Source organism: Acinetobacter sp. YH12129, from assembly GCF_013418685.1.
In the GTDB taxonomy this organism is placed as follows: Bacteria; Pseudomonadota; Gammaproteobacteria; order Pseudomonadales; family Moraxellaceae; genus Acinetobacter; species Acinetobacter amyesii.
This window is the reverse complement of sequence record NZ_VPBP01000002.1, coordinates 173015-230685: the sequence shown is the minus strand read 5'-3', so window position 1 is coordinate 230685 and position 57671 is coordinate 173015. Positions and strand designations below refer to the sequence as shown.

42 protein-coding genes and 1 pseudogene (2 of these 43 running past the window's edge) are annotated in these 57671 nt (G+C 40.2%); 17 read left to right on the top strand and 26 right to left on the bottom strand.

Features of this window, described 5'->3' with window-relative positions:
* Together FTU65_RS02375 and FTU65_RS02370 are read left to right on the top strand one after the other, a co-directional pair.
* A protein-coding gene (locus tag FTU65_RS02375; RefSeq protein ID WP_180065191.1) for a MacB family efflux pump subunit crosses the window boundary here: on the top strand, positions 1–97 show its end. It extends 1883 nt beyond the left edge of the window; the window shows 97 of its 1980 coding nt (coding positions 1884–1980); its start codon lies off the left edge, out of view; it ends in the stop codon at positions 95–97.
* A 10-nt stretch (positions 98–107) separates the two neighbouring features.
* Complete coding sequence (locus tag FTU65_RS02370) at positions 108–1511, top strand: efflux transporter outer membrane subunit (protein WP_180012088.1); 1404 nt, start codon at positions 108–110, stop codon at positions 1509–1511.
* Between the two features lie 34 nt (positions 1512–1545).
* Here FTU65_RS02370 and FTU65_RS02365 read toward each other — a convergent pair whose 3' ends face one another.
* A complete protein-coding gene (locus tag FTU65_RS02365; protein WP_180065171.1) occupies positions 1546–2535 on the bottom strand; it encodes a hypothetical protein in 990 nt (329 codons plus the stop codon).
* Between the two features lie 497 nt (positions 2536–3032).
* Between FTU65_RS02365 and FTU65_RS02360 the strand changes: the two are divergent.
* Positions 3033–3964, top strand: a pseudogene (locus tag FTU65_RS02360) (IS5 family transposase).
* Between the two features lie 153 nt (positions 3965–4117).
* On the opposite strand, the gene FTU65_RS02355 reads toward FTU65_RS02360, so the two are convergent.
* From FTU65_RS02355 to FTU65_RS02320, 9 genes are all read right to left on the bottom strand, one after another.
* Positions 4118–4375, bottom strand: a complete 258-nt coding sequence (locus FTU65_RS02355; protein ID WP_078192682.1) for a hypothetical protein — start codon at positions 4373–4375, stop codon at positions 4118–4120.
* A 1-nt stretch (position 4376) separates the two neighbouring features.
* Positions 4377–4547, bottom strand: a complete 171-nt coding sequence (locus FTU65_RS02350; protein WP_180065172.1) for a hypothetical protein — start codon at positions 4545–4547, stop codon at positions 4377–4379.
* Entirely contained in the window at positions 4531–5304 is a 774-nt protein-coding gene (locus tag FTU65_RS16520) for a hypothetical protein (RefSeq protein ID WP_373683452.1), read from the bottom strand. The genes FTU65_RS02350 and FTU65_RS16520 overlap by 17 nt, the downstream gene beginning before the upstream one ends.
* A gap of 33 nt (positions 5305–5337) precedes the next feature.
* On the bottom strand, positions 5338–5565 hold the full coding sequence (locus tag FTU65_RS16515; protein WP_373683453.1) for an RHS repeat domain-containing protein: 228 nt from the start codon (positions 5563–5565) through the stop codon (positions 5338–5340).
* Positions 5566–6139: 574 nt separating this feature from the next.
* Positions 6140–6613, bottom strand: coding sequence for a hypothetical protein (locus FTU65_RS02340; RefSeq protein WP_180010225.1), 474 nt, complete (start codon positions 6611–6613; stop codon positions 6140–6142).
* Positions 6610–11772: an RHS repeat-associated core domain-containing protein gene (locus FTU65_RS02335; RefSeq protein ID WP_180066318.1), complete on the bottom strand. Its 5163-nt coding sequence runs from the start codon at positions 11770–11772 to the stop codon at positions 6610–6612. Before FTU65_RS02335 ends, FTU65_RS02340 begins: the two co-directional genes overlap by 4 nt.
* 64 nt (positions 11773–11836) lie before the next feature.
* Positions 11837–15253: a type VI secretion system Vgr family protein gene (locus FTU65_RS02330; RefSeq protein WP_180066316.1), complete on the bottom strand. Its 3417-nt coding sequence runs from the start codon at positions 15251–15253 to the stop codon at positions 11837–11839.
* Positions 15254–15488: 235 nt separating this feature from the next.
* Positions 15489–17303, bottom strand: a complete 1815-nt coding sequence (locus FTU65_RS02325) for a tetratricopeptide repeat protein (RefSeq protein ID WP_180010222.1) — start codon at positions 17301–17303, stop codon at positions 15489–15491.
* A 115-nt stretch (positions 17304–17418) separates the two neighbouring features.
* Positions 17419–18189, bottom strand: coding sequence for a ThiF family adenylyltransferase (locus FTU65_RS02320; RefSeq protein ID WP_180004537.1), 771 nt, complete (start codon positions 18187–18189; stop codon positions 17419–17421).
* 199 nt (positions 18190–18388) lie between these two features.
* Between FTU65_RS02320 and FTU65_RS02315 the strand changes: the two genes are divergently transcribed.
* Positions 18389–18829: a GNAT family N-acetyltransferase gene (locus FTU65_RS02315; RefSeq protein WP_180065176.1), complete on the top strand. Its 441-nt coding sequence runs from the start codon at positions 18389–18391 to the stop codon at positions 18827–18829.
* Between the two features lie 56 nt (positions 18830–18885).
* Here FTU65_RS02315 and orn read toward each other — a convergent pair whose 3' ends face one another.
* Positions 18886–19443 carry an oligoribonuclease gene (gene orn, locus FTU65_RS02310; RefSeq protein ID WP_067763591.1) on the bottom strand — a complete coding sequence of 186 codons (558 nt, stop codon included), beginning with the start codon at positions 19441–19443 and terminating at the stop codon, positions 18886–18888.
* Between the two features lie 125 nt (positions 19444–19568).
* On the opposite strand from orn, the gene rsgA reads away from it, so the two are divergent.
* From rsgA to secB, 4 genes are all read left to right on the top strand, one after another.
* Positions 19569–20627, top strand: coding sequence for a ribosome small subunit-dependent GTPase A (gene rsgA / locus FTU65_RS02305; protein ID WP_180004539.1), 1059 nt, complete (start codon positions 19569–19571; stop codon positions 20625–20627).
* 93 nt (positions 20628–20720) lie between these two features.
* Positions 20721–21128 (top strand): rhodanese-like domain-containing protein, encoded by a 408-nt coding sequence (locus FTU65_RS02300; protein ID WP_078189639.1) that lies wholly within the window; start codon positions 20721–20723, stop codon positions 21126–21128.
* 20 nt (positions 21129–21148) lie between these two features.
* Entirely contained in the window at positions 21149–21403 is a 255-nt protein-coding gene (grxC, locus tag FTU65_RS02295) for a glutaredoxin 3 (protein ID WP_180065177.1), read from the top strand.
* Positions 21404–21443: 40 nt separating this feature from the next.
* Positions 21444–21899 (top strand): protein-export chaperone SecB, encoded by a 456-nt coding sequence (secB, locus tag FTU65_RS02290; RefSeq protein ID WP_078189641.1) that lies wholly within the window; start codon positions 21444–21446, stop codon positions 21897–21899.
* A gap of 163 nt (positions 21900–22062) precedes the next feature.
* On the opposite strand, the gene FTU65_RS02285 is transcribed toward secB, so the two are convergent.
* The 7 genes from FTU65_RS02285 to FTU65_RS02255 form a co-directional block, all read right to left on the bottom strand.
* Entirely contained in the window at positions 22063–22869 is an 807-nt protein-coding gene (locus FTU65_RS02285; RefSeq protein WP_078189642.1) for an enoyl-ACP reductase, read from the bottom strand.
* Positions 22870–23021: 152 nt separating this feature from the next.
* Positions 23022–23843 (bottom strand): TatD family hydrolase, encoded by an 822-nt coding sequence (locus FTU65_RS02280; RefSeq protein ID WP_180066314.1) that lies wholly within the window; start codon positions 23841–23843, stop codon positions 23022–23024.
* Between the two features lie 8 nt (positions 23844–23851).
* Positions 23852–24808 (bottom strand): RsiV family protein, encoded by a 957-nt coding sequence (locus FTU65_RS02275; protein ID WP_180066313.1) that lies wholly within the window; start codon positions 24806–24808, stop codon positions 23852–23854.
* Positions 24809–24882: 74 nt separating this feature from the next.
* Positions 24883–25710 carry a hypothetical protein gene (locus tag FTU65_RS02270; RefSeq protein ID WP_180021052.1) on the bottom strand — a complete coding sequence of 276 codons (828 nt, stop codon included), beginning with the start codon at positions 25708–25710 and terminating at the stop codon, positions 24883–24885.
* A gap of 106 nt (positions 25711–25816) precedes the next feature.
* Positions 25817–27409: a peptide chain release factor 3 gene (locus tag FTU65_RS02265; protein ID WP_078189646.1), complete on the bottom strand. Its 1593-nt coding sequence runs from the start codon at positions 27407–27409 to the stop codon at positions 25817–25819.
* A 241-nt stretch (positions 27410–27650) separates the two neighbouring features.
* Positions 27651–29717 (bottom strand): bifunctional diguanylate cyclase/phosphodiesterase, encoded by a 2067-nt coding sequence (locus FTU65_RS02260; protein WP_180066311.1) that lies wholly within the window; start codon positions 29715–29717, stop codon positions 27651–27653.
* A gap of 436 nt (positions 29718–30153) precedes the next feature.
* Positions 30154–32364: a carboxy terminal-processing peptidase gene (locus tag FTU65_RS02255; RefSeq protein ID WP_180066308.1), complete on the bottom strand. Its 2211-nt coding sequence runs from the start codon at positions 32362–32364 to the stop codon at positions 30154–30156.
* A 200-nt stretch (positions 32365–32564) separates the two neighbouring features.
* Between FTU65_RS02255 and nagZ the strand changes: the two genes are divergently transcribed.
* Both nagZ and FTU65_RS02245 read left to right on the top strand, forming a co-directional pair.
* Complete coding sequence (gene nagZ, locus FTU65_RS02250) at positions 32565–33587, top strand: beta-N-acetylhexosaminidase (RefSeq protein WP_168378409.1); 1023 nt, start codon at positions 32565–32567, stop codon at positions 33585–33587.
* A 130-nt stretch (positions 33588–33717) separates the two neighbouring features.
* Positions 33718–34587, top strand: a complete 870-nt coding sequence (locus tag FTU65_RS02245) for a class I SAM-dependent methyltransferase (RefSeq protein ID WP_180010215.1) — start codon at positions 33718–33720, stop codon at positions 34585–34587.
* A gap of 26 nt (positions 34588–34613) precedes the next feature.
* Here FTU65_RS02245 and FTU65_RS02240 read toward each other — a convergent pair whose 3' ends face one another.
* Entirely contained in the window at positions 34614–35942 is a 1329-nt protein-coding gene (locus FTU65_RS02240; RefSeq protein ID WP_180010214.1) for an alpha/beta fold hydrolase, read from the bottom strand.
* Between the two features lie 303 nt (positions 35943–36245).
* Between FTU65_RS02240 and FTU65_RS02235 the strand changes: the two genes are divergently transcribed.
* The 3 genes from FTU65_RS02235 (at position 36246) to pta (ending at position 41423) form a co-directional block, all read left to right on the top strand.
* Positions 36246–37511, top strand: a complete 1266-nt coding sequence (locus FTU65_RS02235) for a glutamate-5-semialdehyde dehydrogenase (protein ID WP_078189652.1) — start codon at positions 36246–36248, stop codon at positions 37509–37511.
* A 493-nt stretch (positions 37512–38004) separates the two neighbouring features.
* Positions 38005–39222, top strand: a complete 1218-nt coding sequence (locus tag FTU65_RS02230) for an acetate/propionate family kinase (RefSeq protein ID WP_180010213.1) — start codon at positions 38005–38007, stop codon at positions 39220–39222.
* A gap of 59 nt (positions 39223–39281) precedes the next feature.
* The gene (gene pta, locus FTU65_RS02225) at positions 39282–41423 is read left to right on the top strand and encodes a phosphate acetyltransferase (RefSeq protein ID WP_078192701.1); all 2142 of its coding nucleotides are present in this window, start codon (positions 39282–39284) and stop codon (positions 41421–41423) included.
* 379 nt (positions 41424–41802) lie between these two features.
* On the opposite strand, the gene FTU65_RS02220 is transcribed toward pta, so the two are convergent.
* The 3 genes from FTU65_RS02220 to FTU65_RS02210 form a co-directional block, all read right to left on the bottom strand.
* On the bottom strand, positions 41803–43440 hold the full coding sequence (locus tag FTU65_RS02220) for an alkaline phosphatase (RefSeq protein ID WP_180066305.1): 1638 nt from the start codon (positions 43438–43440) through the stop codon (positions 41803–41805).
* 49 nt (positions 43441–43489) lie between these two features.
* Positions 43490–44710 carry an OprD family outer membrane porin gene (locus FTU65_RS02215; protein ID WP_180010211.1) on the bottom strand — a complete coding sequence of 407 codons (1221 nt, stop codon included), beginning with the start codon at positions 44708–44710 and terminating at the stop codon, positions 43490–43492.
* 343 nt (positions 44711–45053) lie between these two features.
* Positions 45054–45425, bottom strand: coding sequence for a GNAT family N-acetyltransferase (locus tag FTU65_RS02210; protein WP_180010210.1), 372 nt, complete (start codon positions 45423–45425; stop codon positions 45054–45056).
* Positions 45426–46149: 724 nt separating this feature from the next.
* On the opposite strand from FTU65_RS02210, the gene FTU65_RS02205 reads away from it, so the two are divergent.
* Positions 46150–47676 carry a fumarate hydratase gene (locus FTU65_RS02205; RefSeq protein WP_078189659.1) on the top strand — a complete coding sequence of 509 codons (1527 nt, stop codon included), beginning with the start codon at positions 46150–46152 and terminating at the stop codon, positions 47674–47676.
* Positions 47677–47806: 130 nt separating this feature from the next.
* Here FTU65_RS02205 and FTU65_RS02200 read toward each other — a convergent pair whose 3' ends face one another.
* The 4 genes from FTU65_RS02200 to tig all read right to left on the bottom strand — a co-directional run bounded on the left by FTU65_RS02200 (position 47807) and on the right by tig (position 52154).
* Entirely contained in the window at positions 47807–48520 is a 714-nt protein-coding gene (locus FTU65_RS02200; RefSeq protein ID WP_180007185.1) for a DUF2846 domain-containing protein, read from the bottom strand.
* Positions 48521–48682: 162 nt separating this feature from the next.
* On the bottom strand, positions 48683–49993 hold the full coding sequence (gene clpX / locus FTU65_RS02195) for an ATP-dependent protease ATP-binding subunit ClpX (protein WP_180010209.1): 1311 nt from the start codon (positions 49991–49993) through the stop codon (positions 48683–48685).
* Between the two features lie 29 nt (positions 49994–50022).
* Positions 50023–50628, bottom strand: a complete 606-nt coding sequence (clpP, locus tag FTU65_RS02190; RefSeq protein WP_078192707.1) for an ATP-dependent Clp endopeptidase proteolytic subunit ClpP — start codon at positions 50626–50628, stop codon at positions 50023–50025.
* A gap of 194 nt (positions 50629–50822) precedes the next feature.
* Positions 50823–52154, bottom strand: a complete 1332-nt coding sequence (tig, locus tag FTU65_RS02185; protein ID WP_180010208.1) for a trigger factor — start codon at positions 52152–52154, stop codon at positions 50823–50825.
* Between the two features lie 273 nt (positions 52155–52427).
* Between tig and FTU65_RS02180 the strand changes: the two genes are divergently transcribed.
* The 3 genes from FTU65_RS02180 to FTU65_RS02170 form a co-directional block, all read left to right on the top strand.
* Complete coding sequence (locus FTU65_RS02180) at positions 52428–54635, top strand: TonB-dependent receptor domain-containing protein (RefSeq protein WP_180010207.1); 2208 nt, start codon at positions 52428–52430, stop codon at positions 54633–54635.
* A gap of 301 nt (positions 54636–54936) precedes the next feature.
* On the top strand, positions 54937–57255 hold the full coding sequence (locus FTU65_RS02175; protein ID WP_180010206.1) for a TonB-dependent siderophore receptor: 2319 nt from the start codon (positions 54937–54939) through the stop codon (positions 57253–57255).
* A gap of 111 nt (positions 57256–57366) precedes the next feature.
* Positions 57367–57671: the beginning of a Fe2+-dependent dioxygenase gene (locus FTU65_RS02170; RefSeq protein ID WP_078192711.1), read on the top strand. The gene runs 379 nt beyond the window's last position; 305 of the gene's 684 nt are visible here — the first part of the coding sequence; its start codon is at positions 57367–57369; the stop codon falls past the right edge of the window.

Sequence of the window (57671 nt, the reverse complement as noted above, 5' to 3'; positions counted from 1 at the left end):
ATTTGTCTGCTCAAGTATGATTGGTATTGTGTTTGGCTTTATTCCTGCACGTAATGCCGCACAGCTGAACCCTGTCGATGCGCTTTCTCGCGAATAAGGAAATAATGATGCAAATGACCTTAACTAAACTTGCAAGTGCCTTCATTCTTGGAAGTAGCTTAGTCGGCTGTGCCGCTGTGGTTAAGACGCCGTATGAAGCTCCTGCAACACAAATCCCGACGCAATTTCAAAATGCGAAAGCCATGAGTCAGCAAGTTCATGCAGATACGTATGCTGACCAATGGTGGACATTGTTTAATGATGCTCAATTAAACCAGTTAGTGAATCAAGTTTTATCTGCCAATACAGACCTTGCGGTTGCAGGTATTAATTTACAGCAAGCTCGACTACAAGCAGGTTTAGCTGTAAATAAACAAGGGCCACGCGTGAGTTCAAGTGTTTCAACTGGACATAACTTTGACCTTAACTCAGGTGATGACTCATCAAAAGGTGTATCACTCAGCGGTGGCGTTAGTTATGAAGTAGATTTATTTGGTCGTTTGGCTAGCCAGACTGAGGCCGCAAAATGGGAAGCTTTAGCGACTGAACAGGACCTACAAGCCACGGCCCAAAGCTTGATTGCAACAACAGCAAACCTATATTGGCAACTTGGCTATTTAAATGAGCGCTACAGTATTGCGCAGCAAAACTTAGCCAGTACGCAAAAAACCTATGACTTGGTCAAGGTGCAATATAAAGCTGGCGCTGTGTCAGGTTTAGATCTAACCCAAGCGGAACAGTCGGTCCAAAGTCAAAAATCGACCTTAAGCCAAATTGCCCAACAAAAAGTGGAAACACGCACTGCATTGGCTGTGTTGTTACATCAACCTGTGCAACAACTGAATATTTCAGAGCCGCAGCGCCTACCTCGAATTGCATTACCGACGATTGCAGCAGGTTTACCAGCCGAGTTGTTGTCTCGCCGTCCAGATTTACAAGCGAGCGAATTAAGATTACGTAAAGCTTTGGCAAATAAAGATGCAACGAAAGCGAGTTACTACCCTTCGATCAGTTTAACTGGCAGTTTAGGTTCGAGTAGTACGTCTTTGAGTAATTTATTACAAAACCCTGCTTTGGCTTTGGGTGCAAGTTTGAGTTTACCGTTCTTGCAATATAACGATATGAAAAAGGATTTGGCGATTAGTGACTTAGACTATGAAAAATCTATTATTCAATATCGTCAGACCTTGTATCAGGCTTTTGCCGATGTGGAAAATGCGCTATCCAATCGTACTGAGTTAAGTCAACAAGTTGCATTGCAAGAGCGTAATGTACAGCTTGCAGAAAAGACTGAGCGTTTGACTGAAGTTCGTTATCGTAATGGTGCAATTGCGTTGAAAAACTTGTTAGATGCACAGGAAACCACACGTAATGCTCGATTGTCTTTGGTTCAGACCAAGCAGAGTCAATACAATGCTTATGTGACGTTAATGCAAGCTTTGGGTGGAAGTCCGATTAAGCAATTGCCTTAAACCCTTTACATATAAAAAAGCCCGAAAGGGCTTTTTATTTATCCATCATTTTAAACACCGTAAATTCAAAATTATCTTTTGCGCTGACTTCCTCTGGGCGCTCCTGATCCATCTTGTTTTTCTTAATTACATCTTCATGCCAAACGGGCAATGGTTTGATATGCAATAAAATTCTTCGTGCAACAAAGTTACACACATCAAATGGATAAGCAAATAAAGCTGGAACCCAATTATAATGATAAATGATTCGAAAAGATTGCCATGTTTCTTTCCAGCTTTCTTTTGCACCTTGAACATTTTGACAATAGGTTAGTTGGGTAAACGGATCGATGGTACCGTACATAGGATGCGGTTTGGGGTAAAGCTCCTCTGGTCCTTTCATCATAAAATGACAAATAAAAGTCCATAAACCTTGAGTACGAAATATTCCAATCATTGGAAAGCCAATCACAAAGGTATGTTTTAGGATGCCGTCTTCGATGATATGTGCCCGAAGCTCTCGTAATGGAATGCCAGACAACCCAAAACTACTGCCCATAATATAAACTACATCTGTCCATTTCTTTTCTATATATTCTTGATCATTAATATAGAAAAAAACTTTACCTGTTTTTCTATTAAAAAGAACAGGCTTACAAATAGGTTGTTTATGATCATATTTAAAGTAAGGACGTAGAAATGCAACACAAGGAAGTCCTATTACAAAAAGTACAGCTATAAGGAAAAAAAAAGCCTCTCCTACACTAGAATTATCAAGAAAAGAAAGAATACCAATGTAGTAAAATAAAAATAAAAATAATGGAAACATTGGAATTAATAAACTTATTCCTTTTCCTAACCTTGCATAAGATTGATCAATCAATTCGATATAATCATCATTCATGCTAATAAATGACCAATTATGATTACGTTTAGAATCATTTTCTGGTTTAAGTAGAACGTCTCCTTCATCTAACTGAGAAAAAGGAACATCCTGTTTAAATACATCATAACCAAAGTCATGATTTTTTATTTTACTTTTCATATTAATTGTATACCGACTTTAGGCCCAACATTTGTTGTTGAATAGTATCAAACCTAATTATACTTTGATCCGTTGATAATAAACATTTACGAATCCATTTTTGGATATCATTATCTTGGGCAAAATATGCAATTAAAGATAAAATAGACTTTTTCATTTCTTATCAGAATAATCCTCAGGATAAGGATCATCTTTAATAACTTTTCGATAATCGTAAATAGACTCTAAAATTAATTTCTCTGATGTATCTTCATGTCGTGCAGTAAATAGATATATTTCTTGAGGATTTTTAAAGCCATACAGATCAAAAACTTGTTCAGAGTTTTCACTGAGATATATTAACGAAGCTGCGGAACTTTTAATAATATACATAAATAAAAAGTAAAAATCGCAGAAAAGAATATTAAAAAATTTACTAGATCAAAATTTTGAGGGAGTACAATGGCTTTGTTGAACAAACCTATCTGTAAAGGCTTTTTCAGCGATATAATTTTCAAATGAAGAAACCTACACACAAAATCTACCGCACAACCAATTGGCCCGCATATAACCGAGCACTCATGAGTCGCGGAAATATTGCCCTTTGGTTTGATCCTGCTACGCAATGGTATGCGCCATCAAAAGGCAAACAAGGGCGAAATCAAACCTACTCCGACGCAGCCATCCAATGCTGCTTAATAATTAAATCCTTATTTCGTCTGTCTTCACGTATGGTTACTGGCTTTATGCAAAGTCTGATTAAAATTTGCGGATTAAATTGGATAGCTCCAGATTACACCACGCTTTGTAGAAGACAAAAGCATATTGATATTGTAATCAGCTAACAAAAAAGTAGCGATGGGCTGCATTTACTCATGGACTCTACAGGCATGAAGTTTCGAGGTGAGAGCGAATGGAAGCGCAAGAAACATGGACCTGAATATCGTCGCCAATGGCGTAAACTTCATATTGGTATAGATACTAAAACCCTACAAATACGAGCAGTTCAGCTTACAACCAATAATGTCAGTGATTCACAGGTGCTTGGCGATTTACTTAATCAGATTCCACAAGATGAGCGGATTGACTCTGTTTATACTGATGGAGCTTATGACACCAAGCAATGCCGTCAGGTCATTGCAGATCGGCAAGAGGATGCGGTGATTCCACCTAGAAAAAATGCGAAACCATGGAAAGATACAAAGAGTAGCTCGCTAGAGGGAATGAATTATTTCGAACAATTAAACGTTTAGGCCGGACACTATGGAAAAAATGGTCAGGCTATCATCGGCGAAGTTTGGTTGAAACTAAGATGCATTGCATTAAATTATTAGGAGATAAACTCTTTGCAAGGAGTTTTGATAGCCAAGTGAATGAGATCCATGCACGTGGAGCAGTGCTCAACAGATTTACGGAATTAGGTCGACCACTTACCCAAGTTACGCCTTAAATTTGGCTCAATTAGGGGGGGGCTTTGTATTTCAAATCTTTGTGCAACAAAGCCTTTTAAAAGTAACTGTAGGTCAAATTTATGTCTTTTGTGCAGTTAATCGGTTCCTTTATGCTTTTAAAACCGTCACACCAAGCGTTTATGTTATTAGTATTATTTTTTAGTGAACCAAGTAAAAAACATAAAAAATAGCCCTCCTATTATTCCTATACCAATGCAAGTAATGAAATATAATATTATCAAATGTGTTTCCATAATTTTATCATTAATAACATCAATCAACATCCCCAAGAGGAAAGCTGATATACCTAAAACTATTCCCTTTATGAAACCTGCTAGATAAGGATAATTTTCAGATTCATAATTGGATATAAAAAATGATAAAATTACTTCAACTAGAATTGTTAACATTTTATTTATCCTGCTTCTTATCATCAGAGGTGCTACTATTAATTGCTCTAGATGATGTTTGTTGTAATGCAAATTGATTTGCCCAAATTACTAATCCACCAGTATTTTTTCCAGCAATGGCTGTAGGCACACCCGTTGTACCAACAAATGGAACTTTAGCTGTTTGTGCCATCGCCCCCCCCCCAAGCTCCAAAAGCAGCTCCCGTACCTACGGCAACTAAAGATCTAGATCCATCCCATTGTAAACATTTACATTTATACATATCTTTTGCTTGTAAACTACTATCCACCAGTACACTACCACCAGTTGTTTTTACCACAGCCTGTCCCACTGGCGTTGCCGATATATTTTTCGCATTTTGTAAAGCCGTTTTCGATAAACTCGGTATACTTTTTATTCCTTCTCGACCTACTTTTAAAACCACTGGTGCTGCCTCTTTTCCACCTACAATAGCATAAGGGGCATAACCCGCTACGGCTACAGCTCCTAGGTTATTATTTCTCATAGCACCTTGAGCCTTTAAATCCTGAGCGAGTTGCGGATCTTTAGCCAAAGGTGACATAGTATTTGGAAGTAATTTTGCTAATACTCCACCGTTACTGCTACCTCTACTATTATTGATTACAGGAAAATCATTTCTTTGACTTTCTGTAGGACTTACAGCAGGCGTATTTGCTCTTAAAACCCTCCCTTTTTCCGCATCACTTTGTATTAATTCTAGTTGGGTTTTATTATTTGGATTATTTCTAGATTGTTGCACCATATTCTTAATTTGATTGTTGCTTTCCTCGCTGGCAGAATCAGTTAACCAAAATAATCCATTATCTTTCCCACCCATCAACCCCATCGGATCTACCCACTGATTAGGATCACTTACATATTTAGTATTATGTAAGCCTTCTAGCAACCCAATCGGATCATTACTCACATACCTTGCCTTGCGTAATTTTAAAGCAGTGCTTTAAAATTTCTTAGGCTCATAATAACGGTAACGGTTATAATGTAATCCTGTCTCTCCGTCATAATATTGCCCTTGGAAGCGAAGATTGCTTTGCTCAAGTAAATTATGAGAAGCCTTTATTTCTAAAGCGTCACCCCATACATTCTGCTTAATTTCCCAAATACACTCACCTAATTCATTAGTTAATGTTTGTGGTGTACCAACTTGGTCACAGTGATAAAAAAGCACCCGTTCCAATTCAGCTTTATTTTTTCGTGTTTCCCTTTTCCATATGGGATCATTATAAAACGATATTCTTCATGCTGAAATTGAGCATAGTAAGGGATTTTTAAAAGCTTGATAAAACCGGTATAACCTGTCTGCAGTAACGGTACGAAACTCTGTGGTTTACAGACTTAATACACGATTTTTATGCTTCAATTTTAAATCAACAAATAAAAAGCTAATACAATGATTATGTAACGTTGGTGCAGGGATTAAGTGTAGTACTTTTTCCACAATTACCTTAATTCATATTAAAAAAGCCTAGAGAGGCTTTTTCTTTTTACATACCATTCTAGAAATATATTAAGATTTTATTTATATCAAAATATTAAGCAACAAATTAGCTAAAAATTTCTTTCTCAGTCATCCTAATGAAATCCATACACTTATAGCCATGTTAAACAAATACACAGAATTAGACCGACCTCATAACCAAGTTAATACTTGAATAAGATTAAGTCATGGATAACCTATCTTTAAAATTTTTATGTAATTAATAAAGTCAAATAAACCTATTAAAAAAATTATAAATAAGTTATCATAAATCCTCCAACTCTATATTTTCCAATTCATCATTGCGGCAATAATTTACTTTTCCTTCACTATACGACATAATGACTAGCCATTTTTTTTGATTAAATGGTAAAACTTCATTACCTGCAAAATTTCTATATTTTTCTTTTTCTGGAAATAGTGCACCCAAATAAATTTTCTCACCAAAACAATATTCAAAAAATTTATCTTTAGCTGATATTATTCTCCACCCATCTTTTTTTAATTTATTATCAATCTGTTTAAAATCACTTAAGGAAAGATCAGACTTATTTATTTGAGTCACTGAATATTTATTATCAATTTTATCTATTAAGACCTCTTCATTGGGTTCAAAATCTTTAAAGAATTTATAAGTAATTGTTTTAAAGTACTCCCCTTCTTTAGTAACTTTTGTATTTGTACAAGATACTAATATAAAAATACTCATTAATAATAAACTTAGTTTTGAAAAAATCATTTTCTATTAGCCTTATTTAAAAATTCAATTTGATAAATACGCTGACTTGAAGTTACACCTTCCGACATATCAATTCTTGGGCTACCGCCACCCACCTCAATTCCAATTTGGGCATTTGGGTCAAACCATTTTTGAGTATGTGGAACAGTCACACCACCAACAACACCAAAAAATCCAACAGATGTAGTAACACTCTTACCAGGTAACCATCTGTTAACAAATTCTGCTATATCCGCTCTATCTGCTTGGGATTTATTAGTAATAGTGCCAAAACTACAGCTCCCACCTTTAGCTGCCACACTTTGAGAAATTCCCTTTGCCAATTGAAATGGCGACAAGTTTTTCGTATTTAGCATTTTAGTAACTTCATTTGGAATAGATGTTCCACTAACGCTTCCTGTTAAATACACGCTACCATCATGTAAGTTAACTACAGCTCCTGTAGATAATGGCCCCATTCCACCTGAACAAACTGCATAGTCTAAGGTACATTTATTTTCTAATATACATTTTGCAACTCTATCAATATGATCTAACTCTCTATCTCTAGCTATACCAGTTGGACTATACTTTCCAAAGTTTTCATGACCTTTTTGTATTTGATCCCTTTTTTCACCAACCCACTTCTGGGTTTTTTCCAGAAAATTATAGCCTTTAAAATCAGGTTGTTGATTACTATTAATTTTATTTGTACCCTTTGATATCTTTTCCAGTTGTTTACTTCCACGATCCAAAGTTTCAAATGCTGCTTTATTTTGTTGTATAGCATTACGATAATCCTGACTAGCTTTATTACTATAATCTGATGATTTATAAGATGATGATTTATTTTTAGATGTAGCTTGTGTACTTGAACGTTGGTTAAGTTTGGCAATGTATTCCTGAGCTTCAGAATTTAAACCTTTACTTCCAGGCACATACCTATCGGAATATGTCCCATCGGGATGAATAAATACTTTCGCCAACCCCAACGCATCTACCCACTGATTCGGATCACTTACATAAGCTAAATTATTAAGTCCGCCAGCTAGTCCAATCGGATCTTTACTTACATATCTCGCACTATGCGGCTCATAATAACGGTAACGGTTATAATGTAAGCCAGTTTCACTATCGTAATATTGCCCTTGGAAACGAATATTGGTTTGCTCAAGTAAATTATGAGAAGCCTTTATTTCTAAAGCGTCACCCCATACATTCTGCTTAATTTCCCAAATACACTCACCTAATTCATTAGTTAATGTTTGTGGTGTGCCAACTTGGTCACAGTGATAAAAAAGCACTCGTTCCAATTCAGCTTTATTTTTTCGTGTTTCCGTTTTCCATAGCGGATCTTTATAAACCGAATAATCTTCATGCTGAAATTGAGTGTAATCTGGGGTTTCTAGAAGCTTGATAAAACCTGTATAGCCCGTTTGCAGCAGCGGTACAAAACTCTGCGGTTCATAGACATAATGCTTAGTGTAGTTTTCTTCAACGTCATTAGATTGCTGTGACTCCCAAATCATCAGGTCACCGCCCCAGCCGAATAAGGTCAGGGTTTGCGCATTTTGATTTTTCTTGTATAAACGCCTTCCAAATACATCATAACCATATTCAGTCGCCTGACCATTAAGCTCACTTTGGATCAAACGGTTCAGGTTATCCCACGTCAGTTTTAATGTTTTACCTGCATGGCTGCTTTCAATCACATTGCCTTGCGCATCGTATTTATAGTTTTTACCCTGATATTGAGCGATCAAATTACTTTTCACTTGAGACGCCTGCGTGGCAATCGGGTCAATTAAATTCCCCGCAGGGTCAAAAGTAAAGCTTTCCGTTTTATGCACACTTTGACTCTGTATCAAACGGCCAACCGCATCATATTGATAATTCAGCTTGCCTAAACGGCTGTCGTCCACCTGCGTGAGTAGATAATTTTGATCATAATGATACTGCCGTTCCGCCTGATGCTGTACTCGCCCTAAAGTCTCTTGCTCTGGCTGAATCAGCTGCGAACTGAGTAAACCCACATCATTATAATTTTTGGTTTGAACCAATCCATTGGCGAGCATCCGCGCAGTTTCACGGTGTAAATCATCGCGCTGAAATGCCACCATGTCTTTTTTATTTAACGCAATGCCATAAATATGCCCTGAACCATAACTCAAATTGCTTTGAACCTGTCCATCAGGGCGAATCGTTTGAGTTAAATTTCCCAGCACATCATATTCATAACGCAGCACAGCCGTCAGCGGAGTTAAATGCGGCACTTTATAATGCTGATGCTCACGGACCAATTGGCCAAGCGCGTTGCGATAAAAATCGATTTGACTGTCTTTATTCGTCGCCTTACTCAACTGATGATTCAGGTTGTATTCAAATTCTTCTGTTTGACTTACACGAGTTTGTGCATGGGTATAAGTTTTTGAAGCGATTGCACCATCAGCAAAATATGCAAATTGAGTAAACACATTCGGCTGACGGATTTGGAACAGCTGACCGTTTTCATTGTAGCTATAATATTTTTCTTCGCCGTCGAAGGCCTGTTCACGTGTCAATTGACCATAACGGTTATATTCAAATAAATATTCTGCATGGTTTTGATTGATCAGCTTTTGAATACGGCCTAGCTGATCCCATTGGTAGCCAATTTGATGACGGTTCGCATCTATACGCTGTTCGAGCAAACCCGCAGCATTATAACGGTACTGCGTGCTTAAACCTTTGGTATCCGTATGCTTCAGCAAGCGCCCTTCTTCATCATGCTCAAATTGTTCCTTTAAACCATCAGGATAGACAATTGCTCTAAGCTGACCTTTGTCTTTACCTTCTGAGCTGTAGATATATTTGATTTGCTGCGCAGCAGCAGACTGCTGGGCCGTCAGTGCGCCTTCTTCATCGTATTCCCATGCGCTTTCTTTACCTGAACAATCGCTATATGCGGTCATTTGCCCCAAATCATTGTATTGAATTTTTTTAGAGCCGCCTTTGGCATCAATGATTTCTACAACTTGATTATCGTTGTTGTATTTATATTGCGTGCTATAACCTAAAGGATTAATTTCCTTCGTTACATTACCGTCTGCATCGTATTCTTTTTTCCAAATATGACCTTCTGGATCTTTAGTTTCCGTCAAATTTCCTGCTTCATCATAGGCAAAACGGATGATGCCTCCATTCGGCTGTACGATTTTAACCAACTGATCTTGCTCGTTATAAACTTGTTCGGTTTCTAGGCCTGCAAAATCAATTTGACGGGTAATACGTTTTTGACTGTCACGCGATAGCCATTTTTCACGGCCATCGGCTAAGCGTGTGCGATAGGTAAAACCATCTAAATCAAAGTAGTAATAGGTTGGCACATCATAAGCATCGTACACAGCAACTTGGCGCAGTCTCGGGTGCCACTCCAAACGTGTTTTAAAACTACCATCATCTGCCCATTCTGCGATGGCTTTGGCATTCGCCTCTTTTGATTCATAACGGATATTTTGCCCACGACCAGTACGGTCGGTATAACGGGTCAGCTGATGCGCATCATTATATTCATAGCTGCGTACATGGCCATTTTGATCCACTGCCTGAATTAAATTACCTTGCGTATCATATTCATAGCGTGAAACTGGCTCTGCCTGTTCATCCACAAAAGCAGCGATAACTTTTACTTGATCATTAAAGGCAAACTTGAGCTGATGCTTGCCTCGTTTCAATTGAAAATCAATGCCTTGTAGATAAGCCTGCTGCTCAAACAAAATATAACTTAAAGCAACTTTTTCATCTGTTTCTTCATTAAATTGCTGAATCAACTGATAGTGTTTTCCGCCATTAAAGCTATGGAAATGAAAACTCCACGCTGAACCAAAATTCAGCAGCAAGTCTTCATTTTCTAATGGTTCTATACTAAAGCCTTCATAAGGCACCGTATAAGCCTCATACACAATTGATGCAGGCAGCTGATGCTTGCGGCCATTGCTGTCTATAAACAAATAGCCGTTTTTATTTTGGCAAATGACATTCGAAAAAGGCATCATCCAACGCGCACCCATGAGGCTTTGGTCAAACTCATGCATTTGCGAGTTATATTGACGGCTAAAGCTGAAACCCACTTTAGGTAAATAAAAATCGGTATGATTGACCCGTTCAGCACCGATAGAATAGCTGATACTGTGCTTAGACTGCGAGTCAGCCCCTTGGCAAGGCGGATTATTCAGTGCATCGGCCTGCAGCGTCACAAACTCTAAAGTATCCCCTGTGGTGTGCTGCTCATGTTCCCCAGTTTGATTAATCGGCACACTGGCATTGGCTTTGTTACCTTGCGTTTTAATGGCTTTTAAGGTTTCTTGAATTAGCCATGCCAAACTGTATTTTAGACCTGCGTTAGCTTGACGTTGAATTTCATTTGGAAATGAACTCAATGCCTGAGTTGCTTGAGTTTGTAGCAGCGTGCCTGTTTGTTCTTTCCTTATTTTAGGCAGCATATTGGCAAGTGCGCTAGTTTTACTTAAATCAATCAGCGGTTTTGCCCAATTGCTAAATTGTTCTGTCGGATCACGCTTTTCCGCAGTTGCACCAAAACTAATAGTGGGTGAAACCAGTCCTGACTGAATCGGCGCTGCAAAAGTATTTAGAATAGACGTGCCTAAAGTTGTTGCGCCACTTAATAATGCGGGAAGTTTGGCCTGTGTTTCAGTCAGAAACTTTTCTAAATCCCCTGCAATCTGTGCATTCAGATGCAAAGACATACGGCGAAGATCGGCCTCTTGAATTTTGCCATTTTCTGGATAGAGCTTTTCAGCCATTAGCCCCAACAAAGGACGTAATGCCATACGTACATGCGCTTCAGCTTTTGGCTCTAAATATAAGCCAATCAGGTTCATGCTCAGCAAAGCAGATTTTTGCACAGCAGCATCACCCTGTTCTTGCTCGGTAGCAAATAATAGTAAGTCCAACACTGCACCTGAAAGTGCAAAAATATTGGCTACAGTAGGGACATTTGCTTTGGCTTTTAACTGCTCTAAACTTGTATTACCACACGCTTTTAAATAATCCTGAATTTGATGGGCTATAAATTTATGATCTTCAGTATGCGTCACACTTTCTAAATTAAAAATTGCCAGTTCTACGGCTGGCTTATTTATTGTCTGTTGTTCTTTTTGAACATTTTGATCAGTTGTCATGTAAAAACCTATTACTCAAATTCTAAATATTTAAAACTGTGTTTGACGCTAGCTTTAGCAAATGCTAACCATTGTTCTTTTTCGGTCGTGTAGTTTCGCTATAAGTGAGATAAGGGCTTGAATATTGCTTCCTATCTACCCAATCATCGTCACTGGCAAGGACAGGTATCACTGGTGCAGGTGCAACTTCTGCTACTTTTATTTCAGTAACTTTAGGCACTGCCACGGGTGCAGCTGCTACATTCATGGGTGTTACCGCACCTTCTCGAATCGTTTCTGTGTAGGTCAATGCACGTGTAGAATAAGAAATTTTACGACCCACAATATCCTTATCAATAGTTGCTTGAGAGTTCTGAACTGCGGCAGCAGTTGACCCAGAAACGATGCCGTTACTCATTCCACTTCCACCTAATACGCTGGATAAGCCTTGTGCCCCCTGACCCAAACTTGCCATTTGTGAAGCAGAAAGCCCCAAGTTGAGTTTCGATGAAATTGCAGATAGTGCAGAGTTGGTGACTTGGTCTTTAAATTGATTTAACGCTTGTCCACCAACATCTTTTAATGCATTTTTTCCTATATTTTTTAAAGAATCTGCATTTAAATTGAATAAGTTATCTTTAAGCTGTGAAGTTAAATTTTGCCCCAACGACCCGAGTGCATTCTGAATCAAGTCTGAAGCTCCCGGTACAACGTTTTCTGCCCATTGATAGTCACGCTTAAAATGACTCGCTGAATCCCAAGCACTTCGAGGATCTTTGTCAAACTCAACTTTAGCCGGTCCTGGTGCAATACCCGTTACTTGAGCAAAGCCATTGCCGTCTAATTTTCCTGTAACTTGCTTGCCCAAAGCATCAATCACTTTAAATCCAGTTCCGCTAAAGAAATCTTGACCACCATAGCTCTTAAGCAGTTCTAAGGCCCCTTTCATCGGATTAGAAGCAGGAAGTTGTGCAGACTTGCTAGCACTCGATGCTGGTTTAAATAGATGCTGCCCTGCATTTACTTCAAATTTACCGCCTGTCTTAGCAAAAATTCCCGAGCCATTTAAAGTAATTTGGGAAGAAGCTCCTGTGATCACAATCTCTTTAGGACTGCTAATCTCTATTTTGTCCTCAGTAGAAGAAATCGTAATTCCTTTTTTTGCCAAAATATCCAAAGCATCAGACTGTGCCTGAATTTCGACTTTACTTTGCGCTGCTATTGCTTTAATACCACCTTGAGCTGCAAATAAGCTAACCTTACCTAAAGCTTGTCCCACAATATTTTTTTGCGTACTCAGGTTAATGCTATCACCGGCAATTTGGTTGATCATGCCTGTTGCAGATAAATGAATATCCTCTGGTGTACTCAGTGCAATACCATCCACTGAGTTAAGTAAAAGAATGGCTTTTTTAAATTTAGCGATATCTTTTTCTATTTCACTGGCAAAAGCTTTTAGCTGTTCAACAGATTCAATTTCATCTGTTTTTTGTTGTTTTGCAATATCACTTAAAGACTTACTATTACTATGACTCGTCTCCAGCTGTGTTCTTGCAATCTCTGCATCTAAATGTTCACCATTGGCCTTTTCCTGTTTATAAGTCGACACCAATAAACCTTGTCCAGCCCGAACCGCTCCCCATTGATCGGTCCGCAGCTCAAAACCTTCACCCCGATCTTCACTTTCTGCTTTATCTTTTGGATGACTGAGCTTACCGAGGTTCAGTTGGCTCGCACCATGACTACTTTGCAGCTGGGTACTAATTTGCCCCGTGGTGTCATCAAAGCGTAATTGACCAAAACCCTCTCCCGCCACTTCTTTCGAGCGAATTCCCGCGAGTTTTTTGGTATCGGGTAATTGTCCTTTATTGTCAAATTTAGTGGGACTACGCTGCGCTTCATGAATACGCCCCACAACAAAAGGTCGGTCAATGTTGCCATCAAAGAAATCAACGACGACTATTTCACCAATTCGAGGTAAGAAGCGTGCGCCATAACCTTCGCCGGCCCACGGGGTCAACACATCAACCCAAGCCGAGTCTGTGTCGTTATTATTCGCACCTGCACCGCCATCATGGCCATGATCATCAGAACGGGTAAACAGAAAACGAACTTTTATCCGCCCCCATTCATCAACATGGATTTCTTCACCGGCAGGCCCCACAACTTTGGCACGTTGGGGATGTGTTACTGGTCGATGTGTAAGTGGATTAAATTCAGGGACGGTCGTTATATTTCGACGTTGTAAAGCCAAGGTATTGGCTTGGCGTTCATCCGCCTCGCTTTGTTTGACTTGCCACTGACTCTGATGAATCAGCTGGGTGACTTGATCAGTTAAGTCTTTAGGTAAATTATTTTGGTTATAAAAAGACTTGGATAAAATCAAAAACTCTTGATCGGCCCCACGATGCTGGTCAATCTCTGGATGCTCATCCAATTTGAACCAGTAACCAACTTGTGTATCACGCACGGTACTTTTAGCAATAAATTGTTTGGCTTGAGCCGCATAATAATCACTAAAATTTTGATTGAGACGTTCAACTTGAGCACTATTAGAGGCAGTTGCAGCATCTTCACCATTCAGATCTTGCATCCATGCAGGGCTCACATGCCATGCCTGCTCTAAGCTTAAGCTCGCATTATCTTGATTTTGGCTATGTAGGTGCTTGCTTTGTACTGCACCACCACCCTCGTCCTGTTCAAGCACATCCGCCTGCCACCGCTGCACATGTACCGACGTCGGCTGCAGACTGCGCTGACCGATAAAACTGGTCATACTGTCATTTTTTTCAGTCGCACTACTGCGATGAAAACGGATATTACGTCGCTCCAAAGCTTGATATTGACTATTATCATCAATCAAACGTAGCTTTTGGGCTGCTATGGGTGTCGCAGACGATGTTACAAAAGATTGAGCTTCATCAACCAACCAATGAATGCCTTCACTGCGTAATAAGCGGGTAATAAAATCATAGTCGGTTTCATTACTTTGCATCATGAATGGTCGAACGTCATACTCTTTTTTTAAGCCACTTAAGTCCAAACTTAAGCTCGCTGCAAAAAGTGGGCTCTTTTTTTGCCATTCCTTAAAAATAATCTCGACCACATCTTTGACCGATTTATTCATAAACACGCGGCTATTACGACGCTTATGCCATAATGCCGTTGCATCTTCTAAGGTCAACTTATATAGCGTTAATGCACCATCACTTTGGCCTTGAAATGCTTCTGTAATGATCCCGGTAATACGAAAAAGTTGCCCAGCATCGGTCACCTGATCAATTGCGACTTGTGTACCAATAAATTGTTTGAGTTCTAAGGTGGCAGAAGTTGAGAGACAGATGAGCTGAACATTTAAACCCGTACTAAGCGCATGTTCCCCATCAATGCGTTGTAAAAATACCGCCTGATTTAATGTCGAATTTGAAAATTGAATGTGCAAGGCACGTTTTTGTGGACTAATGCCCAATTTCTCAAGTGCAGAATAAATATTGTTCAGCATCGTTATTATCTAAAATCAGATTTTTATAAAATATGCGGGGTATTTAATCAAAAAAACTCATATTTTTCTAGGCATAAACTGCCTGCTTTGTTGGGTTTTATGTAAGTAAAAATTCAAATTTCCACATTAATTCTTTATGTTATTTTTACTCTATTTATTTCTGTATTAAAAATAGAAGAGACCATCAAACTAAACTTCAGGTCTCTTCATACCACCTTACTGCTTTGCATCACGATTAATTGGTATTTAAAAATGCGTGAATATTCTCCAATTGCTCTTGTGCTTCAACATAGCCTTGCAAGGCCGCTTTTTCTAAATATTGCTGTGCAATTTTAAGATCCCGCTCTACACCGATGCCATGAATATATAAATAACCCAATCGCGTTAATGCCGCAGCATTCATCCCCTGAGCAGCTTGTACATAATAACTATGTGCCTGAGTTAAATCTTGCTGCACACCCAAACCATGTTCTGACATTTCACCAAGCTGGTACAAGGCAGTCACATTTCCCAATGCCGCCGCTTGCGAAAAATACTGCGATGCTTGTTGGAAATCTTGTGCTCCCCATTGTCCTTTTAAATTAACTAGACCCAATTGCGTGAGTGCATCTGGATGGCCTAATTTTGCCGCTTTCAACAATGCTCGCTGTGTTTGACTATCATCAAATGAGAGATCAGGCAAGATATTGTCCACGGCTAAACGGTAGAGATACCAAGCAGCATCCTGCGAACCTTGTTCTGCGGCTTTTTCCAGATAGCTCAGACATTGATCACGATGTGCTAATGGATACTCTGGCAATGCATAAAAACGCCCAATCACATAGTTTTGATCGGCGACACAAGTAATGGACATATCATTTAAATGCCTAGCAGCTTCAACTAAAAATTGCTGTGCTTGCTTGATATTTCGCTCAACACCGACCCCATGTAGGTAGCATAGTGCCAAACCGACTTGGTTAATGAATAATGGTTTGAATTGATACGCTGTTTGATATAACTCAAATGCTTTTTGCGGATCATCACTAACCAAATACTTTTCAAAATACAGCGCGGCAATAAGACTAATCGCTTCAGCATCTTTAAGTTGAGCAGCTTCGGTCAGAAAGCGAAAACCTAAAGTTTCCTGCTTCTCCAAGTACCAACCATGAAAATGTGCAATGCCTAATAATCGGCTGGCTGCTGCAACTTTGTGCTCTTTGGCCTGCTGTAAAAGATCATGATACACCCGCTGACGCTGATCGACGTCGATCTTACCCATCAATACTGCTTGATAATATTCATACAACTGCTGCTGGTGCCCGAGTAGCAATCCTCGCTTTAAATATTGCAATGACTTTTCATCATTTTGCGCAAGATACTTTCCTTGTGCATAGAATTGCTGCAACTGCTGAATAGCCGCCATATGATCTTGTTGGCCAGCTTTCAGTAAATATTCCACTCCCAAAGTAATATTTGGCGTGGCTTGGTTTAAATAGAACTGTGCCAATTGATACTGTGAATTGGCATGTCCATTGTCCGCATTTTTTTGCAACAAATCCAAATGTTGCTGCTCGGCATGTGTTTGATCTTCTGGGTTTAATTCGGCGAGTCGATATTGTGCATCCAAATGACCGCGTGAAATCGCATGTCGATACCAATATTGTGCTTTTTCAATATTGGGCACACCGCCATAGATACCTTCTTCAACTTGCCCCAACACATATGCAGCATCATCGCTACCTAAACTATTGGCTTTTTCCAATAAAGCCAGCGCATTTTCCACACTGACTTCTCGGCCTAAGCCTTGTAAATGCATCTGCCCCATAGCGACATAGGCCTGCGGAATTTCATGCTGTTTGGCTAAATTTTGATACAACTCATAGGCACGCGCATAGTCGGTTGGTGCATCAAGCATTAAGCGTTCTGCGAATTTCAGCTGCGCATCTAATTGGTCTATCCACAAGTCATGCCCAACCGCTTTAGCCTGATCGCGTTTCACTGGATCGGGTCTTTTCCACATCCAAAACGCAAGTGCTCCCATCCCCAAAATTAGTATCAGTAAAAACCACATACTCGCCCCAAAAAAATCAATATTTTAATTATTCCAACATTGTGTCTGATTTTAATTCTATATACAAAAAAAGCACCGAATTCGGTGCTTTATTTTTTTCAAAATGAGATAACTGTCATGCTTTTGCTCGTTTTGCATCAAGTTTTTTGAGCACCTCTGACACAGCCACCATCGCAAAGCTGGACGTCACGACTACTGCTGAACCATATCCACCACAACGTAAGCCTGCACTTGGACAAACATCAGCACTGGAAAATGGATTATCAATCGAATAAACACAGGTAATCCCAAACTTTTCTTTCGGCTTTTTACAAATGCCTTTGCCGCGTAATTGTGTGCGCAATTTGGCTAACATCGGGTCTTGCTCTGTTCTTGATAAATCTGCGACTCGGATTTTCAGCGGATCAAGTTTACCCCCTGCTCCACCGGAAACGATCAACGGAATTTTATTAAAACGGCAATGTAGCATTAAGGCAAATTTGGCCTTCACATCATCAATACAATCTAAAATTAGGTCAGGAGCACCTGCCAAAATTTCTTTGACATTTTCGGGTGTGAGATAATCATCAATCAAATTTATTTTGATTCGGGGATTAATCGCACGGCAGCGCTCTGCCATCACTTCAATTTTTTCATGTCCCAGTGTCGTGCTCATGGCAGGCAATTGTCGATTAATATTCGATGCAGCAACTACATCCATATCGACCAAGGTCAGCTCACCAATACCAGTACGCGCTAAAGCTTCGACCGCCCATGAGCCTACACCACCAATCCCTATCACCATGACATGACTTTTTTCATAATGATGAAAACTTTCATCACTATATATTTTGGCTACGCCAGCAAAACGGCGGTCATATTCATCATCTTGGAGCAGTTCAGTCATAGGTTTGGAGGCTGTGTTAAATGAGCCGCCATTTTAGCAAATTCGCTACTTATTTTCTTTGATAAAACGCAATTCAGCAGTCAGCACAACAGAGCGGCATTCGCATCAGGTCTAAATCCATCAAAATAAACATTTACAGCGAACGGAGGTCTGCTTTAAAAAGTATAACCATAGATCTAAAACTCAAGTGTGTATTGCCATGGACATCCATCCTCTGCCAAATAATTTAAAAATCACCGATGACAAAAATGAAATGGATTTAGACACCGTGCATCGCTTTTTAAGCCATACCTATTGGTCAAAAGACATTCCGAAACATGTGGTGAAAAAAGCGATTGAAAACTCTTTGGCCGTGGCCTTACTTCTCGATGATGAACTCATCGGTTTTGGTCGTGCCATTACGGATTATGCAACTTTTGCTTATTTAGCCGATATTTATGTCGCCGATGAGCATCGAGGCAAAGGCTATTCAAAATTGATTGTGAGTACTTTATTTGAAAAATGTGGCTCCGCAGATCTAAGACGCATGTTACTTGCAACGGCGGATGCACATGGTCTATACCGCCAATTTGGCTTCACTGATTTGGCTCAACCTGCAAATTTCCTCGAGATTCATCAAGCCAACGTCTATCAACGATAGAGAAAATATCTCGGATAAAAAAAAGAGGCTTTCGCCTCTTTTTCTATCTTACAACCTTAGTCTTTATTCATAATAAAGAAATATTCACGGTAGTATTTGAGTTCAGCAATGGAGTCACGGATATCATCCATCGCTAAATGTGAGGCATTCTTTTTCAAGCCACCCATGATCTCTGGGCGCCAGCGTTTCGCCAATTCTTTCACTGATGATACATCGAGATTACGGTAGTGGAAGTATTGTTCCATTTCAGGCATTAAACGATGCAAGAAACGACGATCTTGGCAAATTGAGTTACCGCACATCGGTGATGATTTTGGATTTACCCATTTTTTCAAAAATTCTAAAGTTTGCTGTTCAGCATCTTGTGCTGTCAATTTACTACGACGTACACGTTCGATCAGACCTGATTGACCATGTTGGCGAGTGTTCCATTCATCCATCGCATTGAGCACACGGTCAGACTGATGTACCGCAAGCACAGGCCCTTCCGCCAGAATATTTAAATTATCATCCGTCACAATTGTTGCAACTTCAATAATCTGGTCGTTATCTGTATCTAGACCTGTCATTTCAAGGTCAATCCAAATCAGGCGTGTATCAGGTGTGCTGCTCATAAATGTGCAATCTTATTAGGCTGTAAAAATGAACATAGTAGCAAATTTATTGGGCTTGCGCTGTAAATAGACCCTGCTTTCATGCTATTTTTGCCATCTAGTTTTCATGGTTTTTTAGGATATGAATGGCTTTAATTCGTAAGCGCCGACTGACTGAACAGCAGCAACGTCGCATTCAGAAGCAACATAAATCTCGTCAGGAAGAAATCGATACTTCTGCAGATTTGGAAGGCTTGGTCGTCCAACATTATGGTCGTCAACTTGAAGTTCAAGCGCTGTCTACACCCGACCAACATCCTGAAAAACCTATTGTGCAAGCTGGTGAACCTGAACCACATTGGAAACCCATCGAATTAGGCAGTGTTTGGCGCTGCCATACCCGTACCAATCTCGAATTATTGGTGACGGGTGACCGTGTCAAATGGCAAGCTGACCCGATCACAGGTTTGGGGATTATTACCGCGATTCATCCACGCCAATCTTTACTGACACGCCCTGACCGTTATCACAAAGTGAAACCTGTCGCAGCCAATGTCAGCCTGATTGTGATTGTATTTGCACCACTTCCTGAGCCAGCGCCAGGCCTGATTGACCGCTATTTGGTGGCCTGTGCAGATGCCGATATTCCAGCTTTATTGGTCTTAAATAAATCCGATTTGCTTAAAGACAATGATCCGATCTTAACGCTATTACAAGAATATCGTGACTTGGGCTATGAGGTCATGCAAACTCAATCTGATGGTGACTTAAGCGCACTTTCTGCTCGCCTTTCAGGTGAAACTGTCGCATTTGTAGGTCAGTCTGGGGTTGGTAAAAGTACTTTAATTAATGCCATTGTTCCGGATGCTGCGCAAAAAACCAATATTATTTCGGAAAACTCCGCGCTCGGTCAGCACACCACCACCTCTACGCGCTTAATTGCGTTTGGTGAAGGTTCTGCATTGATTGATTCACCAGGAATCCGTGAATTTGGTTTATGGCACCTAGAATTGGAAAAAGTTCAGCAAGGTTTCCCTGAGATCGAGTCACATTTGGGCTATTGCCAGTTCCGTAACTGTACGCATAAACATGAAAAGCAATGTGCGCTTAGAATGGCGGCTCAAAATGGCGAAATTTTACCGCGCCGATTAGACAGTTATTTACGTCTGATCGACGAAATTACGGAAGCGCAGCAAAAAAATTAATTTTTATTCTGTTCATGCCCTTGAAGGGGTGATTTTGATCACCATATTTATGGGCTATACTCTTGGCAATTTAAAATTGTAGTTAGGTGAATTGTGGAACGTTGGTTCGAATTTATGGGGAATCACCCCTTCTTATTTGGAACGCTAGCTGTATTGGTCGTGCTGTTCTTTATTCTTGAAGGCCAGCGTAATGGTCGCAAAATTTCACCTCAATCTTTAGGGATTTTAGTTAAAGCTAAAAATGCTCAATTGATTGACTTACGTGATGCGAAAGACTTCCGCGAAGGTCATATTAGCGGTAGCCGTAATATTCCATATAGCCAAATTACAAAACACATTGAAGAGTTAAAAACTTCTGATCGCCCGTTGGTTTTTGTATGTAACCTTGGTCAAGTGGCAGGCTCTGCATTGCAACAAGTCGGTCATGCAGATGCATACCGTTTAGACGGCGGCATTAGCAACTGGAAAGCTCAAGGCTTACCTCTAGTTAAAAGCAAATAAGCGCTTCTTAGGAGATTAACATGGCTGAAGTTACGATTTATTCAACAACTGTATGTCCTTACTGCATTCGTGCAAAACAGCTCCTAGAGCGTAAAGGCGTGGCTTATAAAGAAATTAATTTATCAAATGAAGCGCCTGAAGTGCGTATGGAATTGATGCAACGCACCAACCACCGTACTGTACCTCAAATTTTTATTAATGATCAGTTTATTGGCGGTTTTGACCAACTTTATGCTTTAGAGCGTGAAGGCAAACTCGACGGCATGCTATCTTAATTCTAAACATAAATCGTCACCTCATATTAAGGAATAAACAATGAGTGAAGAACAACAAGCTCAACCACAATTGGCATTAGAGCGTATTTATACTAAAGATATTTCTTTCGAAGTACCTGGGGCTCAAGTATTTACTAAAGAATGGCAGCCTGAACTAAATATCAACCTTTCTTCTTCTGCAGAAAAAGTTGATCCAACACACTTCGAAGTTTCACTGAAAGTTGTCGTTCAAGCGAACAATGCGGGTGACACTGCATTTATCGTTGACGTTACTCAAGCAGGTATCTTCCTGATCGATAGCGTTGAAGAAGAACGTCTTCCGTACATTCTTGGTGCTTACTGCCCAAATATCTTGTTCCCATTCCTACGTGAAGCAGTGAACGATATGGTTACTAAAGGCAGCTTCCCACAATTATTGCTTACACCAATTAACTTCGATGCTGAATTCGAAGCGAATTTGCAACGTGCGCAAACTGCTGCTGAAGGCCAAGCTTAATCGCTTATCTTCAAATCTAAAAAAGACCGCTTTTAGCGGTCTTTTTTATTGCTTTATTTATCCCCTCTCCTTCTAGGAGATGAGAAACACTGTTTCGCAAGGGGAGAGGTTTTTATTCCCTCACCCTAGCCCTCTCCCAAAGAGAGAGGGAACTTAAAGAGAATTACTCAGCATCTGCCATCAGATCAGCGCTCATACCTACAGTATTAAAGCCAGCATCAACATACAGAATTTCACCTGTAATACCATTTGCCCAAGGTGAGCAAAGGAACAATGCTGCATTACCGACATCTTCAATAGTTACATTGCGTTTAAGTGGTGCGACTTTTTCATTTAGATCTAACATTTTACGGAAAGATTTAATCCCTGAAGCCGCTAAGGTACGAATCGGACCTGCTGAAATCGCATTTACACGAATACCTTCAGCACCAAGACTTGTTGCCAAATAACGTACGCCTGCTTCTAGTGACGCTTTTGCCATACCCATAACGTTATAGTTTGGCATTACGCGTTCAGAACCTTGGTAAGTCAGCGTCAATAAGCAACCTTGACGTGCAGCCAATAAAGGTTTTGCCGCACGAGCCATCGCAATAAAGCTATATGCGCTGATGTCGTGAGCAATTTTAAAACCTTCACGGTCGGTAATATCAGTGAAATCGCCATCTAAAGTATGTGCCGGTGCAAAACCAATTGAATGCACAACACCATCTAGACCATCCCAATGTTTAGCAAGTTCAGCAAAAGCGGTATCAATTTCAGCGTCCACTGCTACATCACATGGGAAAACTAAAGTTGAACCAAATTGTTCAGCAAAATCATCTACACGTTTTTTTAATTTTTCGTTTGGATAAGTAAAAGCCAGTTCTGCACCTTCGCGATGTAAAGCTTGCGCAATACCAAATGCGATTGATAACTTACTTGCAATACCCGCGATTAAAAAGCGTTTGCCAGCCAATAGTCCTTGTGCCATGTGAAACTCACTCAAAATAATTTAACAGCATAATGCCAAGTCTAAAGCATTTTAGAAATTGCATAATGCGCCTTTTTTTAGAAAACCATCATTGCATGCACGATGCAAATGAAAACCAGATTCAATCAAGCAGCGTCAATATTTGTTGGCCCTTAAGCGTCCAGATGCAATGCTTGTAATGAATTTTTCCATAATATATCTGCAATCTCAGATTCAGTACTGTTTAAGCTCTGAGCTAGCCCCTGCAATACATAGGGTAAATTGACCGGCGTATTACGGGTACGCCCTTCCGTTGAATGCTGACAACATAAGGGGGTCATATCTGGACAGTCAGTTTCTAAGACCAAATGATCTACACCCAAAGTCTGAACCACTTGATGTAATTTTTTTGCATTAGAATTGGTGATTTGCCCTGTTACACCGATTTTAAAACCTAGCTTGGTAAATGCCTTCGCTTCTTCAACACCACCACTAAATGCATGTGCAATACCACCGAGTTTAAATTGATGCAGCTTCAGCATCGAAAGCACCTCCGCATGGGATTTACGAATATGCAGCAATATTGGTTTATCAAACTGCTGTGCTAATTCAAGTTGTGCGGAAAAATACTGCTGCTGCTTTTGAAAAAGTTCAGGATGTTTATGCTGTTTCAAAAAAGTATCTAAACCTATCTCACCGACAGCAACACAATCATGCTGCTTTAGCATCTGTTCCACGTCGAGCAAATGTTCTGCACGATGTTGCTCAATATAAAACGGATGTAAGCCGGGAGCTAAATAGCTTTTGGGAGCATTGGATAAACGATCTAAAAACTCTTGGGTTTGCAGCAAATCGTGAAAACGTGACTGTACAAAACCAATCAATACTAACGCATCGACACCCGCCTGTTTGGCAGCATACGCCAACTGTTCCCGATCAGCGTCAAAATCGGGAACATCAAAATGCGTATGCGTATCAAACAGTGAGTAAGTCATTGAACTAATTAATTTGCTTTTGCGGCTGAGGCTTCAACAGCTTCAACTACTGGTAGATATTGCTTTTTCAAGATACTTTGCAATTGATCATACGGAATGGTCAAACGTGGTAAACCCGCCACATATGGCCCAATTTCATATTCGGCATATTGCAAAATTAGACCTTGCTGACTTAGATAAAAGTTATCAGACAGTTTAAATTTCCAAATCTGTTCATATTCTTGAACATTGTCCGCCAACTTGGCATCTTTCACCCAAGTTTTAAAGACTTCATAGCCCAGCTTTTCAAGTTTAGTACGTTGATTGGGCAGCAATATGTCATTGAGCTGTACCAATTTTTGAGTGCTTAAATCGAAGTTATAATATTGCTGTGCAGAAGAACCATGCGCCCCACCTAAATATGAGCTGGTATTTAAAACCACTGTTGCCAAGGGTTTTTCAGCATTCAATATTTTAGGTTTAATCATCAAACTGATTTGCTGATTGGCGCTTAAAGATTTCAACTCTTTATCTAAATTTAAAAATGCTTGCATATAAGGCTGCGTGGCTTTTTCCAATTTTAATTTGGGCGTTTCAACCTTTGCCAAAGCAGATTTTGCTTCAGACGCTGCAGGTACTTCACTTGCAGCGGGAGCGTCTTTGCTCAGCGTTTTATCTTCTAAAGGCGAAACAGACAGGATCTCTCCCAACTGTTTTAAAATTTCCGCATCAATAAATTCATCAATAAAGGCTTGATTACTGTTTAAGCGTTCAACTGAAATTTCAGGACAGACCCCGCCATCACATTCAGGTAAATTCAGTTGTAATTTTTCCGCATCACCAATCAGTTTTGCACTCAAATCTGGCTGTTCAGTTTTGGCTTGATCCGGCTTTTTTTCAGGTTCAGCTTGTTGTGGCTGACACGCCGTGAATGCAACAGAAACTGCCAATATTGAGCTTGCCCAAATTTTATTTTTTTGCACCATTGCTTCAACCTTTCATTTCGAATAATTGATATTTATCTCAGTAAATATCTCATCAAATTAAATACTTTCGTTGTTTAGAACATATGCTGATACACATCAGCTTTCAAGACTTGTTGTGTTTGCGCTTTGCTGAGATAAATATCCAGTTGTGTACTATCTTTGATAATTTCATCTGTACGGTAATGCAAACCGACACCTTCTTGATCAAAGAACCAATCTGCTTGGCCCCAATAGAGCTTTTTCGGTGCCGATTTTTTGACATCCACATCTTGTTCATCTAACCATTTGCCATAGGCTTGCTGCACAATGGCATCCATATTTTGCTGCTGCTTTGCATCAATAATATCTAAGGGTTTGAGATTTTTTTTCGCACGACGGTCTGCCACAAAAAAATAATAGCGCTCTTTGACCGTGATATTTTCCTGTTTGGTATCGACACCGATTTGCAGCAGCACATATTGATTCCGTTGATATGGAACTCGTGTGTACATCGCCAATTCATAGGCTTTATTGGTTTTAAACTCGGCCTGCCAAGCATCTGATTTTTTCACATACGCATCGACAGCTTGTTGGAGATTCATATTCTGCTTTAGTGCAATCTGATCTTGTACGACGCTGGCCTGATTCTTTTCAATCCAGCTATTCAACCACGTATCTACGGTCTGAATGGTTTGTATCTCTAAATCAATACAACTTTTATTTTCACAAAACGGTTTGGCAATTTTAGCGGCTTGCTCTTGGATATTTAAATAAGGCAAAACATCTGGATTGATCACGGCCGCTTCAGAAGCGCCATCATCGGCCGGCTTTGTCGCTTTGTTTTCTTTTCCTGAATCACATGCACTGAGCAGCAAAACACTCCCCAAAAGTGCAAAAACTGTAGCATCCTTGAATATTTTCATGATGTCCTAAACGACCAAATGATTGCGTAATGTATGGATTTAAAAACTCTACCACAAAATAAAACAGCTTCACGAAGAAGCTGTTTTATTTCTGTAAAAGAACAACTTAGTGTTCACGTGTATTACGGAACACGATATCCGGATAACGTTCTTGCATTAACTGTAAATTCACACGACTTGGTGCAAGATAAGTTAAATGACCACCGCCATCGACAGACAATTGGTCATGTGCTTTTTTCTTAAATTCGTTGAATTTTTTCTCGTCATCACAAGATACCCAACGTACGGTATTGATACTTACAGGCTCGTAAATACAATCAACTTTGTATTCTTCTTTCAGGCGATAAGCCACGACTTCAAACTGAAGTACGCCCACAGCACCCACGATTAAGTCGTTACTGTTTTGTGGCATAAAGACCTGAGTTGCACCTTCTTCTGACAGTTCTTTTAAGCCTTTTTGTAGCTGTTTTGACTTCAATGGATCTTTTAAACGCACGCGACGGAACATTTCAGGTGCGAAGTGAGGAATACCGGTAAAGTGTAAATCTTCACCAGAAGTGAAGGTATCACCGATCTGAATCGTACCATGGTTATGCAAACCGATAATGTCACCCGGCCATGCTTCTTCAAGATGTTGACGGTCACCGGCAAGGAACGTTAAGGCATCACTAATACGTACATCTTTACCTAGACGCACATGTTTCATTTTTAAGCCTTTTTCATACTTACCTGAACAGATACGCATGAATGCAATACGGTCACGATGTTTTGGATCCATATTGGCTTGAATTTTAAAGACGAAACCTGTGAAGCCTTCTTCAGTCGCTTCAACTTTGCGGTCTTGAGTCGGATGTGCTTTAGGTTCAGGCGCATATTGACTAAATGCATCCAGAACATGGTCTACACCAAAGTTACCGAGTGCCGTACCAAACAAGACTGGCGTTTGGCGACCTGCCAAAAATTCATCACGGTCTAAAGGCTCATTGGCCATTTGAACCAACTCCAATGATTCTTCAAATGCGGCCCAAGCGAGATCGCCGACTTTTTCACGCAAATCTGCATAGTCATAGCCATCACGAACTTCAATATCCGTAATGGTTGAACCGAAACCCGCCTTATAAACGTAGAATTTTTCTTCGAGTAGGTTAAATACACCCGCAAAGTCACGACCTGTGCCCAGTGGCCAAGTAATCGGAACACATTTAATTTTTAAAACGTTTTCGATTTCATCTAGCAGTTCTAATGGCTCACGAATTTCACGGTCCATTTTGTTGACGAATGAAATAATCGGCGTGTCGCGCATACGACACACTTCCATCAATTTGATCGTACGATCTTCGACACCTTTTGCACCATCAATCACCATAAGCGCAGAGTCAACAGCGGTTAATGTACGGTAAGTATCTTCAGAAAAGTCTTCATGCCCTGGGGTGTCGAGCAAGTTAATCATCTTGTCTTTAAACGGGAACTGCATAACAGAGGTGGTGATCGAAATCCCACGTTCTTTTTCCATTTCCATCCAGTCAGACGTTGCCGCACGATCAGATTTACGGCTTTTTACCATACCTGCAACCTGAATCGCCTGTCCCCATAACAACAGTTTTTCTGTCATTGTGGTTTTACCGGCATCGGGGTGGGAAATAATAGCGAAAGTACGTCGCTGAGCGACCTGTGTCGCTAATTCTTCTTTAAAACTCATGAAAGACACCTACTGCAAAACTCGCAGTGCAAAAGATCAGATCTGATCAATATGGAAAATTGGCGATATTGTATCAGATTGACCATTAAAAATAATCAACCACATCGGGTTGAGTCAAAATCTTAGCGTGGCGTGTCTTGATGTTTTACATTGGATGACGACCTGTTTTTATCGACGATATAACGTATTCCACTGTCTTTTTTCTATACTCATTGGCAATGCGATAAGACTACAAATGACTTTATTCAACTTTCGCTTTCATGCTTTCTTCAAGCTGTGCCACTGGCATCGGCATTCCTAACAAATATCCCTGCAATTGTTGGCAACCTAAACGTTTTAAAATTTCTGCTTGTTGTTCTGTCTCTACACCTTCTGCAGTGACCGTTAAACCCAGTCGAATTGCCAAGTGAATAATACTTTCTAAAATAATTTCTTCTTTAGAGCCGGCGCTCAAATTGCGGATAAACTCACGGTCAATTTTCAGCTCATCTACAGGCAGTTCTTTTAAATACAAGAAACTTGAATGTCCCGTCCCAAAGTCATCAATCGCAACTTTAATTCCCATCTTTCTCAAATGTTCAAAAGTCAAGATACTGGCATCGATATGATGCATCGCTGTTGACTCGGTAATTTCAATAATTAAATGTGACGGGTTGATTTCATACCGTGCAAAAAGCGACTCTAAAGTACTAAATAAGTGTTTATGTTCAAACTGAATGGCTGATAAGTTGACCGCAATAGGATACAACGGCATATTCAGCTTTTCCCAGTGCTGAATTTGCTTACAGGCTTCTTCAAGCGCCCAATAGCCCATGGCAATAATCAGTCCAGTTTTTTCTGCACCATTGATAAACTTATTTGGCGTCAACATACCTAGAGTTGGATGATTCCAACGAATTAAGGCCTCTACTCCACAAATTTCACGATCAGTGGCATTGAATTTTGGCTGATAAAATAAGATAAACTGTTGTTCTTCTACCGCTTTATACAAATCATTGATCAGTTTCGTCTGACTTTTTTCTTCAAATTGGTCGGCAGTATAATTAAAAAATGAATAGGTATTACGCCCCTGATACTTCGAACTCAGCATTGCGGTGTCTGCATTGATCAGTAGGTCTTGTAAGTTCGCACCATGTTCAGGGTACATCGCAATACCAATACTGCCTGAAATGTTAATTTCCTTACCTGCAATCAAAAAGCTTTCTTGCATCAATTCCAATATTTTTTCAGACATTGCTGTGGCAGAGTCATTGCTTGCTGACTCAAGCACAATCAGAAATTCATCGCCACCGATTCGTAGCAATTTGGCTTGATCATTAATTAAACGGTGAATACGCGTAGCAATTTGAATCAGTAGTTGATCACCCACATGGTGTCCAAACACATCATTGACCGCTTTAAAACGGTCGATATCAATATAAATAAAAGCAATTTTATCTTGTCTTAAGCGATGCTCTGTAAATAGAAAATGTGCATATTCAGCCAAAAATAGTCGATTAGGTAAACGGGTCAAATTGTCCTGTACAGCTTGATTGGCTAGTTCTCGATTTGCGCGCATCAACTGTAAACTGCGATGCTCTAAACGTTGTTCTAATACCGCTACACTAAAGGCTGCCATCAACAATAAACTGGTGACAAATAAGACAATAAACAGCAATAAATTATGGTTTATCTGCGCTGCCACCAATACATCCATCGAGTTTAGCGGTACAAAATCAACAGCCGCCATACCAATATAATGCATAGCCACAATGCTAAAAGTCAGCATTAATGCGACAAAGACATTCAAAATATTCCGTTTTGGCGAATATTTATTTTTAAACGTCATCCAAAAGGCCAAACCCGAACCACAGATCGCAACTAAAATTGAACAGATAACAATTAAAGGTTCATACCGTTGTTCATAGCCCTGAACGGCTAAACTCAGCATACCGGTATAATGCATGCCGGAAATGCCAAGGCCCATTAACACTGAACCTAAAATTAAACGAGGAAAAGGTAATGTCTGTCGTGTGGTTAACCACACAGCAAAAGTGGAAGCAACGAAAGCAATAAAATAGGATATCAGGGTCAGACTGGTATCGAAACTATGGCTTGAAGGCAAATGGCTGGCTATCATGCTTACAAAATGCATGCACCAGATCGCAGCACCTAAAATTGCACCGCTGAAGAATAAAATGACATTTTCATATCTTGGTCGTGTTCCACGAAACAACATTTGTTCGAGTGAAACAGCAAAGTAACAACTTAATAATGCAACTACGATTGAACCAGCGACCAGACTGTAATCATAATGAATATGAGTCATATCAAGCGTTCCGCTTAGGTTATCGTGGCACTTTCTTTAACCGAATTACCCAATCTATCTCTTCCCTTTAACTTGTTACATTTTCAATTACTTACTTATTTTCTCTTAGAATCTATTAGTCTACGGTAATGGTCAAGTCTTTCTTTCAAGATTTTAAGCAACTGATTATTTTAAAAAAATAAAGCTTGATGAAGTTCACTAAAACTTAAACTTTTGATAAAAATTGCATCAGGTGTCTATTATTTTAGAACAGTTTCTAATCATAATAAAATGAATAAGTTAGAATCATTTATAGATTGCTTTCTAGATTTAAATCGAACACCGCCCTACTCACAAAAAAATAGCGAGCCGTAGCTCGCTATTTCTCAATGGATAAATTCATCTTTTCTGTCAAAAACTCAAGCAATCATCTCAATGTTATTTATGGATGAATTACTTACTTTTTGGCTGCTGTTGTTGGATTCGTACCTTGTAATTTGGCATAGTCCATTAGCACATTCGCTGCTTCCGTCACAAAGACTTCTTCTTCAGGCAGTGCTGGACGTTGGTTCGCCTTCATTTTCGCACGTGCTTCCACCAATGCATCCATAGACGCTTGGTAGCTCTCCCAGTTGGCATAAGGCTTTTGACCCACCACTTTACGACGTTGATTTTCAGCATCCAAAGACTTTTGCTCTAGTGCCAACAATTCAGCTTTACGCTTCGTTAAGTCGAGTACCACACGCTTTTGCTCATCCGTCTTTTTTGCAATCGCTGTACGTTGCTCTAAATATTTAAATTGCGGATCAATGCTGACACGTTGCTGAGATGACTTAATCAAATCGGGAACATAGCCTTGAATTGAACCTTCACGTTTAAACGGTGCGGTTGGAATAGTATCCCACTGTAAAGCATTTTTCGATTTACGCTCACCAAACTCTTCATTGTAAATATCGACCAGCTTAATATCCGGTACGACCCCTTTATTTTGGGTACTGCCGCCCGTCACTCGGTAAAATTTACGTTGCGTTAAGGTTGCTTGACCATAGGCTAAAGAGTCAAGTTGTACCTGCGCTGTTCCTTTACCCGTTGTGGTACTACCAATCACCACACCACGCTCATAGTCTTGAATCGCAGCAGAATAAATTTCACTCGCAGAAGCCGAAGCCAAATTAATCAATACCGCCAATGGGCCTGCATAAGTTTGCGCGCCACCATCATCATCTTCAAACACGCTGACATTGCCATTACCATCACGGATTTGCACCACTGGACCTGATTTAATCACTTGTCCAAGCATACGTGCCACTTCTTCAAGTGAGCCGCCTGGGTTGTTACGCAAGTCAATGATGATGCCTTCAACATTTTGCGCATCTAATGTTTTTAAGGCTTTATTGGTATCTTCCGACACAGAACGGTAATCTGTACCCGCACGACGTGCACGATAGTTTAAGTAAAACGATGGAATTTCAATCACACCAAACTTATGTTTTTTGCCATCACGTTCAATTTCAACGGTACGTGAACGCACGCCTGCATCTTCTTCTTGAATTACATCACGTACAATAGTGACATTTCGCGCTTGATTCATGGACGCACCAGCACCCAATAAACGTAAAGTCACTTTGGTGCCACGTTTACCACGAATCAGTCCGACAATTTCATTGCTCGGCCAACCAATCACATCGACCATTTTGTCGCCATCTTGGGCAACACCAACGATGCGATCGCCTGACTTCACTTGTCCTGATTTGCTGGCTGGCCCACCTTCCACAATCGTCTCGATTTTGGTGTAGTCTTCATTACCACGTTCAGGACGGATCGATACCCCAATCCCTTCCAATTGCAGCGTGGTTTGACGGTTCAATTCCATCGCATCTACAGGTGGAAAGTAATTACTGTGCGGATCATACGTCAGCATCATGGCATTCAGAGTTTTATCAAGCACATCATCGCTTTTTAAACGACTAATCCGCTCTAACTGACGTGTATAACGCTTGGTTAAAGTCTGTACAGGTGTTAAGTCTTCAGGACCTGTTAAGTCTTGACCATTTGCCAGTGTTGGGTCATCTTTCAACGCTTTTTGTTTGGCTTTCTCTTCTTCTTTGCTGATGGTTAAGTTGATCAGCTGAGAGACCAACATTTTATTCCAATGCGCACGCTGCTCTTCTGTCGATTTAAAGAATGGTGCTTTTTCACGATCAGTTTCGATGTAGTTATTCGGTTGATTTAAATTCTGTGGCTTTTTCAGCTCTTCCAACATATAGGTGTAGAACTGTTTTAAGCGCTCACGATATTGCGCATGAATCGCATACGGCCCTGTTAAATTGCCCGCTTTGAGATTTGCACCAAAAGTTGAACCATAACGTTTTTTATAATTTTCAATATCCGATGCCAAGAACAACGTATGTTCAGCGTCTAAACTATCAATATAAAAATCTAAAATACGGTTAGATGTATTAACATCTAAACGCTGATTTAAATAGTGTTGACGGTCTACCAATGTTGCAAGCTGACGTGAGACCAAGGCTTGCTCTTGTGTGGGCTGAATGGTACCCGCGCTCACTGCTTCTGTATTATTGGCAGCAATTGCGTCATTCACCACATGAGTGAAAAAGAATCCACCTGTCGCAATCGCAACGGCACAAGCTAATGTTTGAAGTTTCATAAATAATTTGTACTTCCTTGGTATTAAGACCAATATTACCGTGTTGGTTTTCGACCTGAATTGAATAGATTCAAAATCTTAAACAACTTAATATGTTTATGTCGTGTAGTTTTATCATATTCTCTGCTGACAAAGTGTAGCAAATCATTGCAGAATTCAGGTATTGTTTTTCCTTAAAAATTCCAACACGGACACCGAATATGATTGGCGCATTAATGCTCGACATTGCTGGCACAGAACTCACCCAAGAAGATATTGAACTATTACAGGCACCACAAGTTGGCGGCATGATTTTATTTGGTCGTAACATTGAATCTCCTGAACAAGTTCGTGCCCTGACCGACCATATGCGTCAAATTCGTCCTGATATTTTAATTGCCGTCGATCAGGAAGGTGGTCGTGTACAACGCTTAAAACAAGGCTTCACACTCCTACCAGCTATGGGTAAGTTTGGAGAACTTTACTTAACTGAACCTGAAAAAGCTGTTGAACTGGCTGAACAATGTGGCTGGTTGATGGCAGCTGAAGTCCTTGCGGTCGGCATCGATTTTAGTTTTGCACCAGTGCTGGACCTAAATGATGTCAGTGATGTGATTGGTGACCGTGGTTTTGCCAAAAATATGCAAGACATCATTCCACTGGCAAGTGCTTTCTTAAAAGGTATGAAACGTGCGGGGATGGCATCTACAGGTAAGCATTTCCCAGGCCATGGCTCGGTGAAAGCAGATTCACATATCGCTGCTGCTATTGACCATCGTAGTTATGAAGAAATCTATCAAAAAGACATGCAAAGCTTTATTCAACTGCAACCACAGCTTGATGCCTTAATGCCTGCGCATGTGATTTATGAAAATATTGATCCTAATCCTGCTGGTTTCTCACCGTATTGGATTCAGAAGGTCTTACGTCAAGAGCTCCAATTTGATGGCGTTTTATTCTCCGATGATTTAAGCATGCAAGCCGCTTGTGTCGCTGGCGGTGCAGATGCTCGTATGCAAGCAGCATTAAATGCAGGTTGTGATATGGGCCTCGTGTGTAATAACCGTGAATCTGCATGCATTGCGCTTGATGGGATCCAAAACTTAGCTCTTCCAAATCAGGAACGCCTAGAACGTATGCGCGGAAAAATCCCACAAATTGAGATTGGACAAAACATTGAACTCGGGGCGGACTGGCAAAACGTGCGTAATCGTATTGTGGATTTTAAAAATCAATATTGCTAATCCAAGACTTTCAAAATTCTAGAAAATGGAGCACGACAAGGTGCTCCTTTTTGATTTATGATGAAGACAAAATAAATGCTTCGGCGCTATACAAAAATTGCCAATAAAAACAACATTAGGTCAGGACGACATGACACAAAGTTTATCGGAACATCGACATATTTCTTTTACTGCACATTACACTGGCTATATTTGGTACAGCATGGGGATTTCGCATCCCGTTTTTGCCACACGTAAAGGCAAATTTTTAGCACGTTTAGTCCATCCTTTAGAAAGCTGGGCAGAAAAAAATGTGGGCGGTAGCATGCGTTCGACGCTTAAACAGCGCCATGCCATGATCGATCAACATTTAGATCAACTCATTACCCAATATCCACAGCTACAAGTCCTTGAAATTGCCTGTGGCCTCTCCCCGCGCGGTTGGAATTTTCGCACCAAGCATCCTGAAATTGACTATCGTGAACTCGACTTGCCAGATATGGCAAAAATCAAAACACAGGCACTCAAACAGATTGACCCGCATGCCCCCGAGGTCTTAACTGGCGACATTTTCACACAAGATTTTGAACGTATTTTTCAGAGTTTCAACCCTGAACGTCCTTTGGTGGTGATTAGTGAAGGGCTAATTAATTATTTTGATCAAATCCTACTGAATAAATTATTGCAAGGGATCACCGAATATGGCGCCTCATTTCAGGAATTACATTATCTGACCGACATCTATCCTGAACCCGTCAAGAACCGTTTAGCACGTTTTATTTGGGCCAGTAGTAAATTACTCAAAGTCATGTCTCGCAGCGCTTTTACTTTTCATTTTCAATCCCCTGCTGAATTACAGCAGTTTTTCAGTCATACAGGATTTGAAGAAGTAGACGTCGTTCAGCCGGCCTTATACTTTCCACAACAGCAACAAGAACAAGTGATTCCTTTCCACGATGCAGAGCAGCACTGTGGCGATTTGGTTTGGATGGTCCATGCCAAAACAAAAAAACAGCGCTAACGCGCTGTTTTTTATATGTTCATGTTTTAACTTACGGCTTCTAATAACAACACATCTTCTTTTTGGCGTTGTACAAAGCGCAATAAACGCTCCGCCAACTCAAAACTACCATGCTTAAACAAAGCACGAACCTGCGTATCTACAACGTCAAAGATGAGACATTCAATTTTAAACTCACCTTCTTCATCTTCTAGATGTAATGCCAAATCCCGAGGATATGCGTGCATGCAGTCCAACATTTCAGTCTGTACATTCAGCAACACGCCGAAATAATTTAAATCCGTAATTTGAGTTTCAACCACGAGGTCTGAATGGCGATGAGATAAATGCGTGAATGGCTGTTGTACACTTACACGCGCTTCGCCACGGCGTTCAATATTTTGCATTTGCTCTCGGCTCATTGGAATGATCCCATCCAACTGCTGAATAGACTCACCGCGTAGATAAGTTGCAAACAAATTCATGGTTTCCTTACGGCGTTGCAACTGCGGTAAATGATCCGCATTGGCAATCATGGCAAATTGCATATTCGGACATTGCAAGGCAAAGCCCGCATTTTCATGTGGCAAAGTAAAACTGTCGTACTGCCCGCAAGACACCAATACATCACACTGTGGAATCGGCACGTCTTGCAAACGCAGCAAACGGTTACAGTTAATGTCATAACGCTCTTGTTCGGTATTGGTGAATTCAGCCATTTGTCTAAAGAACAAACGCTTCGCTGTCGGTGACATCCGCGTCACATCCAGTTTGGCATGATTGACCAAATACAAAATCACCGCTTGACCAAATTCATCCATGCGCTGTTCTTTCATCAAGTGCAAGGATTCTTCAAGCAACATGCGCCAGCTCTTGCGCGTTTTTTGCATCACGCCCATTAAAATCATGCGATCAATCAATTCAGGACGTTGATCGGCCAGACCTGCTGCCACCACTGAACCTAGTGACATCCCCATCACGGATACTTTTTCTAGCCCGACGATATCCAACCAAACGCCCAACATCTGCGCCAGATCACCCAACTCTAAAGTCCCTGCTGACACGGCTGTATCGACATTGGTAATTTGCTGGTTTGAGCCCATGGAGGGTAAATCAATTAAAATAATAGGGCCTGCCGCAAATAATTGTTCGACACAATATTTGTAGGAATTAAAGTTTTGAAATGCCCCACCAATAATAACAATCGGGGTGCGATGAATGGTTTCAGGTTGTGCAATGGCCATATATTCGACCTTCCAGCCATCAATCCATGTCGTTCTGGCAGGCTGTTTAAAGCTTTGCTTGTCATACAGATCGAAAAAACTGTAATGCGTACTTTCCTGTACGGTGGGATCCATTTGGATAATGGAATTCATATTCCTTTCCTCCATTCCTGCCTTATTTTTATTGTCAGGAATTCATTTAGAGACTCTGCTCGACTTAGCGTCCTGCTCTTTAATCGTTATTTGTACGACTTCAATGTCGCTATTGTTTCATTCTATACAGAGGTTCATTTTACAAGCAACTGATATCCCCGCCGCTTATCTACTTTTGTTCTAAAAACAATTTCAAAATGTTAATTCTGGTCAGCAAGTACAGTCGAATATGCACTTAAGTGCTTCATTGTTCAGTCACAGGCTGTTAATATCGAGTTGAAATTTCTAAGTGATCAAACCGCTATGCAAGAGTCTATTGAACAATACATGCAAACGGTAGGACAGCAAGCACGCACAGCATCACGTGTGCTCGCAGGGGCTTCTACCCAGACTAAAAATAATGCCTTATCAGCAATTTATACTGCTTTACAAAACAGTGAAACTGCAATTTTGGCAGCTAACCAAGTGGATATGACCAAAGCGCATAACAACAACTTGGATAGTGCTCTACTTGATCGCTTAGAACTTACCCCCACACGCTTTAAAGGCATGCTCCAAGGTCTAAAAGATGTGATCGCACTAACTGACCCGATTGGCGAAATTACCGATATGGCCTTTCGTCCGACAGGTATTCAGCTGGGCAAAATGCGCGTGCCGCTAGGTGTTGTCGGCATGATTTACGAATCTCGCCCCAATGTAACCCTTGAAGCCGCATCTTTAGCGCTTAAATCAGGTAACGCGATTATTTTACGTGGTGGTTCTGAAGCTTTGGAATCTAACCAAGCAATTGCAGCAGCGATTCAACATGGCTTAACTGCTGCAGGTGTACCTGAGCATGCCGTTCAAGTGCTTAATACCCCAGACCGTGCTGCGGTTGGCCAATTAATTACTATGCCTGAATATGTCGATGTAATCGTACCACGTGGTGGCAAAGGCTTAATCGAACGTATCACCAATGAAGCACGTGTGCCTGTTATCAAACATCTTGATGGTAACTGCCATGTTTTTGTGGAAGCTCAGGCTGATTTGCAAAAAGCATTACCTATTGCGCTCAATGCCAAAACACACCGTTATGGCGTATGTAATGCCATGGAAACCTTACTTGTCGATGAAAATGTCGCTGAAGAGTTTTTACCACGCATTGCTGAACTTTATGCGGAGAAAAAAGTTGAACTTCGTGGCTGTGCTGAAACGCAGCGCATTTTGGGTGAATCGATTGTTCCTGCAACTGAAGAAGATTGGTATACCGAATACTTAGGCCCGATTTTGGCAGTGAAAGTCGTTACTGGCTTAGATGAAGCGATTGAGCACATCAACAAATATGGCTCACACCATACCGACTCGATCATTACCGAAAACTTTAGTCTGGCGCGTCAGTTCTTGGCGCGTGTAGATTCGAGTTCAGTGATGATCAATGCCTCGACGCGTTTTGCAGATGGTTTTGAATATGGTCTTGGTGCTGAGATCGGCATTTCAACCGATAAAATCCATGCACGCGGACCAGTCGGCCTAGAAGGTCTGACTTCTCAAAAATGGATTGTATTTGGTGATGGTCAAATTCGCCAATAACACCCAATAAGACAATGAAAGCTGTGCTTTTCTAAGTAAAGGCACAGCTTTTTTTATGGCGATTTAAAAAACTAGACCCAGGGTTCACATATTGAAATATAATCCTGCAAACACACAGGATTTAGAATCGAAAACAGATTTTTTGACAATTAAATGCTTAAGAAGAATAAGAAAAGTTCAATTTACCTGCTTTTTTGCAACAATTTTAGGATTACAGCGCAGCAACCGCATGTTATGTTCTATGTATATCTCTTAAATCGTATAAATTTTGAGGATTATTTTATTAATAAATGAAAACTATGAACTGATAAATTTTAATTATTATTGTGCTCAGGGTCGATAGTGCTTAAGTCTAATCTCCTAAAGTCTATCTAGGACGATAAAAAAACCCATGATAAAACATCATCACAGATCTAAATTGCATCAATCAATACAACTGCAATCAGATCAACATTATGGATAAGTATTTCAATTAGAATTCGGGTATTTAAACGTGTCTACATCAGTATTAGTAATTAACTGCGGATCTTCTTCTATCAAATATGCGTTAGTTTCTGAGCGCCGTGAAGATCGTATTTTTGGTCTGGCCGAGAACCTAGGTTCTGCTGATGCACGTATTAAAGGGGTCACTACGGGTGGTGCTGCGCTTGAGCTGTCTATTCCACATGCTGACCATGAAAAAGCCCTCGAAACTATTTTAGAGCGTTTGGCTCACCATAATCCTCAAGCGATTGGTCACCGCGTGGTACACGGCGGTACATTAACCAAAGCTGAGCTATTAACACCAGAAATTATTGAACGTATTCGTGAAGCTACACCGCTTGCGCCATTGCATAACCCTGCTCACTTGGTGGGTATCGAAGCAACCATGCGTTTGTTCCCTGAACTTCCACAAGTAGCCGTATTCGATACAGCATTCCACCAAACCATGCCGTCTCATGCATACCGCTATGCATTACCAAAATTCTTGTACACACAGCATAACGTACGTCGTTATGGCTTCCACGGTACTAGCCATGCCTACGTATCTGAGCGTGGCTCAATGTTGGCAGGCAGCTTTAAACAAGGTGGCTGGTTAACTGCTCACTTAGGCAATGGTAGCTCGACTTGTGCGATTTGGAATGGTCAATCTGTAGATACGTCAATGGGTCTGACTCCACTTGAAGGTGTAGTCATGGGCACACGTAGTGGTGATGTTGACCCAAGTATTCACAGCTTCCTTGCAAGCAACTTAGGTTGGGATATCTACAAAATCGACAAGATGCTGAACAGCCAATCAGGCCTACTCGGTTTGTCTGATCTATCAAATGACATGCGTACATTGATCGAAGCATCGGAACAAGGCAATGAAGATGCCGCGCTTGCCATTGAAGTATTCTGCTACCGTTTAGCAAAATCTTTGGCAGGTCTCAGCTGTGGTCTACCACGTATTGACGGTTTATTCTTCACAGGTGGTATTGGTGAAAACTCTGCCTACATTCGTGAAAAAACGGTTTCATACTTACCGCACTTTGGTTTCAACCTGAGTAAAGAATTAAATGACAACTTAAAACGCGGTACTGAAGGTCGTATTGACCACGGTACTGGCCCACAAATTTGGGTTGTTCCAACCGATGAAGAAGGCCGTATTGCCAAAGAAACTGAGCATGTTGTAGACGAGGTGACAGCGTCTGCTACAAAAAAGTCTGATGCTGAAGCTGCGATTGCATAAGCAATCGCATCAGCCCCTTCGCCTTCAATATTAATTTTTAGCTTTAATTTAGACACCGTATGAAAACAATTTTACTCGTGCCAACTGGGGAAGGTGTAGGTTTAACATCTGCATGCTTAGGTTTAATTTATGCTTTGGAATGCCAAGGGGTCAAAGCAGGTTTTCTGAAACCATTTTCACAGGAAAATGTCGCAGATACTGTAGACCGTACAACGGCTCTTTATCGTCATTTATTTAATAATGAAACGGTAGAACCCATTCATCATGCCACCATCGTGAAACAACTGAGTCATGATGAAAGTGATGAATTGCTCGAAGAAGCAGTTCGTTTGCACCGTGAAATTGCAAAAAAGCATGATCTGATTATTGTTGAAGGCTTGGTTCCAAACAGCCGAGATAACTTTGCCTCAGAACTGAATGCGACTTTAGCAAAAGCACTCGATGCTAAAGTGATTATTGTCAGCACTGCAGATATTCAAAATGCCACGAAAACGGCTGAGAAAATTGATAGTTCTCTACGCCAATTCGGTGGTGCTGCATCTGAACGTACTGCGGGTGTTTTGTTTATGCGCACACGTGGCTTGCCAGAAGAGTCTGCGCAAATTCCTGTCACACTTGATCCAAATCTGCGTTTAATTAGTGACACCAATAAATTTGTACTCGAATTACAACAAAGTAATCCGCAAATTGGTTCTACACAGCTACCTGTTATTGGCCTCGTTCCATTTAGTAATACGCTCAGCGTACCGCGCATGTCTGACTTGGCGACGCATATTCAATCAGAATGGATCAACCAAGGCGATGCTGCTCATCGACGCGTACTACATAGCAGCTTAGTTGCCTCTAATATTGAACATGAACTTCACAAATTTGTGGCAGGTGAACTGATTATCAGCGCCTCTGACCGTATTGATGTGTTGTTGGCTTCTAGCCTTGCAAGTAGCAATGGTATTCCACTTGCCGGTTTGGTTTTGACTGAACACCATCAACCGAACCCACAAGTTTTGGATTTCTGCCAAACCGCGATTAAGCAAGGCTTACCGATTTTACATACGCCTTTAAGCACTTTTGAAACGGCACAACAACTTTCAAATTTAGGCAATGAAATTCCTGTCGATGACGTAGAACGTGCAGAACAAGTGACCCGCTTTGTTTCAAGCCACATCAATGCTGAGTGGATTACTGAAGTATTGAATGGTTCGTATCAACCCCGTTTGTCCCCTTCTGCATTCCGTCATGAATTAGTACAAAAATCTATTGCTGCGAAAAAACGAATTGTTCTACCTGAAGGTGATGAACCACGCACCATTCAGGCGGCTGCCATTTGTCAATCACGTGGCATTGCACACTGTATTTTATTGGCAAAACCTGAAGCCGTGATTGAAGTTGCAAAAGCACGTAATATCGAACTTCCACATGATTTGGAAATTATTGATCCAGATCTGATTCGTGAAAACTATGTGCCTAAAATGGTTGAGCTGCGTAAAGGTAAACTCAATGATCTACAAGCACGTGAACAGCTACAAGATACTGTGGTTTTAGGTACCATGATGCTTGCACTCGATCAGGTGGATGGCTTAGTCTCAGGCGCAGTACATACTACGGCGAATACTGTACGTCCTGCATTCCAATTGATTAAGACTGCACCTGATTATTCATTGGTTTCTTCAGTATTCTTCATGCTGTTACCAGATGAAGTCTATGTATATGGTGACTGTGCCATTAATCCAGATCCAAATGCAGAACAGCTTGCAGAGATTGCGATTCAATCTGCAGATTCAGCGAAAGCTTTTGGTATTGACCCACGTATCGCAATGATTTCGTATTCAACAGGTACTTCTGGTGCAGGCGCAGATGTCGAGAAAGTGGCTGAAGCAACACGTATTGCCAAAGAACGCCGTCCAGACTTACTTATTGATGGCCCGCTTCAATACGATGCTGCATCGGTGGAAAGTGTGGGACGCTCTAAAGCACCTGACTCTAAAGTGGCTGGTCGTGCCAATGTGTTTATCTTCCCTGACTTAAATACAGGTAATACAACCTATAAAGCAGTTCAACGTTCTGCAAATGTAGTCAGTGTTGGCCCTATGCTGCAAGGTTTAAACAAGCCTGTAAATGACTTGTCACGTGGGGCTTTGGTCGATGACATCGTGTTTACCATTGCATTAACGGCAATTCAATCCGAACAGCAAGAAGCTTAATTTTAGTTTCGAGTTCTAAACCACCCTTTCGAAAGATTGGGTGGTTTTTTTATTCATTCCGATTTTTCCGCATTTCAATCTTATTTATATTGCGATAATTTTCATCTTATTAATTCTTGTCATCTTAGAGTCAATATTATTGCTTATGGTATGAGCGCTTTTTTAATTATTCATAACTTAGCTATATCATGACAAACTTAAAATTTTATACTCCATGCGCCATCTCTACATTAATATGGGTTTGCTTAAGCGCACACTCCATGGCCGCAGATTCATATCTAACACCTGACTCAGCTCCAAATAGTCTTGAAATATTATCTACTCCTCCACAAGCCTATAGTGCAGATTTTATTCGTGATCAAAGTATTTTTAAACAATCTCAATATTTGAAAAATACAGCTCGCTGGCAGCAAGCACAAATTGATGCGGATGTTTCAAATGCACACTTAGGGCGACCTTTTTCACATGCATTTGGTGTAGAAATTAATGAGAAAAATACACCTATTTTATTTGAAATTTTAAGAAAGATTAAAGTCTGATAACCGCGTTGATCATTGATAAATTTGATGTGTGGATTTAACTTCAGCACATCTTCCTGCCCTGGACGGATTGGTTGACCATTGCCGGTAGAGGTTATCGATGTAGTTAAAAATTCGGTTGCAATCGATGGACTCTTAAAATCATTCAAATCACTTGGAATATTCGCTGCAAAATATTGATGCAAATCTCCTGACAAAATTACTGTATTACCATGAGGTGCATTTTTTTTGATAGATTCAATCAAGCGCTCGCGTGCGTATGGATAGCCATTCCACGTATCTTTCCCAAAATAAGCTTTGCCTGATTTGTTATAACGTACCCAAGGCATAACCTGAATTTGCTGTGCCAAGACATTCCAACGCTTATCATGGCGCATTTGCTTCGCCAACCATTGCTCTTGTGCTTTACCAAGAACCTGCTCATTTCGGCTATTCTCAGTACGGCAGTAATCTATTTTATCAAACCCATCTTCTAACTGAGCTTTGGTGCATAAAATTGGAGAACGGTATTGTCGTGTATCTAAAATATTCATCCGTAGCATTTTGCCATAATCTAAAGTACGGTAAGCAAGGATATCTGGACCGTTCGGCTTCTGTTTTAAGCGTACAGGCATATATTCGTACCACGCTTGAAACGCTGCTGCGCGGCGCAGCAAAAATATGTCTTTCTTCTCGCCTTTTTCTTCAATATCTGCAGCCCAGTTGTTATCTACTTCATGATCATCAAACGTCATCGCAAAAGGTGCAGATGCATGTGCAGCTTGTAAATCGGGATCCGCACGGTACTGTGCATAACGAATACGATATTGCAGTAAAGTTTGAATTTCCGGACCAATATGTTGACGTGCAGGAATTGAAATTCTTAAATCTCCAATTGCACGCCCCCCACCTTTACCCTCTGGTCCTTCATAAATATAGTCACCATAGTGGAAAACTAAATCTATCTCTTTTTCTTTGCTCAAGTAGTCATAGGCCGTGTAATAACCCGTTTCATAATGCTGACAGCCCACTACAGCGACTCGAACTCGTTCTGGCATTTGGTGCGCGGCAGGTGCTGATTTTGCTGTACCTACAGAACTTTCATAACCAGCCAATCTAAATCGATAATAATAGCGTGTCATCGGTGCTAAACCACTTATCTCTACATGTACTGTGTGATGTAAGTCAGGATGTGCCTGCGCCTTCCCAGTTTGCACAATTTTCTTAAATTCAATATCTGTAGCAATATCCCAATCCACTTCAACAGCTTCCTTCGGCATCCCACCATCTACAGAAAGTGGATATGGTGCAACACGCGTCCAAATCACAAAGCCATCTGGCCAAGGTTCACCTGAAGCAACGCCTAATTGAAACGGGCTAATCGGAAATTTGGCATTTGCCCACGTGCTTACTGGACTCAGTCCAGAAAATAACGCTAAAGACCCGACTCCCATCAAACCCTTTAAGAATTGACGACGATTCGAATTAATATGATTCATTTTTATTTCTCTATAAACTTATTAATAAATTAATCTGATCAGTTTTGGATTAGAAAATTGGCAGGGTGTAGGTTAAGTAGATACGGCTTTGTTCCTGCTTTGTTCCTGTACTTTTTTTGAATTTTCCGTACTGAGCGGTAAAACCTAAATTTTTGAATTTGCCTTCCGGCACTTTATAACGCAAGGTATAGTCAATTTCGGACTCAGTTGCACAACCACATTTACCAAAGTCACGTCCTTGGACTTTGATGAATGATAAATTCAGCCCTTTCAAGTATTGATCATTAAAGTCATATCGATAGCCATACCATGTGGACTTTTCACCAGCATTGGTAAAGTTCTGCAACAAACGGTTGGTTGGTAAGTAAATGAAAGTCCCATCTGCACCATTATCTAAACTGCCCTGATTCATATGCAGAAAATCGCCATCATCACCAATTTTTTGCGCGCCAAATTGCAGCTGATGATTTTTAAATTTGTATTTGAAATCCACACTGGCTGTCTGGTTATCTACTTTAGCTCCATAGCCTTTTTCACCACGCTCATTAGCTCCAGTCGCTTGAGTATCAAATAAACGTAAGTCCGTATTAAAACTCTGGTTTTCACTGAATGGAAATTTGTGTTTCACGCCGATAAATTGCTGTACATAAAAATCATCCAGCTCACCGGCATAGTACTGTAGCGTTAAATTTTTATTGGGCTTCCAGTCCGCACCGCCAAACATAAACCCATCACTGGTTTCGGTTGCGCCTTTAATAGAAAGCTTTGAAGCATCTCGTGATGCACGTGGAATTGCTTTAGTGACGTAACCACCCGTTAAAGTCAATCCCTTTACATCTTTAGAAGTGACTTGACCACCTAAATAGGCAGATTCGAGCAAGCGAGCAAAGCTTCGACTTAAAATGGGTAAATTAGGGCGTAACTCCCCGACTTTTACATCAGTTTTCTGATAGCGCGCTTTTAAAGTGGGATATGCACGTGTCCAATAATTTGTTGGACTACCATCACCTTCTAAAGGAAACATCAACGAATTTTTGGCTTTATCTTTACTGCCGTCTAAACGTATACCTGCTGCCGCAGTAGCATCTAAACCAAAACCGACTTGACCTTCGGTAAAGCCAGATTGATAACTCAATTCAATACCTTGTCCCCAAACTGTCGAATCTTTATCGTTAGGCTCTTGATCTTGATCAAAATAATAATTTTTAAAATCTATTTCTGCTTTACTATCTTTAATAAATTCTGCTTGTGCTGCCTGCATTGTCAGCATGGGGGTGAAAACCATACAGCAGATGAGTGCTTTGTAATTCAACGTCTAACCTCTTTGGTCCTTGAGAAATACTGCAATAACCTAAAGACTCTGTATGACAATACACTTGCAATCCCATGACAATTACATGAAAAATAAAACAAATGTTTAATATAAATATTTGATAATATAAAAATTAGAGTTATTTTTTTTAAGCACTTATATACGAAAAAAGTTGACCATTAAAAGAACTGCAAGCACTCCATTTTTTGACTGCTAAGCTCTAAGCCTGATTTTAAAGAAGATTGCTCAAGAACTTTTATAAAACCTTGTTTAGAATAAAATTGAGTAGCTCGTAAATTAGTTAATTCAACACGAAGTACAATTTTTGTATAACCTTGGTTTGCTGCATATTTTGTAGACTAGATATTAAAAGATCAGCAACACTGTTTCCCCGATAATTCTCATACAACCACATTGCAACTACAGTAAATTCATGCTGTTTATCAATAGTACCTCCAACCATGCCTACAGCTCTCATTCCGTCAAATGCCAATAGAAACTGGCATGGTCTTTTTTGCGCAACTCTATCACGCCATTCAGAATCACTATGAGTTTTGGTTTTTTCAAAAGTTGCTGTAAATGCATCGGGACTGTCTTGTAATGCTTCTAGCCGTAAATTTTTCAGTATCTCCCAATCTGATTCAACAGTTGAAGGTACAGTAATAGAGCTCATTTTTATTTTATCTCTCAAGTAATTACTTCAAAATTTAGCGTTGATAATTAAAGTTTAGTAAAAAATTGAAAGCTCTAGCGATCAACGATGATTATCACTCTGAGGCAAACTAATGCCAAGACTAAAAATTAGCTATTACTCATGATTAGATTTGAAGATTTGAAGATTTGAAGATTTGAAGATTTGAAGATTTGAAGATTTGAAGATTTGAAGATTTGAAGATTTGAAGATTTGAAGATTTGAAGATTTGAAGATTTGAAGAAGAATATTATTTTTATAAAATTTTAAGCAAAAAAAAAGAAGATAAAGCTTTAGGCTTGATCTTCTTGTTGACCATAGAACCAAGTTGCTGCGATAAACAGAGAAAAACCAATAACTGACAACACTGGAGTAACCATATAATTCACACTCTAACTTTGATGACGTCATTATGTAAAAGTTATATGACAGTTATATGACAAATATAAAATTTTCAAAAATAATAAATATTTTTTATTTTCAATATCTTAAAAATTAAAACATATCTCCTCCTCTAGTTATGTGACAAATATTTCATGAAATATGACAGTTAAAATGTCATTTTCAGGCCATTTATGACAGTTAAATATGGCGCTGTTTAAGCCTATTAAACTTTCGGCCAAAGATTAAGCGAAATACCCACACAACTGTATTTTTGTCTTATAATTTAGCCCGCTAGCTATCAGCCCGCTCAAGAGATATTTGTATGACAACTATTATCAAGCAAGATGACTTGATCACATCGGTAAAAGATGCGCTTCAGTTCATTTCTTACTATCACCCACAGGACTTCATCCAAGCGATGAGCCGTGCGTATGACCGTGAAGAAAACAAAGCCGCAAAAGACGCGATTGCACAAATTTTAATTAACTCTCGTATGTGTGCAGAAGGCCATCGTCCTATCTGTCAAGATACGGGTATTGTGAACGTATTTCTTGAAGTGGGCTTAGACGTTAAATTTGATTTAACCATGAGCCTAGACGATGCAATTAACGAAGGTGTACGTCAAGGTTATCTTGAAAACTCAAACATTCTTCGTGCATCAGTATTAGCTGATCCTGCTTTTGGTCGTAAAAATACCAAAGACAACACCCCTGCTGTAATTCACTACAAACTCGTTCCGGGTAATAAAGTTGATATTACTGTTGCTGCTAAGGGTGGCGGTTCAGAAAACAAATCTAAACTTGCAATGCTTAACCCTTCTGACTCTATCGTAGATTGGGTACTTAAAACTGTTCCAACCATGGGTGCAGGTTGGTGTCCTCCTGGTATGCTCGGTATCGGTATTGGTGGTACTGCTGAAAAAGCCATGATGCTTGCAAAAGAAGCATTGATGGAAGAAATCAACATGGACGAATTACTTCGTCGTGGCCCACAAAACCAAATCGAAGAACTTCGTATCGAAATCTTCGAAAAAGTAAATGCTTTAGGTATTGGTGCTCAAGGTCTTGGCGGTTTAACGACTGTTCTTGATATCAAAATCAAAGACTACCCATGTCATGCTGCGGGTAAACCAGTAGGTATGATTCCTAACTGTGCTGCAACTCGTCATGCACATTTCCAATTAGACGGTTCAGGTGTAGCACATATTCAAGCGCCTAGCCTTGAAGACTACCCAGCGGTGACTTGGGATTCATCAACATCTAAACGTGTTGACTTAGATAACATCACTCAAGAAGAAATGAACTCTTGGCAACCGGGTGACACACTGCTTCTTAACGGTACAATCTATACAGGTCGTGACGCTGCGCACAAACGTATGGTTGACATGTTAAACAAAGGTGAAGAACTTCCAGTTGACCTAAAAGGTAAATTTATTTACTACGTTGGCCCTGTTGATCCAGTCGGTGACGAAGTCGTTGGTCCTGCTGGCCCAACAACTGCAACTCGTATGGATAAGTTCACACGTCAAGTGCTTGAAGCAACTGGCATGTTCGGTATGATTGGTAAAGCGGATCGCGGCCCTGCTGCTGTTGAAGCAATCAAAGACAACAAAGCAACTTACCTCATGGCTGTTGGTGGTGCTGCTTACTTAGTATCGAAAGCGATTCGTGAAGCTGAAGTGGTTGCTTTCGCTGACTTAGGTATGGAAGCGATCTACAAATTTGTTGTAAAAGACATGCCTGTATCTGTAGCTGTTGACGTAAATGGTACTTCTGTTCACGCAACTGCACCAAAAATCTGGCAAGCAAAAATTGGTAAAATCCCAGTAGTTGATGCTGCTGCGAACTAATTTCGCCACGTTCAAGATCAAAAAAAAGCACCCCATCGGGTGCTTTTTTTATTGTCAATATTTAGACTGTCTGTCGAATGACATTCGCTATTTAATGCTTTCACACACTCAAAAACACGAGCTAATTACATTACCAAGTTAATGGATTCCACAGTTTAAAAGGCTTGGTCAACTGCACATCTTCCGCAGGATCATAATGAGGTGCTTTCAACTTCTGCGCACTTTTCCGCACTTTTCCAGTGTTTTGATCTTCTGCCACAAAGTTAAAACTGTTGGATTTCAACTCTGTAAATGCGATTTCATTTCGACCAATTTTTTCAGGCATGAGCAGCAATGGCCCTGAAACCGTTCTTTTACTGGATAAATTCTCTTCATCATATTTAATGAAGTAAGTTTGACCTGCTTCAACATCAAAGTCTAAATATTTAGGTTTTTGAAAATGATTCACCCCCAAAGGGCGACTCGATGATAAGCGGTAATTCCCCGCAGGTAACTCCACCCAGTAATAATGATTATTCAATAAACTTGGAATACGCTCACTGTTCAGAAATAAGCTGCTGGCCACAATTTCTTGACGATTCCACTTACTGTCTGGACGATATAAATACACAATCGCTGCTTGATCATGCTGAGCTTTCACTTCTTGAAAATGTCGGCCTTGTTTCTGATTGACCCAACCACCAATGGTAAACATACCCAATCGATATTGCTCAATATGGCCCGGTGTACTTTCAGGATCCACGGGCTTTAATGTTGAAGCCAATGACGTTTGCTCAACGGCTGATTTTCCATGACAACCCAGCAGCGCTACACTGCTTAAAAGTAGAATTGCAACTCCACGCATGATTATCCCTCACTGCGTCTTTTTTTATTTTACACTTTTGTTTTCAGTTTTTTACATTCAGGCATCCACGCCATCCTGCTGAGATTAACATTCTGCTTTTATTTTTGGAAATAAAAAACGTGTGCAAATCTTGGATTTACACACGTTTCAGACGAATAGCGCTTAAGCAGATTTAGAGTTTACAACTTTTAAATCTGACTTCGGTGCAGCTTCTTCAGTTTTCTTTGGTTGACGTTCTGATTTAAATTCAGGTTCCGCTTCACCATTAATCACAGCTTCATTGACGACAACCGTACCCACATCTGAACGACTTGGTAAGTCATACATCGTTTCAAGCAATGAATTTTCTAAAATCGAACGCAGACCACGCGCGCCCGTATTACGGTCAAGGGCTTTTTTAGCCACGGCACGCAATGCTGAGTCTTCAAATACGAGGTCAACATTTTCCATTTCAAATAAATATTGGTATTGACGTGTCAATGCATTTTTCGGTTCTGTCAGAATCTGCATCAATGCTTCTTCGTCCAGTTCTTCCAAGGTAGCAATCACAGGTAAACGACCAATAAATTCAGGAATCAGACCGAATTTAACCAAATCTGTCGCTTCAACTTGGCGGAATAAGTCAGATAATTTTTTAGTTTCATCTTTCTTACGGACCTCAGCCGTAAAGCCAATACCGCCTTTTTCCTGACGCTGCTGTACGATTTTCTCTAGGCCAGAGAATGCACCACCACAGATAAATAGGATATTTGAAGTATCAATTTGAATAAATTCTTGCTGCGGATGCTTACGACCACCTTGAGGCGGAATCGACGCAACCGTACCTTCGATCATTTTCAATAATGCTTGCTGAACACCCTCACCCGATACATCACGAGTAATCGATGGGTTTTCAGACTTACGGGTAATTTTGTCGATTTCATCGATATAGATAATGCCTTTTTGCGCTTTTTCTACATCGTAATCGGCTTTTTGAAGGAGTTTTTGAACAATGTTCTCAACGTCTTCACCCACATAACCAGCTTCAGTTAAAGTCGTTGCATCTGCCATCGCAAATGGCACATCTAAAAGACGCGCAAGTGTCTGAGCAAGCAGCGTTTTACCTGAACCTGTTGGTCCAACCAACATAATGTTACTTTTCGAAATCTCTACACCGTCTTCTGGTTTTTTACCACTGGTGCCAATTTTTAGGCGTTTATAATGGTTGTATACCGCAACAGAGAGGGTCTTTTTCGCAACATCTTGCCCAATCACATATTGGTCAAGCGCAGCACGGATTTCATGCGGTTTTGGTAAAGGACGAGTTGCCCAGTCATTTGATTCAACTTGCTGACTGGTCTGAACTAGGTCAAGACATACGTCCACACACTCATTACAGATGTACGCGTCCTCACCTGCAATCAGTTTCCCGACTTCAGACTGCGTTTTACCGCAAAATGAACAATGCTTTTGTCCTTGAGGATGTTCGGACATATTCACTCCAATAATTAATTCTTTAAAACTTATGGGCGTTTAGATAAAACTTCGTCCACAAGACCGTATTCTTTCGCAGCTTGCGCTGTCATAAAATTGTCACGGTCAGTATCTCGAGCAACAGTTTCGTAGTCTTGACCACTATGCTCTGCCATTAAACGATTTAAACGTTCTTTGATGAATAGAATTTCACGTGCATGAATTTCAATATCAGATGCCTGACCTCGGAAACCACCGAGTGGTTGGTGAATCATGACACGGGCATTTTCAAGACAGTAACGTTTGCCTTTAGCACCGGCGTTAAGCAGGAATGCACCCATCGATGCTGCTTGCCCCATGCAGTAAGTCACAACATCAGGTTTAATAAATTGCATGGTATCGTAAATTGCCATACCTGCAGTAACCGAACCACCTGGTGAGTTGATATATAAATGAATATCTTTATCTGGGTTTTCTGCTTCTAAGAACAACATTTGGGCAACAATCAAATTTGCCATGTTGTCTTCAACTTCACCGGTTAAAAAAATCACACGTTCACGCAAAAGGCGTGAATAAATATCAAAAGAACGCTCGCCACGAGATGACTGTTCTACCACCATTGGTACTAGTGCGTTTTCAATTGTTGGAACATACATACGTTATTTATTCCTAAATTTTTCTGACTCAACCCATAATTCACAATATGAGGGATATTTGTCGAAATTGCAAAAGATTCCCAATTAAATAACAGATATTTTTTTCATAAGCATTGTGAAATCAGGACAACTTATTTGGGGGCAAATTTCGATAAAAAAAGGCGCTTAATGCGCCTTTTTTTGAAAGCTAGAAATTAGCCTTGTTGACGAGCTTGTTGCTCTTTCAATAAGTCTTCATAGCTCACAGTTGTATCCGTTACTTTAGCAGAAGCTAAGATGTGATCTACAACTTGGTCTTCTAGAATAACAGCTTCGATTTGAGCACGTTGCTGTTTATCGTTGTTGAAGTATTCAATTACTTCTTTAGGATCTTCGTAAGAAGAAGCCATGTCTTCGATGTAAGCATCAACACGTGCAGCATCAACTTCAAGTTTAGCTTCAGCTAATACTTTGCTGACTAATACGCCAAGTTTAACTGATTTTTCAGCTTGCTCTTTGAATAGGTCATCTGGAAGCATGCTTGAATCAAACGCTTTAGCGCCTTGAGCACCAAACTGTTGAGTGAATTGTTGGATCATTTGTTGACGTTGACGGTCAATTTCTTGAGCAACCATTGCTTCTGGAAGTTCTACTTCGTTTGCAGCTACAAGCGCATCAAAAGTTGCACCTTTCACTTGGTTACGAAGACCGTTTTTCACTTCACGTTCCATGTTTTTACGCACGTCAGCTTTCAGCTTTTCAACGCCTTCTTCTTCAGTTAGACCGAAGATTTTTAAGAATTCAGCATCAACTTCTGGAAGTTTTTGTTTTTCAACAAGCTTAACAGTGATTTTGAATTGAGCAGCTTTACCAGCAAGGTTTTCAGCTTGGTAGTCTTCAGGGAAAGTTACATCGATAACTTTCTCTTCGCCTTTCTTCATACCAACGATACCGTCTTCGAAGCCAGGGATCATACGACCAGAACCAAGAACGAGTTTAAAGTCTTCAGCAGCGCCGCCTTCAAACTTCTCGCCATCAACAGTACCTTCAAAGTCGAAAGTTACTTGCATGTCTTTTTTAGCCATGCCTTTAGTTTCAACCCATGAAGCGCGTTGTTTTTGAAGATTTTCAATCATCTTCTCAACGTCTTTGTCGTCAACTGAAGTTGTTTTACGTTCAACTTCTAGACCTTCGAACTTAACTTCAACTTCTGGATAAACTTCTACAGTTGCTTCATAAACTAAAGCATCATCTTTCATTTCAGTTTTTTCAATGTTTGGCATACCAACAGCATTGATTTTTTCTTGTTGGATCGCTTCGAATACTGTGTCACGAATGATGTCGTTTACAACTTCTTGATAGATACCAGCACCGTATTCACGACGAACAACGTTTACAGGTACTTTACCTGGACGGAAGCCGTTGATCTTCACAGTTTTGGCAGTGCGTTTCAAGCGAGCTTCAAACTGCTCGTTAATACGGCTCGTCGGTACAGATACATTTAAACGACGGGCAACGCCCGAAACCGCTTCAGAAGTTACTTGCATGGCTTCCTCGATAATTTGTTAGTTAAAACAGTTTTAAAAAAAAGTGCCACATTATATGACAACAATTAAAGATATACAAAAATGGATTATAACACTATAAATTCAGGCATGGATGCCCTTCTTATTTTTAGAATTTTTCAGCTTTTTTCGAAGAAATATTGATTATTTTTTAATTAATTGTTGAAAATGAGAAACTTTCTCACTATTATTCTTAATGATATTTTTTTTAATTTATTTTCATATATTTATCTCGTCCATATTTGGAATTCTTTTATGAGTAAATTTAATCTCAACCCTCTTTCCGCTGCTTTATTTGGGGCAATTGTAACTACTACGAGTTTCGCACATGCTGAAACGACTGAATCTCAAGCTCAACAGATGGAGACCATTGTTGTTTCTGCGGCTGGTTATGAACAAAAAGTAACAGATGCTCCGGCATCAATTACGGTATTAACTAAAGAAGATTTCAAAACAAAACGCATTACATCTCTTGCTGATGCGTTAAGTGATGTAGAGGGTGTTGATATTAGCCCTACAGCGGGAAAAACGGGTGGATTAGATATTAGTATCCGCGGTTTACCCTCTGAATATACGCTAGTTTTGATTGATGGTCGTCGTCAAAATAGTACTGGTGACATTACTCCAAATGGTTTTGGAGAAACGAAGAATAATTTTATCCCTCCACTTTCTGCAATTGAGCGTATTGAAATCATTCATGGCCCTGCCTCTACGCTTTATGGTTCAGATGCGATGGGTGGTGTCGTTAATATTATTACCAAAAAAGTATCACATGAATGGACAGGTTCAATTAGTTTAGAAGGCTCTATTCTTCCAAAAAGTTCAGACTTCGGTAATCAACGCAGTGTCGACCTTTACGCTACAGGACCAATCGTACAAGATCTGCTAGGTTTGCAAATTCGTGCCAAGCATTGGGAGCGTGATGAATCAAATGTTACACGTGACATTGACCAATCTGCTCTAGGTACCGGAAATAATCCATCTGAAGGCAAACTTGATACATTGGGTGCTCGCTTAACTTTAACCCCAACAGAGAATCATGATTTATCTCTCGATGTAGAATCACACCGTCAATCGTATAAAAACCCTAAAAACTCTACCGGCTTCCAATTGGGTACAGTCGGTCCAGCGGGTGGTTATGATGACGAAATGGAGTTTAATCGAGACAAGTATGTTGTTGCCCATCAATGGCGTACAAATATTGGTGATTTAGACAGTAGTTTGACTCGAAATGAAAGTGAAACTGTCGGCCGCCTTATCCCATCTCGTATGCAAAACGGTGATTTAACCACAAAAACTCCACGAACAATTGAGAGTGAAGATACGATTTTTGATACAAAATTATCGGTCAATGCAATTGAGAACCATCGTTTAACGCTTGGGGGACAATGGTGGGATGCCAGTGTTTCAGATGGATTACGTGCTGCAAAACCTGAAGTAAGTTTTACACAGATTGGTTTATTTGCTGAAGATACCTGGAATGTGTTACCAAACTTAGCACTGACACTTGGTTTACGTTATGACGACCACGACACATTTGGTGATTTCATTACCCCACGTGCTTATGCAGTATGGAATGTTAATGATACATGGACGGTTAAAGGTGGATATTCGGAAGGCTATAAAGCTCCTCGTCTAGAACAATTAACAAATGGGGTTGTTAATGTTGGCCGCCAAGGCGCTCTGCCTATTTTTGGTAATCAAAATCTAAAACCTGAAACAAGTGATAATTTTGAACTTGGCGTATATTTCACACCGAACAATAATTTAAATATTAACTTAACTGGCTTTTTAAGCACGGTTCAAGACAAAATTGTGAGCGGTGCAATTACAGATACATCTGTAAATACGGGTGGAAAACCAGGAGAGTGTTTAGTCAACCAAGCCTGTGCTGACTATTTGACTGGCCTCGGAACACCTTGGCAGTGGCTGAACCAATCAAGTGATCGTGCATTTACAGTTACTCGTCCAGACAATGTCGATGAAGTCGAAATTTATGGTACAGAGTTAGGTATTAACTGGGGCTTTGCCGAAGATTGGAAATTAAACTTTAATTACACTTGGACAGAAACAGAAGTAACTAAAGGCAAAGACAAAGGTAAAAAGTTACAAGACACGCCTGAACATATGTTCAATGCTACTTTAAAGTGGAATGTGGCAGACAATGCAGACTTATGGCTTCGTGGTGAATATCGTACTGAGCGCTCTCGTTTCAAAACCACAAATTTAACGGGTGATGATTTGACCGTTTATAATGCCCTAGGTGACTACGAAGCTTATGGCTTAGTGCATTTAGGTACAAATTATGCAGTTAATGATAAATGGGATGTTGGCGTAGCTCTTTATAATATCTTTGACAAAGACTTTAATAAGTATGAAGTTATAAATGGTAGTGCATATAATATTTACAGCAACACCCAAGAAGGTCGCCGTGTGCAATTAAGTACAACCTTTAAATTCTAAATAACACTTTATAAAAAAAACCTGCTTCGGCAGGTTTTTTTACATCAACAATTTACGATTTATTCTTATTTAATTCACAATCATGTCTATATTTATAATCTCAATTAAACAAATAAAAATAACTTATTTTTTCAATATTCAATAAAAACATTAGCTTAATTTTAGTTTGTTATATCATTACATTAAATACTACTATCACATTTTAATTATTCATCGTGATTTACAATCGTATAAAGATGAAAGAACAAATAAGAATCATTATTATTCGCATACAAATTCATTATTCCAAATCAGGTTTGAAATGGCCTTCATCAAAACACGTAAGAAAATTGTTTCTTCAGCAATTGCTTCGTCACTTTCTGTTATTGCTGTAAATGCAATCGCACAAGATCAAGTCACTCAACTTCCAACCATTAGCCAAGAAGTTGCTGCTGAAAAAGCACCGAGCTTTAAAGTTGATATATCAGCAAGTTCAAAATTTGTTGCCCCGCTCCTTGATACACCAAAATCAGTTTCAGTTATTTCGAAACAACTGATCGAAGATACTCAAGTCACAACTTTAAGTGATGCTTTACGTACGGTACCAGGCATTACTTTAGGTGCTGGTGAAGGTGGTAACCCAAATGGTGACCGTCCATTTATCCGTGGCTATAACACTGAAAGCTCGATGTATGTCGATGGTGTGCGCAACTCAACTTCACAAAACCGTGAAATGTTTGCGGTTGAACAGGTTGAAGTGACCAAAGGTTCTGCTTCTGCCATGGGTGGTGCAGGTACAACTGGCGGCAGTATCAACATGATTTCTAAGGTTGCGAAAAAAGGTGACTTTTTAGAAGGTTCAGTTGGTGCAGGTACAGACAATTATCAACGTATCACACTAGACAGTAACAAAGACTTTGGTAATGGCGTTGCTGCACGTGTTGCGGTCATGGGGCATAAAAATGAAAAAGCGGGTCAAGCAGATGGTGCTGAATATGCACGTGCCGGAATCGCGCCAAGCATTACTTTTGGTTTAGATACCCCTACTCGCGCGACTTTAGGTTATTACTACTTAAAATCTGACGATACACCTGACTCTGGTGTGCCATACAGCAATCCAACTGGATATTCGCAATATTCAGGAAAACCGATTGATGTCAAACAAGGCATCTACTACGGCTGGAAAGATCGTGATTTCCAAAAACAGGAAAACCAAGTCGGTACGATTAAGTTAGAACATGACCTCACTGACAATCTAACGATTAGTAATACTACTGTTTATAACAAGTCTAAAAATGATTACCTGTGGACAAACCCAGATGACTCGAAAGGCAACATCTACGATAAAACTACTGGTACCTTGACAGGTAATGTTTGGGCGCGTGTAAACTCACGTATCGCCGATACTGAAACCTTTACCGACCAGTTGGCTTTGACAGGGAAATTTAATACCGGTTCTCTGTTACATAGCTTTAACTTAGGCGCTGAATACTCAGATCAAGAAACGGATCGCACCCAATATATTATTAATGGAGACAACGCAACAGGTAGTGCAAGCCAAACGTGTCCGTCTACAGCTCCTGCAGGCTGGTGTACGTCTGTTCAAAACCCGAATCGTGGGCCATGGACAGGCAGTATTAGCACGGATGGCGCAGATTTATACAATATTAAATCAAAATCGACCTCAGTTTATTTTCTTGATAATATCGAATTCAACCCTCAATGGTTACTTGACTTAGGTGTACGTTGGGATAAATTTGAAACTGACTCGACCATGACTTATGGTGCTCGTAATAGTGCTGTATTAGGCAACCCAACAGCAAATCCACCGGTACTACCAACGGCTCAAGTTGGTGATAAGCTTAAACTAAACAGTGATTCAGACTTCTTCAACTATCAAGCTGGTTTAACATTTAAACCTGTTGAAAATGGCTCTATTTATGCGAGCTATGCAACTTCAGCAAACCCAGTTGGTGTAGATGCTGGTGATGGTTCAGAAGGTATTGGTGCACCAGGCCGTAATACGACTGAAGAACAAGCTCGTGCAATGAACAACCTAAAACCGGAAGAAATAAAAACTTACGAGTTAGGAACTAAGTGGGATGTCCTTAATAATCGTTTAAATCTAACTGCCGCAATTTTCCGTACAGAAAAAGAAAATACTCGTGCAACAGATACAGATGGCTTTACTCGTAATATCGGTGAAACTCGTGTAGACGGTATTGAACTTGGCGCTAATGGTAATATTACTGATAAATGGGCTATTGCTGCTGGTTATACCTATTTAGATAGCGAAATAGTCGATGATGGTACGGCGACTAATGATGGCAATCAAGTTCAAAACGTGGCGAAAAATAGCGCGACACTTTGGACAACTTACCAAGTCCTTCCACAGTTCACAATCGGTGGTGGCGCTACCTACATGGATAAAGTATTTGGTAATGCTACCAATACGAAATGGGTTCCAAGCTACGTACGCTACGATGCTATGGCGCGTTATACCGTTAACAAAAATGTGGATTTACAGTTGAATGTAAATAACCTTTCTGACAAACGTTATTTCACTAAAGCCTACGCATCTCACTATGCCACTGAAGCAGAAGGTCGCAACGCAGTTCTGTCTGTAAACTTCAAATACTAAGAAAAAATAAATACCATAAATAATTTATGGTATTGACTCAAATAGCCTCGCTTCGAGGCTATTTTTGTATATGATCAAAACATTAATATTACAGTTCCAAAGGGTTAGGCCGTGATTCACCATATCCCAAATGTATTGAGTAAAGAACAGGTCAACTACTTCCGCACAGAAATGCAAAAAGTAGAATGGATTAATGGTCAAAAAACTACGGGCTCACTGTCTAAAAATGTAAAAAACAACCAACAGCTAGATATAGACCATCCATTAACACAGCATTTAGGTGACATTATTCTGCATGAATTGTCACAACACGCGCTTTTTACATCAGCGGCTCTCCCCCTCAATATTTTGCCGCCCTATTTTAACCGCTATGAAAATGGTGAAACGTTTGGTTTCCATGTCGACAATGCCATTCG

Bases quoted from the DNA above. Each gene is read 5' to 3' on its own strand.
- FTU65_RS02370 (WP_180012088.1), top strand. From the start codon at position 108: ATGCAAATGACCTTAACTAAACTTGCAAGTGCCTTCATTCTTGGAAGT.
- FTU65_RS02365 (WP_180065171.1), bottom strand. From the start codon at position 2,535: ATGAAAAGTAAAATAAAAAATCATGACTTTGGTTATGATGTATTTAAA.
- FTU65_RS02355 (WP_078192682.1), bottom strand. From the start codon at position 4,375: ATGTTAACAATTCTAGTTGAAGTAATTTTATCATTTTTTATATCCAAT.
- FTU65_RS02350 (WP_180065172.1), bottom strand. From the start codon at position 4,547: ATGGCACAAACAGCTAAAGTTCCATTTGTTGGTACAACGGGTGTGCCT.
- FTU65_RS02340 (WP_180010225.1), bottom strand. From the start codon at position 6,613: ATGATTTTTTCAAAACTAAGTTTATTATTAATGAGTATTTTTATATTA.
- FTU65_RS02335 (WP_180066318.1), bottom strand. From the start codon at position 11,772: ATGACAACTGATCAAAATGTTCAAAAAGAACAACAGACAATAAATAAG.
- FTU65_RS02330 (WP_180066316.1), bottom strand. From the start codon at position 15,253: ATGCTGAACAATATTTATTCTGCACTTGAGAAATTGGGCATTAGTCCA.
- FTU65_RS02325 (WP_180010222.1), bottom strand. From the start codon at position 17,303: ATGTGGTTTTTACTGATACTAATTTTGGGGATGGGAGCACTTGCGTTT.
- FTU65_RS02320 (WP_180004537.1), bottom strand. From the start codon at position 18,189: ATGACTGAACTGCTCCAAGATGATGAATATGACCGCCGTTTTGCTGGC.
- FTU65_RS02315 (WP_180065176.1), top strand. From the start codon at position 18,389: ATGGACATCCATCCTCTGCCAAATAATTTAAAAATCACCGATGACAAA.
- orn (WP_067763591.1), bottom strand. From the start codon at position 19,443: ATGAGCAGCACACCTGATACACGCCTGATTTGGATTGACCTTGAAATG.
- rsgA (WP_180004539.1), top strand. From the start codon at position 19,569: ATGGCTTTAATTCGTAAGCGCCGACTGACTGAACAGCAGCAACGTCGC.
- grxC (WP_180065177.1), top strand. From the start codon at position 21,149: ATGGCTGAAGTTACGATTTATTCAACAACTGTATGTCCTTACTGCATT.
- secB (WP_078189641.1), top strand. From the start codon at position 21,444: ATGAGTGAAGAACAACAAGCTCAACCACAATTGGCATTAGAGCGTATT.
- FTU65_RS02285 (WP_078189642.1), bottom strand. From the start codon at position 22,869: ATGGCACAAGGACTATTGGCTGGCAAACGCTTTTTAATCGCGGGTATT.
- FTU65_RS02280 (WP_180066314.1), bottom strand. From the start codon at position 23,843: ATGACTTACTCACTGTTTGATACGCATACGCATTTTGATGTTCCCGAT.
- FTU65_RS02275 (WP_180066313.1), bottom strand. From the start codon at position 24,808: ATGGTGCAAAAAAATAAAATTTGGGCAAGCTCAATATTGGCAGTTTCT.
- FTU65_RS02270 (WP_180021052.1), bottom strand. From the start codon at position 25,710: ATGAAAATATTCAAGGATGCTACAGTTTTTGCACTTTTGGGGAGTGTT.
- FTU65_RS02265 (WP_078189646.1), bottom strand. From the start codon at position 27,409: ATGAGTTTTAAAGAAGAATTAGCGACACAGGTCGCTCAGCGACGTACT.
- FTU65_RS02260 (WP_180066311.1), bottom strand. From the start codon at position 29,717: ATGACTCATATTCATTATGATTACAGTCTGGTCGCTGGTTCAATCGTA.
- FTU65_RS02255 (WP_180066308.1), bottom strand. From the start codon at position 32,364: ATGAAACTTCAAACATTAGCTTGTGCCGTTGCGATTGCGACAGGTGGA.
- nagZ (WP_168378409.1), top strand. From the start codon at position 32,565: ATGATTGGCGCATTAATGCTCGACATTGCTGGCACAGAACTCACCCAA.
- FTU65_RS02245 (WP_180010215.1), top strand. From the start codon at position 33,718: ATGACACAAAGTTTATCGGAACATCGACATATTTCTTTTACTGCACAT.
- FTU65_RS02240 (WP_180010214.1), bottom strand. From the start codon at position 35,942: ATGAATTCCATTATCCAAATGGATCCCACCGTACAGGAAAGTACGCAT.
- FTU65_RS02235 (WP_078189652.1), top strand. From the start codon at position 36,246: ATGCAAGAGTCTATTGAACAATACATGCAAACGGTAGGACAGCAAGCA.
- pta (WP_078192701.1), top strand. From the start codon at position 39,282: ATGAAAACAATTTTACTCGTGCCAACTGGGGAAGGTGTAGGTTTAACA.
- FTU65_RS02220 (WP_180066305.1), bottom strand. From the start codon at position 43,440: ATGAATCATATTAATTCGAATCGTCGTCAATTCTTAAAGGGTTTGATG.
- FTU65_RS02215 (WP_180010211.1), bottom strand. From the start codon at position 44,710: ATGCTGACAATGCAGGCAGCACAAGCAGAATTTATTAAAGATAGTAAA.
- FTU65_RS02210 (WP_180010210.1), bottom strand. From the start codon at position 45,425: ATGAGCTCTATTACTGTACCTTCAACTGTTGAATCAGATTGGGAGATA.
- FTU65_RS02205 (WP_078189659.1), top strand. From the start codon at position 46,150: ATGACAACTATTATCAAGCAAGATGACTTGATCACATCGGTAAAAGAT.
- FTU65_RS02200 (WP_180007185.1), bottom strand. From the start codon at position 48,520: ATGCGTGGAGTTGCAATTCTACTTTTAAGCAGTGTAGCGCTGCTGGGT.
- clpX (WP_180010209.1), bottom strand. From the start codon at position 49,993: ATGTCCGAACATCCTCAAGGACAAAAGCATTGTTCATTTTGCGGTAAA.
- clpP (WP_078192707.1), bottom strand. From the start codon at position 50,628: ATGTATGTTCCAACAATTGAAAACGCACTAGTACCAATGGTGGTAGAA.
- tig (WP_180010208.1), bottom strand. From the start codon at position 52,154: ATGCAAGTAACTTCTGAAGCGGTTTCGGGCGTTGCCCGTCGTTTAAAT.
- FTU65_RS02180 (WP_180010207.1), top strand. From the start codon at position 52,428: ATGAGTAAATTTAATCTCAACCCTCTTTCCGCTGCTTTATTTGGGGCA.
- FTU65_RS02175 (WP_180010206.1), top strand. From the start codon at position 54,937: ATGGCCTTCATCAAAACACGTAAGAAAATTGTTTCTTCAGCAATTGCT.